Here is a 56,956-nt window from a genome sequence, read left to right as displayed (position 1 = left end):
GAGCAAGTGCGAAATGCCGAGCCAAGGCAGTTAGGGCAGGGGCAGTGGATGTTTGATGATGAACGACTGTCCGAGTTGTTGTTTCGTTATCGGGCGCGCAATTTTATCGAGACCTTGAACGATGAAGAATTACAGCGCTGGCAGTTGTTCTGCAAGCAGCGTTTGAGCGACCCACAGTGGGGGGCACCCAATACGGTCGGGGATTTTGAACAGGCTGTAGAGGAGTGCTGGGACAGGGCTGACGCTGCGCAGCGTGAGTTGCTCGGGCAGTGGCGGGCGCACGTCCAAACGCTGAAGCTGCAGTTTGGTTTGTAAACACGGGACGAAAAAAAACGCCAGCGAGCTGGCGTTTTTTTTATGTCAGTGCAAACGAGGTTGCAGTGACCGGCTATTAACCCAGCAGGGTCGCCCAGCCTTCAACCACATCGCCACCCCACTTGGCTTTCCACTCTTTCAGGGTTTTGTGGTTGCCGCCTTTGGTTTCGATGACTTCACCGTTGTGCGGGTTTTTGTATTGCTTGACCTTGCGCGCGCGCTTGGTACCGGTGGTTTTAACAGCGCCGCGAGGTACTTTTACTGATTTTGCTTCTGGGTCGAGCAGCGCAATGATATCGCGCAGCGACTTCTGATACTCACCCATCAGAGTGCGCAGTTTACCTTCGAACTCCAGCTCTTTCTTCAGCTTGTCGTCGTTCGACAGGTTTGCCAGACGCGCTTGCAGTTCTTTGATGGCTTCTTCTGTAGCGCGGTATTCGTTGATCAGGGACATTTGAGGATCCTTGGAAATAGGGAAATCAGGGAGACAGTGGTCCAATAATAGTCAGAGCGTACTGCCAAGTAAACATTTAACTTGGTAATAAATGCGCAGGTGCTTAAATCAATCCAATAATTTGTATTAAGAAAAATTTACAAACTAAGACTTGCAGATAACACTCAACTTGTCGCCACACCGTTCGGTGCGCTGCTTCCGCCAGCCTCGGGCGCTGCAGATAAAGGCGACGGGTTGGACACATTCTCTACTGCAGTTTTTCCGGGCAATCGTTAGAATGAGCGCCTTTGCGAAGTATCTGGAGCCCCTTTCATGCAAACCTACCGGCTGGTGATTGCTTGCCCCGACCGCGTTGGCATCGTCGCCAAAGTCAGTAATTTCCTGGCGTCCTATAACGGCTGGATCAACGAAGCGAGCCATCACTCCGATGAGCAGAGCGGTTGGTTCTTCATGCGTCATGAAATTCGCGCACAAACGCTGCCATTTGGCATCGAGGCGTTTCGCGAAGCGTTTGCACCCATTGCCGAAGAATTCTCGATGGTCTGGCGTATAACCGACACCGATCAGAAGAAGCGCGTGGTGTTGATGGCCAGCCGCGAGTCTCATTGCCTGGCGGACTTGCTGCACCGTTGGCATGCAAAGGAACTGGATTGCGATATTCCTTGCGTGATTTCCAACCATAACGACCTGCGTAGCATGGTCGAATGGCATGGCATTCCGTTTTTTCACGTCCCGGTAGACCCGCAGGACAAGCAACCAGCGTTTGCTGAAGTTTCGCGCCTGGTCAAGGAGCACGCTGCGGATGTTGTGGTGCTGGCGCGCTACATGCAGATCCTGCCGCCGCAACTGTGCCAGGAGTATGCCCAGCAGGTGATCAACATTCACCACAGCTTCCTGCCATCATTTGTCGGTGCCAAGCCTTATCACCAAGCCTCGCTGCGTGGTGTGAAACTGATCGGTGCTACTTGCCACTATGTAACCGAAGAACTGGATGCCGGTCCGATCATCGAGCAGGACGTTGTACGCGTCAGCCACAGCGACAGCATCGAGGACATGGTTCGGTTCGGTCGTGACGTCGAGAAGATGGTGCTGGCCCGTGGCTTGCGCTATCACCTGGAGGACCGCGTACTGGTTCACGGTAATAAAACGGTGGTTTTCAACTAACGCGTTCCATGGAGGTTGCAAAATGGCCGATCCGCTCGACAAGGCAACCTCCAAAGCCCCACCCGTTCTTGGCGAGGGCTGTTTGAGCCGTTACGATCCAGAAGCCCTGGACAGCGAAGATGGCACCGATTTTCCCGGTGCCGCCGAACTCTGGAAGCAGCAATCGGCTAACGACGTGCCCGAGCCTGATTGAAGCGCCAGCGCGCCAGCAAGGGTCTGCCCAGCAGGCACAGGAATACCGGGCCACCAGCAAGCAAGTAGAAGTAATACGTCACCACCCGCCAGATCAGAATTGCAGCCGCCGCTGTAGATTTGCCTACCAGCGGGGTCAACAAGGCTGCCGAGGTCAGTTCTGCGGCACCGGCACCGCCTGGCAACAGGCTGAACTGGCCGGCGCTCAGCGAGAGCATCTGGATCAGAAAACTCAGCATCCATTGCAGGTCCACCCCAAGCCCCTGCAAGGCCAGATACAACACGCTATAGCGCAATCCCCAATGTACGCAGGTCAGGGCGAACACCAGTGCCAGCGTGCGCTTTGGCAGTCGCCAGGTATCGGCCAGCGCGCGAAAAAAGTGCAATACCTTGCACGTCCAGCGGCGTCGGCGCGAGGTTGATACCTTGAGTCTTCGTAGCAGACTGCCGCTCAAGTGCAGCATTGAGCGTCGGTATCCCAGAAGCAGCACAACCCCGGCCAGTACTCCGATCATCAATACGGCGCTGCTGGCGAGCAATCCCTCCAGGTTGCGACTGATGCTGTGAAACACTGAATATCCAGCGATTGCGAGCATGGCGCAGAGAAAAAAGACCAGATCATTGATCTGGTCGGCGGCGAACACAGCGCCACTGCGCGCCGGCCTGATGCGATCCTGAGCCAATAGCGCCATCAAGGCCAGCGGACCGCCGCTGCCACCGGGGGTGGTACAGATGGCGAACTCAGTAGCCATGATTACGCCCAGGCTACGCATCCGCCCCAGTTTTTCGCCCTGGCTGCCCAACAGTAGCCGCAAGCGCATGGCATTGATGACCCAGCACATCAGGATCATACCCAGCAGACCGAGCATCAGGGTGGGAGCAAAGCTGCGCAGGCGTACCAGTAGATCGCTACCGCCAAGCAAGGTCGGCACCAGCAGCGCCATCACCAGGGCCAGAAGCAACCAGAGCAGGCGGTTCACCTGGTCGGCCTGCTGGCGAGCCAGGCGGATTTGGTCAGCGGCGTACGGCCCTGTTGCATCAAGTGCTGCAAGGTTTGTAGCCAGTAGCGGCGGGAAAAGCTGTGGCGCATATCCACCGGGTGTAAGCCCAGGCGTATCACCGGCGCCTGCTGCAAGCGCGAGGCGTGCAGGTCGCAGGCGACCTTGGATAAGCCGCGACGCCAGGCACTGCGGGCGCTCCACACCAGCCCAGGGGCCTGGATGGGAGTGAAGTCTGGCAACCGATACAAGTAGCGAGGGTTACTGGTGAACTGCAAGGGGAGGTTGCGCAGTGCCCGGCGGGTGCCTTCGCTCATCAACCAGGCTGGCGCGACAAACCCTGCCAGGGGCCAGTCGAACTGGCGGAACAACGCCATGCCGGCCTCAAGACGTTCGAGTGCCGCAGCCTGGTCAAGGCTGTAGAACTCGCCTTCGTGTGTGTATATGCGCCGCATGAAATAGTCCCGTACCGAGCGTGGCGGTGGGCTGTCGTCAGCATGGTAGAAACCGTGCAGCACGAGTTCGTCGCCCCGGCGCAGGCGCAGGTCGAGCACGCGTCGAAAGCGGGTGGCCAGTGCCAGCGGATCGCGCTTGTGAAAGTTTGGAACCACCAGCCATGTCATGGGGATATCGCCTAAGGCATCCACAGCCTCTACGAATGGCTGGTAGTCAGGCCAGGTGTGCGGTGCAACGTCATGCAGCACCAGCAGCAGACTTCGCCCGTCTTGGTTAGCCGCGGGCTCAAGCATGGGTTCGTACCTGCAGTTCATGGCCCAGAACGGCGCGGTAGTGGGCCAGCAAACCATTTACAACGCTGTCCCAGGCGTAGTGTTGCTCGACGTGCCGGCGCGCCTGCTGGCCGAGTTGTACCGCCCCTTCTTCGAATACTTCACGCACTGCCTTGGCCATGGCCTGGCCATCGTTGGGGGTGCACAACCGACCAAAACGGTCGTCGACAATTTCTTTGAAGGCGCCTGCTGCCACCGCAATAACCGGAATTGCGCTGGCCATGGCTTCGAGTATGACCAGGCCGAAGGTTTCCTGGTCGCCGGCATGGATCAGGGCATCGGCACTGGCCAGCAAGCGGCCGACTTCGTGGGCCGGGCAGAAGTGGTCGATAACGCTGACGTTGGCCGGTACGTTGGAAGGCATGTGCGAGCCTACCAGCAGCAGGTGGTAGTGCCTGCCAAGGCGTTTCATGCAATCCAGCAGCACGGGAAGGTTTTTTTCCCGCGAGCCACGGCCGGCAAACACCAGTAAGTGGGTGTTGTCGGCGATATGCAGCTGGCGGCGCAGGTCGCTGTCGCGGTGTTGGGGGTTGAAGGTGGCAAGGTCTACGCCCAGGCGCTGTACATGGACATTGCCGACGCCAAGGCCGCGAAGTTTGTTGGCCATTACCAGGCTGGGAGCCAGGACCCGGTCAAAGTTGCCATACAATTTGCTGACATAGGCCTCAACATTGGGGGTGAACCAGTTGCCCATGCGGTTGCTGACCAACAGCGGCAGGTCCGAGTGGTAGAAGCCGATCACCGGTACATCGAGCTGGCGCCGCGCGTCCAGCGCTGCCCAGGCGGTGAGGTAAGGATCGCCGACTTCGATCAGGTCCGGTTGCAGGTCCTGGAGAATGTTGCGCCAGGGGGCCAGGCGCAAGGGAAAGCGGTAGCCGTTTCCAAACGGCAGGGCGGGGGCCGGTACCTGGTAGATACCATTGGCATGCTGGGGGCTGGCACCGGGGATCAACAGGCTGTGACGGACACCGGGGGTGTGGTCCAGGCGGCGATGTTTGGCATCAAGATAAGTACGCACGCCGCCACTGGCCGGGGCGTAGAACATGGTGATGTCAGCGATGTGCACGATCAGCATCCCTCCAAGATCGTCTCCAAGGTGTTTCATCGGCGATTGCTGCTCGCCTGATGACGTACCTAAAGGTGGACCTCTATGAAGGATAGTTTGTTCGATCGCGCTGCGAGGGGAGGGGCAGCGGTGCTCGCCGCTGCCCGAGGGCGGTCAGATGCGGAAGCTGCCGACCAGGTGCTTCAAGCGCGTGGCCTGTTGCTCGAGGTCGGCACAGGCGCGCAGGGTCGACTGCAGGTTTTCCACCCCTTCCTGGTTGAGCATGTTGATCTCATTGATGTCCATATTGATCGAGTCGACCACGGCAGTCTGCTCTTCGGTGGCGGTAGCCACTGACTGGTTCATGCCGTCGATCTCGCCGATGCGCAGGGTTACGCTGCCCAGGCGTTCACCGGCCTGATTGGCGATTTCAACGCTGTCCTGGCTGTGGCGCTGGCTCTGGCCCATGGTGTCGACCGACTCGCGGGCACCCACCTGCAGTTCTTCGATCATGTTCTGTACCTGTTGTGCAGACTCCTGGGTGCGGTGGGCGAGGTTACGCACTTCATCGGCGACCACGGCGAACCCGCGACCGGCTTCACCCGCCCGGGCCGCTTCGATAGCAGCGTTGAGTGCGAGCAGGTTGGTCTGCTGGGAGATGCTGGTGATCACTTCGAGGATCTGGCCAATGTTCACCGTTTTGCTGTTGAGCGTTTCGATATGTGAACTGGAGGTGCAGATCAAATCCGACAGGCGGTTCATCGCAGCAATACTGCGATCGACTACCTGCTGACCTTCTTCAGCCAGATGACGCGCTGAACTTGCTTGCTGCGAGGCCTGGGCAGCGTTGTGGGCAATTTCCTGGGCAGCGGCGCCAAGCTGGTTGATTGCGGCGGCGACACTGTTGGTCCGATTGGATTGCTCGTCGGAGTTGACCATCGAGGAGTTCGAGGCGCTGACCACGCGCAGCGCCACTTCGTTGACCTGTTCGGTGGCCGAAGACACTTCGCGGATCGAGGTGTGAATGCGCTCCACAAAGCGGTTGAACGCGGTGCCGAGGATGCCGAATTCGTCCTGACTGTGCAGGGTCAGGCGCTTGGTTAGATCACCTTCGCCTTCGGCGATGTCTTCCATGGCGCGGGTCATGGTATGCAACGGCTGCAACAGCACACGAATCAACAGGCCGAGCAGACTGATGATGATCACCACCGCAACCAGCGTGGCGATCACCGCTGACGTGCGGAAGGTGCTGAGCATTGCGTAGGCTTTGTCTTTTTCGACGGACAGGCCGATATACCAGTTAGCAGATGGCAGGCCTTTGACCGGGGCGAAGGTCAACAAGCGGGTCTGGCCGTTGATCTGCACCTCACTGAGGTCCTTGGTCAGGCGTGGGGTATTCTGCGGGAACAGGTCTGAAAGCGACTTCATCACCAGGTTCTTGTCCGGGTGAACCAGAATCTTGCCTTGGTCGTTGACCAGGAAGGCATAGCCCATACCGCCAAAGTTCAGCGAGTTGATAATTTCGGTGAGGCCATCAAGTGCCAGGTCGCCGCCGACGACACCGACGTTGCGCGCAGCAGTGGCAACCACCGAAATCACCATTTTGCCCGTGCTGACATCAATATAGGGTTCAGTGAGGATTGGGCCATTGGCGGCCATGCCGTCCTTGTACCAGGGACGCACTCGTGGATCGTAGCCATCAGGCATTTTGGTTTGAGGACGAATGGTGAAGCCACCATTGACGTCACCCAGATAAACAGTCAGAAAACTCGAAACAAGGGCCTGTTGGCCGAGCAAGGTGCCAACATTTTCCGCGCCGGGAAACGCGGCAATGTTCTGTGCCACGTTTTGTACGAGCAGAATACGCCCATCAAACAGGTTTTTAATATTGGTTGATGTGGTATCGCCCATCTCTACCAGATAACGTTCCAGATCTTCACGAATTGCATTGCGCTGCAGGTAATCGTTGTACAAAGTGAAGAGCGTGAAAGCGATCATGACGATCAAAGAAGCGGCCAGAAGGATCTTGTGGCTGAATCGGAGGTTTTTATTCATAACGAGTTTGTCCGCTAAGGTTTGTTATCCGGGTCGTTCGCACAAAGAGCAGTTTGAAAGCAGTGCAGGTCGGCTTTCCTTGTCGGGCTTATCCTGTCTTTCTGATGGTCTATCGCTAATGAGATATCGGCCGATTCGAGCCAAAGCTTAAATAGAGGGTGAAAAAACATGCCTGACTTTTCGCAGTTCATTCTTGGTGCCGATCCGGCCGGTCAACCGGTAGCCCAGGCCATGCGTCTGGCCAACCGTCACGGCCTGGTTGCCGGTGCGACCGGCACCGGCAAGACGGTGACTTTGCAGCATATGGCCGAGGCGTTCAGCGATGCCGGGGTAGCCGTGTTCGCCGCCGACGTCAAAGGTGACCTGTGTGGCTTGGGCGCCATCGGCAACCCTCAGGGCAAAGTTGCAGAGCGCATTGCTGCAATGCCGTGGCTCGAGTATCGGGCGCAGGCCTACCCTGTCAGCCTCTGGGATATTCATGGGCAGACCGGCCATCCCTTGCGCACCACCCTCAGTGAGATGGGACCTTTGTTGCTGGGCAACCTGCTGGAACTGACCGACAGCCAGCAGGCAGCACTTTATGCAGCATTCAAGGTGGCTGATCGCGAAGGTCTGCTGCTGCTCGACATCAAGGATCTCAAGGCGCTTCTGGCGCACCTCAAGGACAACCCGCAGTTGCTGGGCGATGACAGCGCGCTGATGACAACCGGTTCCAGTCAGGCACTGTTAAGGCGCTTGGCTACCCTGGAGCAACAAGGCGCCGAAGCCTTGTTTGGTGAGCCGGCGTTGCAATTGGAGGATCTGCTGCACCCCGATGCCGATGGTCGGGGGCGTATTCACTTGCTCGACGCCAGCCGGCTGGTTCACGAGGCGCCGAAGGTCTATGCGACGTTCTTGTTATGGCTGCTGGCTGAGTTGTTCGAGCAGCTTCCGGAGCGCGGCGATGCCGACAAGCCCTTGCTGGCTCTGTTTTTCGACGAGGCGCATCTGCTTTTCAATGGCACGCCCAAGGCGCTGCAGGATCGCCTGGAGCAAGTGGTTCGCCTGATTCGCTCCAAAGGTGTGGGGGTGTACTTCGTAACCCAGTCGCCAAGCGACTTGCCAGATGATGTTCTGGCCCAGTTGGGCTTGCGGGTTCAGCATGGCCTGCGCGCATTCACTGCCAAGGAGCAGAAGTCCTTGAAGGCTGTGGCTGAAGGCTTTCGTCCCAACCCGGATATCGACACCTTGAGCGTGTTGACGGAGCTTGGGATTGGTGAGGCCTTGGTGGGTACTTTGCAAGAGAAGGGCACACCGGGCATGGTCCAGCGAGTGTTGATTGCCCCGCCTCAGTCGCGGATCGGTCCTTTGAGCGCCGCGGAACGCGCTGCGCTGATCAAGGCATCGCCGTTGGCCGGGCGCTATGACAAGCCGGTGGATCGCGAGTCTGCCTACGAAATGCTCACGGCTCGCAAAGGTGGAGCCGGGGCGCCCGAGCAAGCGCCCGTTGCCGCCGAGGAGAGTTTTACCGACAAGGCCGGAGAGTTTTTGCAGAGCGCGGCCGGACAAGCGATCAAGTCGGCAATGCGCCAGGCAGCCAACCAGTTCGGGCGTCAGTTGGTACGGGGCTTGATGGGGTCGTTACTTGGGGGTAGCAAGCGCCGCTAGCCAGGTCGGGTACAGGGTTGACCCTTTCTGGCGCGTCAACGTTGTCGCAGGCCCAGCCAGTTGGAGCGGGCTGGCCCTGCGATGAGGCGGCGGATAGCAAATACGAAAAAGGCGCCCTAGGGCGCCTTTTTCAATGCGAGCCAGTTCAGACGATGAACTTGGTCGCCAGCCAGAACAAGCCAGCCGACAGGGCCACGGTTGCAGGCAGGGTCAGGACCCAGGCCAGCAGGATGGTCTTGACGGTGCCGCCTTGCAGGCCGCTTTTGTTTGCGACCATGGTACCGGCTACACCCGAGGACAAAACGTGGGTGGTCGATACCGGCAGGCTGAAGATGTTGGCCATGCCGATGGCGCAGGCAGCGGTGATTTGTGCCGACATGCCCTGGGCGTAAGTCATGCCCTGCTTGCCGATTTTTTCACCGATGGTCAGTACGACACGCTTCCAGCCAACCATGGTACCCAGGCCGAGGGCCAGGGCTACCGCGAGGATCACCCAGAACGGGGCGTACTCGGTAGTGGCGGTCAGGTCTTTGCGTAGCTTGTCCAGGTCAGCCTTTTCACGCGCTTGCAGGCCTGGCAGCTTGCCGACTTTCTTGGCAGTGTCGTCCAGGCAGAGAAGGTAACGACGCACTTCAACGCGTTTTTCCGGCGACAGCGAGCGGTACTCGGTTACGCCCTTGAGCGAGTCGAGCAGGGCATTGATAGTTGGCTCGGTTTGCTGCGGATTGCAACTGAACTGCTCTGGCAGGTCACCCGTTTGTGCCTTGCCCAGTGCCAGGAATTCGCCCAGGGTATCCTGGTTGCGCTGGTAGAACTGGTTAAGGTGCAGGGTGGCGTCGCGAGTACGCTCGATCTGGTAGGTGGTGCTGTTCAGGTCGAGAACGAACTGAGCTGGCACGATACCGATCAGTACCAGCATGATCAGGCCGATACCTTTCTGACCATCGTTGGAACCGTGCACGAAGCTTACGGCCATGGCGGAAATCACCAGTACTAGGCGGTTCCAGAAAGGTGGGTGCTTCTTGTCGTCGAGCTTGCGACGCTGTTCAGGCGTTTTGTGCATCTTCGACAGCGGACGCCACCATTTCAGCCCGAGCAGTACCAGCGCAGCCACGGCGAAACCGGCCAGGGGCGAGAGCACCAGGGACATGCCGATATCGATAGCTTTCTGCCAGTTGACCCCATCACCCAACGGGATGTCGCTGATCAGGGCATTGGCCAGGCCAACGCCAAGGATCGAGCCGATCAGGGTGTGCGAGCTGGACGCCGGAATACCGAAGTACCAGGTACCCAGGTTCCAGGCGATGGCGGCGGCGAGCAGAGAGAAAACCATGGCCAATCCATGACCGGTGTTAACGTTGATCAGCAGCTCCACCGGCAGCAGGTGGACGATGGCATAGGCCACCCCGACACCGCCGAGCAGCACACCAAGGAAGTTGAACACCCCGGAAAAGAACACCGCCAGGTGTGGGGGCATGGCTTTGGTATAAATGACTGTAGCTACCGCGTTAGCGGTGTCATGAAAGCCATTGATGAACTCGAAGGCGAGTACGAAGGTCAAAGCGAGCAGCAAGCTCACCAGTACCCAAGCATCAAGTCCGCTGAATAAATCGATCATGAAGGTTTTCTGACCCGGTCATAAGGGGGCGCGATTATGCCAGAAATCCCGGTTAATCGATGCACCCGCCGCTGACCGGTCTTGGCCGTTTTGGCGCTTTTTCGGGCAACTATGTAGTGGATAACGCCCGGTAAATAAGCGTTAAATTCGGTAAAAATCGAGAAAATATAAAGGTTTACGCATTTTTTTTGCGCGCATTAAAAATTCAAACGGCCGTATGAAATTTGTGAAATTCCATTTCCGCCTTCTGCACATGCTGTAATGGTCAGCCTTCAGGGACCGTTGTAGGCGCCCGCAATCCGCCTGCTTGAAGCAGGCGGTAAGCGCGACAGCTGCTATGGCTCGTCAGGCTTGAGCTCTTTTTCGATCTTTTGCAGTTCCTGGGCAAATGCCTGGTCCAGGATACTTGCACGTTTACGCCAGGGCTTGCGCTCTGGGTCGGGTTGTGCGGCGTAGGTGGTGACTTCCCCGCCATAAACTTCCTTGTAACGTTGCTCCTGGCGCTCAAGTTCCGCGCGCAGTTCGTCTTTCGTCACAGTGCTACCTGTTGGTTATGAATAAACTCCGGCGTTAACGCGTGCGGGGCTTTGTTAAAGCACACCGTGCACACGGCTACGCGGCCAGAGCGTGATTACTGTCGCAGCAACAGTAGTTCTGAATAGGCAAGTCTATGCGTATAGCAGAATTTTCAAACATGTGGACTTGCATCAGGGCCACACCCGATATGCCTTCTGATCAGCGCAGCGTGAATCCTGCAACTACCTTCCGAGCCAGGCGTGGAACTTGATTATAGCAAGCAAGTTCTATCGTCGTGTAACTCTGTTGTTTCAGTAGTGACAACAAACACCGGCATTTGTTGCGGGTTTGTTAAATAGCTGTGTGGTTTCGCTTGAACGCTTGCCGACAGCAAAAGTTCTTCAGCGATTGTTAACAGATTGCCGTCACGGCCTGGGGAAGGAAAAACGGCCTCGCTTCGTGGGCAAGGCCGTGCCTGGGACTTCTACGGTGGGTACCTGACCAGTCTCTCCAAGAAGCCACATGGTGGCGGTAGAAAGGTATAAGCAATTGAGGGTGGCGGTCAATTGCGATTATCGGTCGATGGTTCGATAATCGCCCCACTGACCGTGTTGTCGAGATGAGCCATGACAGAAGAAACCCCGCCCAAAGCGCCTGGATTGAACGATGAGGTACGCAGTTCGTTTGCGTCCCTAGCGCCCCCCATCGTTGCCTCGCCGGCAAAACGCATACAGGCGTTTACCGGCGATCCGGATTTCATGACCTCTCTGGCCCGTGGGCTGGCGGTGGTTCAGGCGTTCCAGGAGCGCAAGCGTCATTTGACTATCGCGCAGATCAGCCATCGCACGGAAATTCCACGTGCTGCCGTGCGCCGTTGCCTGCACACCTTGATCAAGCTGGGCTACGCCACTACCGATGGACGCACCTATTCACTCCTGCCCAAAGTATTGACCCTTGGTCACGCGTATTTGTCCTCCACGCCACTGGCGGTGTCGGCCCAGCCGTATCTGGATCGAATGAGTGATCAATTGCACGAGGCCTGCAACATGGCCACCCTCGAAGGCGACGACATCCTTTATATAGCTCGCTCGGCCACGGTGCAGCGCTTGATTTCCGTGGATCTTTCGGTCGGAGGGCGGCTGCCGGCCTACTGCACGTCCATGGGCCGCATCCTCCTGGCGGCGCTGGATGATGCAACGCTGCATGAATACCTGGAACATGCCGACCTGCAGGCCAAGACCAGTCGTACCATCCACGATCCGGCGGCGCTGCTTGAGTGCTTGCAGCAGGTACGTCAGCAGGGTTGGTGTGTGGTTGACCAGGAATTGGAGCAAGGCCTGCGTTCAATTGCCGTACCGGTCTACGATGCGTCCGGGCAGGTGCTGGCAGCGTTGAACGTCAGTACCCATGCCGGTCGGGTCAGCCGTTCCGAGCTTGAGCAGCGCTTCCTGCCAATCATGATCGCCGCCAGTCGCGATTTGAGTACCCAGTTGTTTGCCTGACACGGCACGTTCCTGTTCGATAAACGCACAGTGTTGCGTTTACCGAATTGCGCCGCTTTCGGCCTGTTATTAATGTCCTTCGCACACCGATCGGTCTGTCCCGATCGGTTGTGGCGATCACGCGCGCACCCGCACATTCGCGCGCTTCTACTGGATAAAAATAATGAACAGTCCACAAGCTGCTGTCGGAAACTGCCTTGATGTGCAGTCTTTCATCAATACACAACCCCTGTCGCGCTACCAATGGCGCGTGGTGATTCTGTGCTTCCTTATTGTTTTTCTCGATGGTCTGGACACCGCCGCCATGGGCTTCATTGCCCCGGCGCTGTCCCAGGATTGGGGCATCGACCGCGCCAGCCTGGGCCCGGTCATGAGTGCGGCGCTGATTGGCATGGTGTTCGGGGCGCTGGGCTCGGGCCCCCTGGCCGACCGCTTTGGACGCAAGGTGGTGCTGGTGGGGGCGGTGGTGGTGTTCGGCGCTTTCAGTCTGGCATCGGCCTACAGCAGCAATCTCGATCAATTGCTGGTGCTGCGTTTTCTCACCGGCCTGGGGCTTGGCGCCGGTATGCCCAACGCCACCACACTGCTTTCCGAATACACCCCGGAACGACACAAGTCGCTGCTGGTCACCAGTATGTTCTGTGGTTTCAACCTGGGCATGGCCGGCGGTGGGTTCATTTCGGCCAAGCTGATTCCGGCATTCGGCTGGCATAGTTTGCTGCTGATCGGTGGCCTTCTGCCGCTGTTACTTGCCGTGGTCCTGTTGTTCTGGTTACCGGAGTCTGCGCGCTTTCTGGTGGTGCGCAACCGTGGTACCGATAAGGTGCGCAAGACCCTAACGCCGATCGATCCGGCCATTGTCGGCCAGGCATCGAGTTTCAGCGTGCCGGAACAGAACTCGGTGAAGGCTCGCAATGTGTTTGCGGTGATTTTCTCCGGAACCTATAGCGCCGGCACCATATTGTTGTGGCTGACGTATTTCATGGGCCTGGTAATTGTCTACCTGCTCACCAGTTGGTTGCCAACGCTGATGCGCGACAGTGGCGCGAGCATGGAGCAGGCCGCATTTATTGGTGCCTTGTTCCAGTTCGGCGGGGTGCTCAGTGCGGTGGTCGTAGGCTGGGCCATGGACCGCTTCAACCCACACAAGGTTATCGGCACTTTCTATCTGCTGGCAGGGGTATTTGCCTACGCGGTGGGCCAGAGCCTTGGCAACATCACCGTGTTGGCGACGCTGGTGCTGATTGCGGGTATGTGCGTCAACGGTGCGCAATCGGCCATGCCTTCGCTGGCGGCGCGTTTCTATCCGACCCAAGGCCGTGCCACGGGCGTGTCATGGATGCTCGGCATCGGTCGTTTCGGCGCCATTCTAGGTGCCTGGATGGGCGCGACCCTGTTGGGGTTAGGTTGGAACTTCGAACAGGTGCTCACCGCCCTGGTTATCCCGGCAGCGCTGGCCACCCTGGCAGTGATCATCAAAGGCATGGTCAGCCACGCTGACGCAACTTGAGTGGCGGACTGCTTCGGCGAGATTGTTTAGCAGGGTAACAATCGGTTCGATAATCGAACAGTTAGTCGATTATCGGATTGTACCGGCCCCAGCCCCGTCTTAATCTGAAGTCCTACCGGCGCCGCTCCAGGCGCCTTGCACACCGACCTCGACTCAGCATATCCAGGAGTCTGCAATGGCTGAAATTCTCTCGCTCCACGACGCCGTGAAGCAATTCGTCCATGACGGTGACAGCGTCGCCCTCGAAGGCTTTACGCATTTGATTCCGACTGCCGCCGGGCATGAAATCATTCGTCAGGGCAAGAAAGATCTGACCCTGGTACGTATGACTCCTGACCTGATCTACGATCAGCTGATCGGCGCCGGCTGTGCTCGTAAACTGATTTTTTCCTGGGGTGGCAACCCCGGTGTCGGCTCGTTGCACCGTTTGCGCGACGCCGTCGAAAAGCAGTGGCCGCAAGCAATGGAAATCGAAGAGCACAGCCATGCTGACCTGGCCAACGCCTATGTTGCCGGTGCCTCGGGCCTGCCTTTTGCCGTGCTGCGCGCTTATGCCGGCTCCGATCTGCCCAAGGTCAACCCGCTGATCAAGAGCGTGACCTGCCCGTTTACCGGTGAAGTGCTTGCCGCCGTTCCTTCGGTTCGCCCGGATGTCACCGTGATTCACGCACAGAAGGCCGACCGCAAAGGCAACGTGCTGCTCTGGGGCATCCTTGGTGTACAGAAAGAGGCAGCACTGGCGGCCAAGCGTTGCATCGTCACTGTCGAAGAAATTGTCGATGACCTCAAGGCGCCGATGAACGCCTGTGTGCTGCCTACCTGGGCACTTTCGGCGGTCTGTCTGGTGCCTGGCGGTGCGCACCCATCCTACGCGCATGGCTATTACGAGCGAGACAACCGTTTCTATCAGGCCTGGGATCCGATTGCGCGCAATCGCGAGGTCTTCACCGCCTGGATCGACGAATACATTCGCGGCACCGCCGATTTCAACGAATTCAAGGCAAAACTGGCCAGCGCTTCGGAGGCTGCACAATGAGCTACTCCACCAATGAAATGATGACCGTCGCCGCAGCCCGTCGTCTGCGCAATGGTGCCGTGTGCTTCGTGGGCATTGGCCTGCCTTCCAAGGCTGCTAACCTGGCGCGGCTGACGTCTTCTCCGGATGTGGTACTGATCTATGAATCCGGTCCGATTGGCGCCAAGCCAAGCGTATTGCCGCTTTCGATTGGTGACGGTGAACTGGCCGAAACTGCGGACACCGTGGTGCCGACCGGCGAAATCTTTCGGTACTGGCTGCAGGGTGGTCGTATTGATGTGGGTTTTTTGGGCGCCGCTCAAGTGGACCGCTTCGGCAACATCAACACCACGGTAGTCGGTGACTATCATCAGCCTAAAGTGCGCCTGCCAGGTGCCGGTGGCGCGCCGGAGATTGCCGGCTCCGCCAAGCAGGTGTTGATCATCCTCAAGCAGTCCAACCGTGCCTTTGTCGACAAACTCGACTTCATCACCTCGGTGGGCCACGGCGAAGGAGGGGATTCGCGCAAGCGCCTGGGACTGCCTGGCGAAGGGCCGGTGGGAATCATCACTGACCTGTGCATCATGGAACCGGAAGCGGATACCCACGAGTTCGTCGTGACCGCGATCCATCCTGGTGTGACCCGTGAGCAAATTGTAGCGGCCACTGGCTGGGCGATTCGTTTTGCCGATGATGTCCAGATCACCGCCGAACCGACTGAAGTCGAGCTCAGTGCCTTGCGCGACCTGGAAGCGCGCACTGCTGCTGCCCACGGCCAAGCGCCAGGAGAAGCATAATGCGCGAAGTGTTTATCTGCGACGCCATTCGCACTCCCATTGGCCGTTTCGGCGGCGCCCTCGCCGGTGTACGTGCCGATGATCTGGCAGCCGTACCGCTCAAGGCACTGATCGAGCGTAACCCGCAAGTGCAATGGGACCAGGTGGACGAAGTGTTCCTCGGCTGCGCCAACCAGGCCGGTGAAGACAACCGTAACGTTGCGCGTATGGCGCTGTTGCTGGCCGGTTTGCCGGACAGCGTGCCGGGGGTAACCCTCAACCGTCTTTGTGCCTCGGGTATGGACGCGGTAGGCACGGCATTTCGTGCCATTGCTAGCGGCGAAATGGAGCTGGCAATTGCCGGTGGCGTCGAGTCGATGTCCCGCGCTCCATTTGTCATGGGTAAGGCCGACAGCGCCTACTCGCGCAACATGAAGCTGGAGGACACCACCATTGGCTGGCGTTTCATCAATCCGCTGATGAAGGCTCAGTATGGCGTCGATGCCATGCCGCAGACGGCTGACAACGTCGCCGATGATTACCAGGTGTCGCGTGCCGACCAAGATGCCTTCGCGCTGCGCAGCCAGCAGCGAACCGCTGCAGCCCAGGCCGCTGGTTACTTTGCCGAAGAAATCGTGGCTGTGCGTATCGCCCACAAGAAGGGCGATACGGTGGTTGAGCAGGACGAGCATCCTCGGGCCGACACTACCCTTGAAGCCCTGACCCGCCTCAAGCCGGTCAACGGCCCAGACAAAACCGTCACTGCTGGCAACGCTTCGGGCGTTAACGATGGTGCCGCCGCGCTGTTGCTGGCGTCGGCTGATGCGGTGAAAAAGCACGGCTTGACCCCGCGTGCCCGGGTACTGGGAATGGCCAGTGCCGGCGTCGCTCCGCGCGTGATGGGCATTGGTCCAGTGCCCGCAGTGCGCAAGCTGAGCGAGCGTCTCGGTGTGGCAGTCAGTGATTTCGATGTGATTGAGCTGAACGAAGCCTTCGCCAGCCAAGGCTTGGCCGTCCTGCGTGAACTGGGGCTGGCCGACGATGCGCCACAGGTTAATCCCAATGGCGGCGCGATCGCCCTGGGGCACCCGCTGGGCATGAGTGGCGCGCGTCTGATTCTCACGGCCATGCATCAGCTGGAGAAAACCGGCGGCCGCAAAGGCTTGGCAACGATGTGTGTCGGCGTAGGGCAAGGCTTGGCTTTGGCCATCGAGCGGGTGTAATTCAATCACCGGTAAGAGCGTCCCCCACGCAGGGACACCCTTACCGGCGATTGTTCGTGGAACGAGGTGTTACTGATTGTGTCTAGACTTCAGTAACCCTCCAAGAGTGAAATGCCATGACTTCTACCTATTACACGGGTGAAGAGCGCAGCAAGCGTATTTTCGCCATCGTCGGCGCCTCCTCGGGCAATTTGGTGGAATGGTTCGACTTTTATGTCTATGCCTTCTGCGCGATCTATTTTGCCCCGGCCTTTTTTCCTTCAGGCGACCCAACCGTACAGTTGCTCAACACCGCCGGGGTGTTTGCCGCCGGTTTTCTGATGCGGCCCATTGGTGGCTGGCTGTTCGGCAGGGTGGCTGACCGTCATGGCCGCAAGAATTCGATGATGATCTCGGTGCTGATGATGTGCGCAGGTTCCTTGGTCATTGCCTGCTTGCCGACCTACGCCTCTATTGGCGCCTGGGCACCGGCACTGTTGTTGCTGGCGCGGCTGTTCCAGGGCTTGTCGGTGGGCGGCGAATACGGCACCACTGCCACGTACATGAGTGAAGTGGCGCTTCGCGGCCAGCGCGGCTTCTTTGCCTCGTTCCAATACGTGACCCTGATCGGCGGGCAGTTGCTGGCGGTGCTGGTGGTGGTCATCCTCCAACAGGTGCTCAGCGAGGATGAGCTGCGTGCCTGGGGCTGGCGGATTTCATTCGTGGTAGGTGCTGTAGCCGCGGTGATTTCGTTGTTTCTGCGTCGCTCGCTGGAAGAAACCAGCAGTGCCGAAACCCGCAACGACAAAGAGGCTGGCAGTATTTCCGGCTTGTTTCGCAACCATGCGGCGGCCTTTATCACCGTGCTTGGCTACACCGCTGGTGGTTCGTTGATTTTCTACACCTTCACCACCTACATGCAGAAGTACCTGGTGAACACCGCAGGCATGAGCGCCAAGACCGCAAGCTTCATCATGACCGGGGTGCTGTTCTTGTATATGTGTATGCAGCCGTTGTTCGGCATGCTCTCCGACCGCATCGGCCGACGCAATTCGATGTTGCTGTTCGGCGCTTTGGGCACCTTGTTTACGGTGCCGATCCTGATGGCCCTGAAGACGGTCACCAGTCCGTTCCTGGCGTTCGTGCTGATCACCCTGGCGCTGTGCATCGTCAGTTTCTATACCTCGATCAGTGGGCTGGTCAAAGCCGAGATGTTCCCGCCGCAGGTTCGTGCCCTGGGTGTGGGCCTGGCCTACGCGGTGGCCAATGCGATGTTTGGCGGTTCCGCTGAATATGTGGCATTGGGGCTCAAGTCGATCGGGATGGAAAATACCTTTTACTGGTACGTTACCGTCATGATGGCCATTGCTTTTCTGTTCAGTCTGCGTTTGCCCAAGCAGGCCGCCTATCTGCACCACGACCATTGACCTGTTAAGGACTTGTAGATGAACCTGCGACCGGGCAATCAGCTGTTCGATGCCTACTTCACCGCAACCGACATGCGTGAGGTCTTTTCCGATCAGGGTCGAGTGCAGGGCATGCTCGATTTTGAAGCTGCCCTGGCCCGCGCCGAAGCGGCTGTAGGGGTCATTCCGCAACTGGCAGTGGCACCAATCGAGGCTGCCTGTCAGGCCGAGCGCTACGATTTTGTCGCGTTGGCCGAGGCCATTGCTACGGCCGGCAACTCGGCAATTCCATTGGTCAAGGCGCTGGGCAAGGTCATTGCCAGCGATGTCGCCGAGGCCGAGCGCTATGTGCATCTGGGTGCCACCAGTCAGGATGCAATGGATAGCGGGTTGGTCCTGCAACTGCGCCAGGCGCTGGCGCTGATCGAGCGAGACCTGCAGCGCCTCGGCGAATCCTTGGCGTTGCAGGCAGCGGCGCATGCTGATACGCCCCTGGCCGGACGCACCTGGTTGCAACATGCAACGCCGGTCACCCTGGGCATGAAAATCGCCGGGTGGCTGGGGGCCTTGACCCGTCATCGCCAACGCTTGCAGGAGCTCAAGCCACGTTTGCTCACGGTGCAGTTCGGGGGTGCTTCCGGCACCTTGGCGGCGCTTGGCGACAACGCTTTGCCGGTAGCCGAGGAACTGGCTCGACAGCTGGATCTGCAACTACCGGAGCAGCCGTGGCACACCCAGCGCGATCGTTTGGTGGAGTTTGCCTCGGTGCTCGGCCTGATCGCCGGCAGCCTGGGCAAGATGGGGCGCGACATCAGCCTGCTGATGCAGACAGAAGCGGCCGAGGTGTTCGAACCTTCGGCGCCGGGCAAAGGTGGTTCCTCGACCATGCCGCATAAACGTAACCCGGTGGGTGCCGCGGTGCTTATTGGTGCTGCAACGCGGGTGCCGGGCCTGGTGTCCACGTTGTTTGCCGCCATGCCGCAGGAGCACGAACGCAGCCTGGGCTTGTGGCACGCCGAATGGGAAACCCTGCCGGACATTTGTTGCCTGGTCTCGGGTGCATTGCGCCAGGCACAGATCATTGCCGATGGGTTGCAAGTGGATGCCGCGCGCATGCGCCACAACCTCGACCTGACCCAAGGGCTGGTGCTGGCCGAGGCTGTCAGTATTGTCCTGGCGCAACGCCTGGGGCGCGATACCGCCCACCATTTGCTGGAAACCTGCTGCAAGCGTGCAGTAGCTGAACAGCGCCACCTGCGCGCCGTCCTCGGCGACGATCCACAGGTGAGCGCAGAGCTTGGCGCAGACGAACTTGATCGTTTGCTTGATCCGGCCCACTACCTTGGCCAGGCACGTACCTGGGTCGAGCGAACGTTGGCCGAACATCACCGTTTCAATGCTTGAAGGAGGCTGCAGTGGCACAGGTACAACTCGCCGATGGCGCACTAAATTATCAACTCGACGGTCCCGAGGGCGCACCGGTGTTGGTGCTATCCAACTCCCTGGGCACCGACCTGCACATGTGGGATACCCAGGTGCCGGCCTTTGCCGCGCATTTTCGCGTATTGCGCTACGACACCCGTGGTCATGGCGGCTCGCTGATTACCGAAGGGCCCTACAGCATCGAGCAATTGGGTCAGGATGTACTGGCGCTGCTCGACGCCTTGAACATCGACCGTGCGCATTTCTGCGGCCTGTCCATGGGCGGTTTGATCGGGCAATGGTTGGGGATTAATGCTGGTGAGCGCCTTGACCGGTTGATCGTCTGCAACACGGCGGCCAAGATCGGCTCGCCGGACACCTGGAATCCGCGTATCGAAATGGTCTTGCGCGACGGCAAGCAAGCCATGGTCGGCTTGCGTGACGCCTCCATCGAGCGCTGGTTCACGCCCGCCTACTCATCGAGCAATGCCGATCAGGCCAAGCGCATCACCGATATGCTCGCCGCCACCTCGCCGCTAGGTTATGCGGCCAACTGCGGGGCGGTACGTGATGCCGATTTCCGTGATCGTCTGGGCGAGATCAACGTACCGTTGCTGGTGATTTCCGGCAGCCATGATGCCGTCACACCGCCTGCGGGCGGGTTATTCATCCAAGAGAATGTGCAGGGTGCCGAGTACGCCGAGTTCCATGCTGCGCATTTGTCCAATGTCGAAGTCGGCGAGCCGTTCAGCCGTCGGGTAATCGATTTTCTGCTGGCCCGCTGAGGAGCGTTTCGTGGACGAAAAACAACGCTATGAAGAAGGCATGAAGGTGCGTCGTGCGGTGCTTGGCGACGCCCATGTCGATCGCAGCCTGAACAACCTGACGGACTTCAACGGCGAGTTCCAGGAAATGATCACTCGCCACGCCTGGGGAGATATCTGGACTCGCCCGGGTCTGCCACGGCACACCCGCAGCCTGATCACCATTGCCATGCTGATCGGCATGAACCGCAATGACGAGCTCAAGCTGCACCTGCGCGCCGCCGCCAGCAATGGCGTTACCCGCGAGGAGATCAAGGAAGTGTTGATGCAGAGCGCAATCTACTGCGGTATTCCTGCGGCCAACGCGACCTTCCACCTGGCTGAGTCAGTGTGGGATGAATTGGGCGTCGAGTCGCGAGCCGAATAACGCTCACACATCCCCCGGGAGCGGGGCAAACCCGCTCCTACCGGCCAGGCACCAGCGCCACCGGCCCGGCATTGTTTTCGATGGCCTGTTTCAACTCCGGCCGCATTCCCAGCACAAATGCCAGCTCGGCGACCACGAACAATGGCCCGACGATCAGGCCACTGAGGTCATCCACGAAGGCCGGCTTGCGGCCTTCATAGTGATGCCCGACAAACTGGATTATCCAACCGAGCACAAACAGCCCCAGCCCGGCACTCAACCAGACCACGGTGCTCTGCTGCGCCAGCATCTGGCCGGCCCACAGGCACAAGCCCAGCAGCAATGCCATGATCAGACCGAACTGTTGATCCAGGCGCAGGTAGAACCAGCCTGTCAGCAAGGCCACCAGCAAGGCGGGCGACAGCCACACGCCCGCCATGTCCAGGCCAGGCCGCGACAGCAGCACTGTTACGGCGACCACGATCATCGGGATGCCGACGAAATGGGTGGCGATATTGCGCGGGTCACGGTGGTAGGCAGCATACTGGCTGAGGTATTCAACGAGGTTTTTCATTATTGTTCCTCCTGAAGGGTGAGATGAGCATGCCCTGCACACATTCCGACTGTCTGTCGCCTAGCCGACAGAGTTGACCTTCGAGGCGTTATGAGCACCGATCCCACGTGGTACCAGTGCATGATCCAAGGCCACTGGTTCAAGCACCTGCCCTTATCCCTTCAGGATAGCCTGCTGCGGTCGGCCCGCCTGCGAGCGCTGGCTCCGGGGCAGGTGCTGTTCCAGCGCGGTGATGCACCGTGCGGGTTATACGCGGTGCTGTCTGGCAGCATGCGCGTGGGCGCGGTCAGCAGCGAGGGCAAGGAGGCCCTGTTGACCTTGGTGGAGGCACCGCAATGGTTTGGGGAGATAAGCTTGTTCGACGGTCAGCCACGCACCCATGATGCCCAGGCTGAAGGCGGGGTGAATCTGCTCTGGATACCGCAGGCGGCGCTGCTTGCCTTGCTGGCGCAGCAACCTGGGTATTGGCGCGATTTTGCCTTGCTGATGAGCCAGAAGTTGCGCCTGGTGTTTGTCGCACTGGAGCAGCAAAGCCTGTTGGCCGCCGCACCACGCGTGGCCCTCCGGTTGCTGCAGATCGCCGCAGGTTACGGCGAAATGAATGACAGCCGGCGAGTATTGCAGCTGTCACAGGAGCAACTGGCGCTGATGCTGTCGCTGTCGCGCCAGACCACCAACCAGATCCTTAAGTCGTTGCAACAGGACGGGGCGCTGCGGCTGGGGTATGGCGAGATCGAAATTCTCGACCCCGCCCGTCTGCAGGCCTTGGCTAGTCCGGCTGGAACGGTGATTCGCTAAGAATGACCCCGGTTTCCTCGACGTACTTCTGCCACTGTTCCAGCAGCGCCTCGAGCTTGGCCGGTTGTGCCAGGGCCAGGTCGTCGATCTCTCCCGGGTCGTTGTTCAGGTCGTACAACTGCCAGGTGGCCGGGCCCACCGGACCAGGAATGTACACGGCTTTCCATTGACCTTGGCGGATCGCCCGGCGGCCGAACAGCTCCCAGCCGGTGACGGTGTGCTCATCGTGTACCTGTTCGGTTTCACCTGACAGGTAGCCGAGCCATGACTTGCCGCGCAGTGCAGCGACATCGCGTCCATGCCAACGCGTACCGGGATGACGAACGCCGGCGAGGTCGAGCAGGGTCGGGGTGATGTCCATCACCGTGCTGAACTGATGGCTGATTTGCCCCTGGCGTGACAGCGCCGGGTAGTGCACCAGTGCAGGAACCCGGATACCACCCTCACTGGTGAAGGCCTTGTACAGACGTGATGGGGCAGTTGCCGCCTGCGCCCATTGCGGGCCGTACCAAACATAGGAATTGGCGCGCCCGATGTTATCCAGGCTGTTGTCGTAATGCTGATCCAAATAGCTGGCCAGGTGTGGTCCGAATTTTGGGAAGGCTTCAAGCAGTGCGCCTTCTGCGCCATTGTCGGACATGAACAGCACCAGGGTGTTGTCCAACTGCCCCTGATTGCGCAGGTAATCCAGTACCCGGCCAATGTTCCAGTCCATGCGCTCGACCATCGCCGCGTACACCTCCATGGACCGCGCCGAGCGTTGGCGCTGTTCATCGCTGAGCTTCTCCCAGTGATCGTCCACCGGGTGGGCACGGGTGTCGGCCTTGATCAGACCGAGCTGACGCAGTTTTTCCAGACGTTCCTGGCGCAGTACCGCAGGACCTGCATCGTAGCGGCCTTTGTAGCGGGCAACCACTTCGGCGGGCGCCTGTAATGGCCAGTGCGGAGCGGAGAAGGGCAAGTAGGCGAAGAAAGGTCGGCTCTGGTCGCGTTCCTTGAGGTAGTGCAGCAATTTGTCGCCAAAGGCGTCGGAAGAGTAGAAGTCCTCGGGCAATTGTTCGACGAAGGTCTGGTCCTCGATATACAGCGCCGGGGTGGATTTAAGCAGGCGCGGCGTTTGCTCATCATAGGTCGGCTCAAAACCGTAGTGGTTGGCTGCACCCGGCAGCAGCGCGAAGGAACGCTCGAAACCGCGGGCGTGCGGCGCCAGCTCGGCTTTGAGGCCCAGGTGCCACTTGCCACTCATCAGCGTCTGGTAGCCCGCTTCGCGCAGCAGCTCCGGCAGGGCCACCACTCGATCATTGAGATAGCCCTCGTAACCCGGTTTGCCGATCAGCTCTGGGGTCAGGGCTTCGGCCATGGTGCCGATACCGGCAATATGGTGGTCGGTGCCGGTAAGCAGCATCGAGCGGGTGGGCGAGCAGGTTGGCGCCGTGTGGAAGTCGGTCAGGCGCAGGCCGGCATTGGCCAGGGTGTCCAGATTCGGCGTGGCGATTTCACCGCCGAAGGCGCCGAGGTCGGAGAATCCCAGGTCATCGGCAACGATGACCAGAAAGTTGGGGCGTTGGCTCATGGTTGGTTCTCAATAGGCTAGGTAGGAAAGGGGCAGGTTGTGGATGTGTATAGGTGCTGGCGGCAAGTAGCGGTCGTCTGCCGTCAGTTCATGCAGCAGCGCTTCGCGCAGGCGATGAAACTCATAACTGGATCGTTGGCGTGGGTGCGGCAGGTCGACGCTGTTGATGCGTTTGATACGTCCCGGACGTGGCTCCAGCACCACCACCCGGTCGGCCAGGAACAGCGCCTCTTCGACATCGTGGGTGACCAGCAAGGTGGTGATACGGGAGCGTTCGCGGATCGCCAACAGCTCTTCCTGCATCTGTTGACGAGTGAGCGCATCCAGGGCGCCGAAAGGTTCATCGAGCAGCAGGATGCGCGGGCTGGCAACCAGGCCACGGGCGATCGCCACGCGTTGGGCCATCCCCCCGGAAAGCTGGTGCGGATAGGCCAGGCTGAAGTCTTGCAGGCCAACCAGGGCAATGTATTCGGCGATCCGCTGCTCGCGTTCGGGACCTGGCAGGGAGTGATTGACCAGGCCCAAGGCAATGTTTTCGCGCACCGTCAGCCAAGGGAACAATCGATGCTCCTGAAACACGATGCCGCGCTCGCTGCCTATTCCATTTAGGGCCTGGCCGTCGATCAGGATCTGCCCCTGATAATCGTCGTCCAGGCCGATCAGCAGACGCAGCAGGGTGGACTTTCCGCAGCCGCTGGCGCCGACAATGGCCACGAACTCGCCGTCGGCGATCTGCAGGTTGAAGTCTCGGATGGCCTCAAGCTCTCCACCTGCTACGGCGAAGTGTTTCCCGACCTGATTGAAACTGACTAAAGCGGGGGCAATGGCATTCATGCTCGTCTCCAGCGCGTGGCGCGCGATTCGATGTGTTGACCGAGAGCGCCCAACAGCGCGCCGGTGAGGCCGACCAGAAGCATGCCGGCCATGATCAGGTCCATGCGCAGCAGTTGCTGGGCGCCGATCATCAGGCTGCCGATACCGCCACCGGAGGGCATGAAGTATTCGGCACCGATGGTGCCCAGCCAGGCATAGATCAGGCCCACACGCAGGCCAGCGAAGATCCCCGGTGCCGCCCCAGGCAGTACCAGGCGCATCAGCTGTTGCGGCAAATTCAGGTGCAGCACCCGCGCCGCTTCGTCCAGTTGTGGTGAACGGTTGGCAACGCTACGCTGGGTGGCGATGAACAAGGGAAAGAACGCTGCCAGGCCGACAAATACCCATTTGGCCGGCTCTCCAAGACCGAACCAGGCGGTGAGCAATGGCACCCAGGCGAAGATCGCGATCTGCCGCAGGCCGGCAAGGCTGGGCCCGAGCAGGCGTTCGGCGCGGTGCGACAAACCCAACCACAGGCCCAGGGCAAAACCGAGGCCGCCACCGAGCACCAATCCCGCCAGGGCGCGCCCGACACTTACCGCCAGGGCCGCCGTGAGGGTGCCGTCCACGACACCCTTCCAGGCCGTGCCCAGCACCTGCAGCGGTGCCACCAGAATATTACTGTCGACCCATTGCCACTGATTGGCCAACTGCCAGATGAGCAGGAGCGTCAGCGGTAGCAACAGGGCTTGCAGGCGTTCACTGCCCTGCAGAGGTTGGACCCGCAGTTCGGCGCCGGGTGGATGCGGCCAATACACTAGGCGCCGATCCAGCCAGCCGAGGCCACGGTCCATGCCAAAACCAATCAGGCCGATAACTGCGATGCAGACAAAAACGATGTCGAGCATGAACAATTGCCGCGCCCACACCATCAAATAGCCGATGCCCTCGCTGGAGGCGAGCAGCTCAACGGCCAACAGCGAAGACCACCCGGTGGCGAGCGCCAGGCGTACCCCGGCGAGAAAAGCTGGCAACGCGGCGGGCAGGATCAACCGGGTGATCATTAACCGGCGCGGCAGTTTGAGTACCGCAGCTGCTTCGCGCAGGCGGGGTTGCGCGTCACGCACGCCTACCAGAGTATGCAGGGTCACCGGCACGATGATCGCCTTGACCAGCACCACCAGCTTGAGCAACTCGCCAATGCCGAACAGCACCATGAACAATGGCACCCAGGCCAATGTCGGGATCTGCGCAAGGGCATTGAACGTCGGCAGTACCAAGCGCTCGGCACGACGACTGAAACCCAACCAGGCACCCAGCAGTGCTCCGCAGCTGACGCCTGCCAGCAAAGCGATCAGCAGGCGTTGCAGGCTTATAGCCAAATGCGCCCACAGCTCACCATGGGCCAGTTCCTGAGCACTCTGCCAGACCAGGCTCGGGGCTGGCAGGATTTGTTCGCTCATCCACAGGTTGCGACTGGCCAGCCACCACAGCGCAGCCAGACCCAGAGGCAAATACCAGGCCTGCAGACGCGTCCAGTACGCGCTGCCCAAGCCACGCCCCCGCGTCGCCGGTGCAGGCAGGGATAGGCTGGAAAGTGATGCTCGGGCCATGGGCGAACCTCCGTGGATTGGCTATGTTCATATTCCTTTCGGGTATATTTTTTTTAAAATAAATTCGAATAGGCGATAAGAGAGAGCATTTAAAGCAGGCCAAAACGCGCAGATCCAATGCCTTGAAGGCATATTTTTTTTGTCTGTCATGCATGGCCAAGGAAAGGCCCGGCAGTGCTTGTTTATGTTATTAAGTTATTAAAATGTAATTTATTAGTATTTATTTGATCTTTGCAGTTGTGCGTAGCGTGGACGCATCACTACAAGGAGTCGTCCGCCATGAACCTGTCGATCAATCGTGTTTTCAGTTTGTTTGCCGCTCCCGCCCTGGCTGCGGTGGTGGGTTGGCTACCGCCACTGGCGCAGGCCGTTGAGGTCCGCGAAATACGCATCGCCGTACCCGATCTGAGTGCAGGTACCCAGCATTCAGGAGGTGGAATTACCGATGTGTTGCGCACCCAGCAACTGCTGGAAAAAGCCTTCGCTGACGACGGCATCAAGATCCAGTGGAACTACTTCAAGGGGGCGGGACCGGTTATCAACGAAGCCTTTGCCAATGGCCAGGTCGACTTCGCCTACTTGGGCGACCTGGCTGCGATCATCGGCAAAGCCAACGGCGTAGACACGCGTTTGCTGGCTTCTACCGGGCGTGGCATCAAGCACTACCTGGGGGTTTCACCGGGTAGTGGCATCAAGACCCTGCAGGACCTCAAGGGCAAACGCGTGGCAATTTTTCGCGGCACCGCCAGCCAGTTGTCCTTCGATGCCGCCCTGGCTAGCCAGGGCCTGAGCGAGAAGGACTTCAAGATCATCAACCTTGATTTCAATGCCTCGGTTGCCGCCTTGGCGGCCAGGCAAATAGACGCCACCTGGGGCCTGTCTGGCTTGACCGCGCTACAGGAACGCGGGCTCGCCGAGCTGCCGCTCAACACCAGGGACTTGGGCGGTGCGGGGAGTATCCAGGCTGTTCTGGTGGGCTCCGGTGCCTTCGTCGATGCTCACCCGCAACTGGTTCAGCGCTTGCTCGTGGCCCAGCAGCAGGCGGTGCAGTGGTTGAGTGATGAGAACAACAAGCAGGCCTACATTGAGCTGGTTTCGGGGCTGGCGAGCTATCCGCCGGTTATCCTGCAACGTGACTTGCAGGACGAGGCGCTTGAGTTCACCTTCCGCTCCAGCCTCGATCAACCCTTTCTCGACCAGCTTCAAGCCTCTGTCGATCTAGCCGCTGCCCAGCGGCTGATCCGCAAGCCATTCCAGGTGAGCCAGTGGCTGGCCCCCCAGGCTATCCGGCCAGTCCCTGTAGCGCAGGTTGCTGATCGAGGCTGATCAAGGTGTCGATCATTGCCCGCGCCGCTGGCGACAGGCGATAACCGCTGCGGCTGACAATGCCGCAGCGGGCATTGAGGCTGTCGAGGTTGGCCGGCAGATTGCGCCAGTGCAGGCGCACCAGACGGCCCTGCTGGATTTCTTCGGCAAAGGCTTCCTCGGTGCCGATGCCGATGGCATCGCTGTCTAGCACCCGTCTCACCAGAGTCGGTAGGTGCTCGGTGAGTAACTGCGGGGTGAAGTCTGTCTTGCCGCTGAGGTTGGCCAGCAGCTTGCGCACCCCTGGCGGAATCAGCGTAGTGGCTAACGGGTAATCGAACATATCGTTGGTCGATACGCTGTCTTTGGCCAGCAATGGGTGCCCCGGACGGCAGAAAAACAAGCCGCGGCGGGCGGTCAATGGCAAGGTCTGGAAGTTCGGGTCAGCCTCGAACTGGCGGATATCGGCAATGAAAAATTCGATTTCCTCTCGATTCAGCGCGCGACTGAGTTTCTCCCAGTTGTCCACCTCAAGGCGGGTTTGCACTTTTGGGTGGGCCTTGAGAAACCGAGCCAATGCCTGAGGCACCAGGTTCACAGCCGGTGCCGGCCCGCAGCCGAAGTGCAACTCACCAGCATCGAGTTTGGTCATCTGCAGCACTTCGCAACTCAATTGCGCAGCACCCTGGACCAGACGCAAAGCGTGCTGCAATACCACCTGGCCTTCGGGCGTGGGGCGCAACTCCTTGTTGCCGCGATCAACCAGCACACAACCAAACTCGTGTTCCAGGCCTTGGATGCTGCGGCTGAAGGCGGGTTGAGTGATGCCCATGGCATCTGCCGCGCGGACAAAACTGCGGTGTTCAGTAAGGGCGATGAAGTAACGCAGTTGGCGAAGATCCATATGCTTTCCCGGCATTCCAAAAATACGGCGAAGGTATTTGCCGCCACGAAGCCTCAGGTTTTAAATGCAAGCTCTTATTCCGTCAATGAAGCAATTGAATATCTGTTAGAGCTTATTTGCATATTGATAGCGCAAGTGTTTCGCCGGGATTTTTCCGAAAGCAGCCAGATGAGGGTCGTACCATGAGCAATGCCGCACACGCCGTAGCAGCCATCAACCCTGTGTTGGATATTCATCCGGTCGCCGGACGCATCGGCGTCGAGATACGCGGGGTGCAGCTGAGCGCCGACCTGGAACCCGCGGTGATCGACGCGATTCAGGCCGCGCTGGTGGAGCACAAGGTGATCTTCTTCCGTGCTCAGCATCAACTTGACGATCAGGGCCAGGAAGCCTTTGCCCATTTGCTTGGCGAGCCGATCGCGCACCCTACCGTGCCAGTACGCGAAGGCACGCGTTTTCTCCTGGAGCTGGACAGTGAGCGCCGGGCCAATTCGTGGCACACCGACGTGACCTTCGTCGATGCCTATCCCAAGGCGTCAATCCTGCGTTCGGTGGTTGCGCCGCAAGCGGGAGGAGACACGGTGTGGGCCAACACTGCGACTGCCTATCAAGATCTTCCCGCCGAACTCAAAGCCCTGGCCGATCAACTGTGGGCAGTGCACAGCAATGAGTACGATTACGCAGCGGCCAAGCCGAATGTCACGCTGGAGCAGCAGGAAAACTATCGTCGTATCTTCACCTCGACCGTCTACGAAACCGAGCACCCGGTGGTGCGCGTACACCCGGTCAGCGGCGAAAAGCACTTGCTGCTTGGGCACTTCGTCAAACGCCTGAGAGGCTATTCGCAGTTCGACTCCACGCACCTGTTCAACCTGCTGCAAAGCCATGTCACGCGCTTGGAAAACACCGTGCGCTGGCGCTGGCAGGCGGGTGATGTGGCGATCTGGGACAACCGCGCTACCCAGCATTACGCGGTGGATGACTATGGCAGCCAGAACCGGGTAGTGCGCCGTGTGACCTTGCAGGGTGATGTGCCGGTGGGTGTCGCGGGGCAGCGTAGTCGCACCCTTCGCGGGGCGTAAGGATCGCCCGGCATACGTACCGCAGGTGCAGGGGGCAGCGGGAATAAAAAGGTTCTTCACTGAATCCTGTGGGGATGATCTTGGGGCTGGGCTGGGCTGGGCTGGGCTGGGCTGGGCTGGGCTGGGATTTGAGTCTGCGAGCTTATCCATTCAATGCGGCGCCGCTGTTGGCCAATTGCGTAGTCAGTGACACATACGGCCAGGTGCTGATCCATTGGCATGGGCGGTTTGGAGTCACCTTTGCGCCCTTACGGCGCATTCCTTTTGTCTTGGCAAAAGGAATCAAAACCGTCTGTCCCTGCATCCGGCCCTGCGCTGCGCTCCGGGTCCCCTCATTCCACCCTTGCTCCCGTCGGGACCGCACCGAAGGGCCGTCCTGGCCCTACGGTGCTCGCAGGCCATCCATGGCCTGCACCCGACTACGCAATACCTACACTCAGCCTACTGAAGGGACGATCCAGGTGTCTGAACTGGCGATGTGCGAAAAACTAGATCAACATCAAAAGCGCCACACCAGCGCCTCGCTGTTGCCGTTGCCGTTGCCGTTGCCGTTGCCGTGCTTCTCCCTACACAAATCGTGCAAACGCCACAAATCGTCCCTTCAGCAGGCCGAATGGAACCCTTGCGTAGTGGGGCGACGGCCATGGATGGCCGGCGAGCGCCGCAGGGCCAGGACGGCCCTTCGGCGCGGTCCCCACGGGAGCAAGGGTGGAATGAGGGAACCCGGAGCGCAGCGTAGGGCCGAATGCAGGGACAAGGGATTTTGCCCACTTTTGCCCCGACAAAAGTGGGTCGCCGTAAAGGCGAAACCAGCCAGTGGTGCCACCACATCAAACGGATATGCCCATCGACACACGAGCCACATTCCGGTACTTACCCGCGAAAGACCAACTGAGTAACTGGTGACCGTAGGGTCGGCAGCGGCGCCGCATTGAATAGATAAGCTCGCAGCCTCAAACCCAACCACCTACCCAGAAACTATAGTTCCCGGAACTCCCTGAAGAACCATAAAAAAGCCCACCGCTGGGGTGGGCTTGATTACGCAACAGATACTCAGCTTTTCGACGAGTCGATCGCCGCGTGCTGCTGGGCCTGAGCGGTTTGCTCGTTCCAGCCGCCACCAAGGGCCTTGTACAGGTTGACCTCACTGATCAGTTGCGACAGACGATCGCTGATCAACGCCTGTTGGGTGTTGAACAGCTGGCGCTGTGCATCGAGGAAAGTCAGGTTGCTGTCGACACCGATACGGTAGCGACGCTCAGCCAGACGGTAGTAGTCCTGGTTGGCGGCGACCAGATCGCGCTGAGCCTGCAACTGATCGTTGAAGGTACGGCGCGCCGCGAGACCATCAGACACTTCCTGGAAAGCGGTCTGGATGGTTTTCTCGTACTTGGCGATGTTGATGTCTTTCTGGATCTTCGAGTAGTCGAGGCTGGCACGCAAGGCACCGGCGTTGAAGATCGGCAGATTGATCTGCGGCTGGAACAGCCAGGTCCCGGAGCCACCCTTGAACAAACCGTCCATGTCTGGGCTCAGGGTACCGGCATTGGCGGTCAGGCTGATGCTCGGGAAGAACGCTGCACGGGCGGCGCCGATGTTGGCATTGGCGGCCTTGAGCAGGTGTTCGGCTTCCTGGATGTCCGGACGACGTTGCAGCAGATCGGACGGCAAGCCTGCGGGCACTTCGGCCAACACGTCGCTGTCCAGGTTTTGTGCTGCAGGCAGATCGGCTGGCAGGCTGGTACCGATCAGTACTGCCAGGCTGTTCGCATCCTGGGCAACCAGGCGTTGGTACTGGGCCAGCTTGACGCGGGCGCCTTCGACCGAGGTGCGTGCCTGACTCAGGTCCAGGGCCGACGCTACACCGACCTCATTGCTGCGCAGGGTTAGTGCGTAGCTCTGCTCGTAGGTCTTGAGGGTTTCTTCGGTCAGCTTCAGCAAGGCCTGGTCGGCCTGCCAGGTGAAGTAGGCGTTGGCGACGCTGGCAACCAGAGCGATCTGGGTGGAGCGGCGAGCCTCTTCACTGGACAGGTAGATTTCCAGTTGCTGTTCAGTGAGGCTGCGAACCCGACCGAACAGGTCGAGTTCATAGGCGCTTACACCGAGCGTGGCCGAATACGAACTGGTGATCTCCGAATCGCCAGTCTGCGTCATGTTGCCGGGCATCCGCTGGCGGCTGCCGCTGCCATTGGCGCTGACTGCCGGGAACAGGTCGGCGCGCTGGATGCGGTACTGGGCCCGGTAGGCATCGATGTTCAGCGCCGCGACCTTGAGGTCGCGGTTGTTGACCAGCGAGGTCTGGATCAGTTGCTGCAGCGCCGGGTCATTGAAAAACTGACGCCAGCCCTGTTCGGCAGCCGCCACATTCGCCGACTCGGTCGGTGAATACGCAGGGCCTTGCGGCCACTGCGCTGCCACCGGCGATTCCGGGGTCTGGTAATCAGGGATCAGCGAGCAGCCGCCAAGTATGAAAGCGGTTACCGCCAGGGACAAAAGGGACTTACTCATTGCCCAGCCTCGTAGCGTGGAGTTTCAGGTTTGGCGTCTTCTTCAGGTTTCTTGCTGCTGAACATCGACGACACAGTTACAAAGAACAGCGGTACCCAGAAGATCGCCAGTACGGTGGCCGTCAGCATCCCGCCGATTACCCCGGTACCGATAGCGTGCTGGCTGCCCGAGCCTGCACCGGTGGAGATAGCCAACGGTACCACGCCGAGAATGAACGCCAGCGACGTCATGATGATCGGCCGCAGACGCATCCGGCAGGCTTCGATCGCCGCATCGGCAAGGCTTCGACCCTGCTCATGCAGTTCCTTGGCGAACTCCACGATCAGAATCGCGTTCTTCGCTGCCAGACCGATGGTGGTCAATAGACCCACCTGGAAGTACACGTCGTTGGACAGACCGCGCAGGCTGGTGGCCAGCAGCGCACCAATGACCCCCAGGGGTACTACGAGCATGACCGCGATTGGAATCGACCAGCTTTCATACAGCGCAGCCAGACATAGGAATACCATTAGCAGCGACAGCGCATACAAGGCTGGCGCCTGGGAACCCGACAGGCGTTCCTCGTACGACAGGCCGGTCCAGGAGTAGCCGATGCCCTTTGGCAGTTGCGCGGCAATGCGCTCAACTTCAAGCATGGCTTCACCGGTACTGTAGCCAGGGGCCGGGGCACCGAGAATTTCCATCGCCTCTACACCGTTGTAGCGCGCAAGTTTCGGCGGACCGTAGATCCATTCGCCTTTGGCGAATGAGGAAAACGGCACCATCTCGCCGACGGCATTGCGCACATACCACTTCTGCAGGTCTTCCGGGCTCATGCGCGATGCCGACTCACCCTGGATGTAGACCTTCTTGACCCGACCGCGGTCGATAAAGTCGTTGACGTAGCTAGCACCCAAGGCAATCGACAGGGTGTTGTTGATCTCGGCAATGGTCACGCCCAGGGCGCTGGCGCGTTCGTCGTCGACGGTCAACTGGTACTGCGGTTCATCGTTCAGGCCGTTTGGACGCACAGCAGAGAGAATCTTGCTTTGTGCCGCCATGCCGAGGAACTGGTTGCGCGCTTCCATCAGCTTTTCGTGTCCGACGCCGGCACGGTCCTGAAGGAACACGTCGAAGCCCGTGGCGTTACCCAACTCAAGTACTGCAGGCGGGGCAAAGGCGAACACCATGGCGTCGCGGAACGTGAAGAAGTGCTGCTGGGCGCGGGCCGCCAGATTGAACACGTTGTTCTCGGCGGAGCGCTCTTCCCATGGCTTGAGCATGATGAAGGCCATGCCCGAGCTTTGGCCGCGACCGGCAAAGTTGAAGCCGTTCACCGTGAACACCGAGGCAACCGTATCGGCTTCCTTGTCCAGCAGGTAGGCGCGCATCTCGTCGATCACCACCTGGGTACGTTCGGCACTGGAGCCCGCCGGCGTTTGCACCTGGGCAAACAGTACGCCTTGGTCTTCCTCGGGAAGGAAGGCCGTCGGGATACGGGTGAACAGCCAGATCATGCCGACCATGATCAGCAGGTAGGCCAGCAGGTACGGTGCCTTGTTTCGCAGGATGTTGCCTACGCCACGTTCATAGCTCTCTACGCTGCGGTCGAAGTTGCGGTTGAACCAGCCGAAGAAACCGCGTTTGGCGACATGATGCTCACCCTTGGCGACTGGCTTGAGCATGGTCGCGCACAGGGCTGGGGTAAAGATCAAGGCAACCAGCACCGAGAGTGCCATAGCAGACACGATGGTGATCGAGAACTGCTTGTAGATCACCCCGGTAGAACCACTGAAGAACGCCATCGGCAGCAGTACGGCGGAAAGCACCATGGCGATACCAACCAGGGCCCCCTGGATCTGGCCCATGGACTTTTTCGTCGCTTCCTTGGGTGACAGGCCTTCTTCGGCCATTACCCGTTCGACGTTCTCCACCACAACAATGGCATCGTCCACCAGCAAGCCGATGGCAAGCACCATGCCGAACATGGTCAGGGTGTTGATACTGAAGCCTGCGGCAGCAAGGATGCCGAAGGTGCCGAGCAGTACCACGGGTACCGTCATGGTGGTGATGATGGTGGCGCGGAAGTTCTGCAGGAACAGGTACATCACCAGGAACACCAGCACGATCGCTTCGATCAGGGTATGGATTACCCCGCTGATCGATTCGGTCACCACTGGCGTGGTGTCATACGGGAACACCGCCTTCATGCCTTCCGGGAAGAACGGTTCCAGCTCGCTGATGGTCTTGCGCAGGGCCTTGGCAGTGTCCAGGGCGTTGGCACCGGTTGCCAGCTTGACCGCCAGGCCCGAGGCCGGCTTGCCGTTGAACTGGGCGCTGACGGCGTAGTTCTCACCGCCAAGACCGACTTCAGCTACGTCTTTGAGACGCACCTGCGAGCCGTCGCGATTGACCTTGAGCAGGATGTTTTCAAACTGCTCGGCAGTCTGCAGACGGGTCTTGCCGATGATGGTGGCGTTGAGCTGGGTACCCGGCAGGGCCGGCAGGCCGCCAAGCTGGCCAGAGGAAATCTGGACGTTCTGCGCCGATACCGCGGTGCGCACATCGACCGGAGTCAGCTGGTACTTGTTCAGCTTGGCCGGATCCAGCCAGATACGCATGGCGTACTGGGCACCGAACACCTGGAAGTCACCGACACCGGCGGTCCGCGAGATAGGGTCCTGCATGTTGGAGACGATGTAGTTGGCCAAGTCGTCCTTGGTCATGCTGCCGTCTTCAGATACCAGACCGATTACCAGAAGGAAGTTTTTCACTGCCTTGGTAACACGGATACCTTGCTGCTGAACCTCTTGCGGCAGCAGTGGCGTTGCCAGGTTCAGCTTGTTCTGCACCTGAACCTGAGCGGTATCGGAGTTGGTCCCCTGTTCGAAGGTCGCGGTAATGGTCATGGTGCCGTCGGAGTTACTCTCCGACGAGACATACCGCAGGTTGTCGATACCGTTGAGCTGCTGCTCGATAACCTGAACCACGGTGTCCTGCACGGTTTGCGCCGAGGCGCCCGGGTAGGTCACGGAGATCGCCACAGCCGGTGGAGCGATGCTGGGGTACTGGTTGATTGGCAACTTCAGGATCGCCAACGCACCGACCAGCATGATCACCAAAGCGATCACCCAGGCAAAGATCGGGCGATCGATAAAAAATCTCGACATGGTTTACTCCCCTTTGGCCCCTGCAGTCGTTGCTTTGGCCTGGGTTGGCTGGGCAGGCTTGACGTTGGTCGCTTCGCTGACCTTGACCTCATCGCCTGGCTTGACGAACTGCAAGCCTTCGGTGATCAGGCGGTCGCCGGCGTTCAGGCCTTTGGCGATCAACCAGTCGCTACCAACGGTACGGCTGGCTTCAAGCTGACGCAGCTCAACCTTGTTTTCCTTATTGACTACAAGCGCGGTTGGCTGGCCCTTGAGGTCGCGGGTTACACCCTGTTGTGGCGCGAGGATGGCTTGAGCGTTAACCCCAGCCTTCAGGCGCGCATGAACGAACATGCCTGGCAGCAGGTTATGCTCAGGGTTCGGGAACACTGCACGCAGCGTCACCGAACCGGTGGTTGGATCGACCGAGACTTCGGAGAACTCCAGGCGACCTTCCTGGCGGTAGGTGCTGCCGTCTTCCAGGGTCAGGGTGACCTTGGCCGCGTTATCGCCAATTTTCTGCAACTGGCCGCTTTCCAGCTCGCGGCGCAGCTTGAGCAACTCGGCCGAGGATTGGGTGACGTCGACGTAGATCGGATCAAGTTGCTGGATCACCGCCATCGCGTCCGCCTGGCCATTGTTGACCAGTGCACCTTCAGTCACCGAGGAACGGCCAATGCGACCGCTCAGTGGTGCCAGGACCTTGGTATAGCGCAAGTCGATCTGGGCGCTGCGCAGTGCTGCTTCAGCTTGCAAACGTTTGGCTTGTGCGTCGTCGTATTCCTGACGGCTCACCGCTTGTTCGGCTACCAGCTGCTTGTAGCGCTCGGACAGCGAACGGGTCGATTGCAAGTTGGCTTGGGCGCTGGCCAGGGTCGCTTCGTACACCGAAGGGTCGATCTGGTACAGCTGCTGGCCTTCCTTGACCTCGCTGCCTTCTTTGAACAGGCGTTTGAGAATGATGCCGTTGACCTGTGGGCGAACTTCGGCGATGCGGTACGCAGTGGTGCGCCCCGGCAGGTCGGAGGTCAGGGTATAGGCTTGAGTCTGGAGAGTAACGATGCCGACCTGAGGAACTTGCGCAACAGGCGCAGCCTCTTCCTTTTTACAGCCGCTGAGCAGTGTTGCCAGGGCGACGGCGGATACCAGAGCGGTAACAGCTGGCTTGAATTGCATGAAGATCCTCGGGTCGCAAGAGCTGAAGACGCTCAAGAATAATGGAAAGGGGGCGCTATGAAATAAATTTGTCTATATGGATTAATAGCTTGCTAAGGAATATACTTACATTCATGGTTGTTTGTAAATACCTTGCGCGTGATGCCAGTGGCTGTCGCAAGCCTTGAAATTAATACTCCGGTAACGCCCAACAGAGGTTGATCCGGCGCAGCTCCCAGGTGCCTATAGACGTATCTGGGTCTTGATGAGGTGGTGATGCCATGGTCCGTCGAACCAAAGAGGAAGCTCAGGAAACCCGCGCGCAAATTCTCGAAGCTGCGGAAAAAGCCTTCTACAAGCGCGGGGTAGCGCGTACCACTCTCGCCGATATCGCCAAGTTGGCCGGGGTGACTCGCGGCGCTATCTACTGGCATTTCAACGACAAGGCGGAACTGGTCGAAGCCATGCTGGAAAGCCTGCACGAGCCCTTGGACGCCTTGGCTCGGGCCAGTGAAAGCGAAGATGAAGTTGATCCTCTGGGCTGCATGCGCAAGCTTCTCGTGCAATTGATGCATCAGATGGTGCTCGACCCGAAAACCCGCCGTATCAACGAAATTCTCCATCATAAATGTGAATTTACCGATGATATGTGCGAAATCCGCCAGCAACGGCAGACGTCGACCTTCGAATGTCATGCCAACATCGCGTTATCACTGGCCAATGCAGTCAGGCGTGGGCAATTGCCCGCTGATATGAACCCGGAGCGCGCTGCGCTGGCGATCTATGCCTATATAGATGGCTTGATACGCCGCTGGCTGCTGTTACCGGAAAGCTTCGACCTGTTGGGTGACGCTGAGCTTTGGGTCGATACCGGGTTGGATATGCTGCGCTTGAGCCCCTCGTTGCGCAAATAAGACTTTGTGAAGGTTTGTGATCAATTGTTGCGGTCAACTTCATAAAGTCCTACATGCGGCCGCGTAATTGTCTGTCAGGCAAAGCCAGCGCGGCGGTTAATCCGAGTAGCGACACTGTTGCACTACCAAGCAGCAGTTGACGGAAGGTCAGCAGCAATTCGGCTTGCAGGGTCGCACTTGGGCCTGCGGCTTTAAGGCTTCCGAGCAGCGCGTCACCGGCGAGGCTCAGACCTCCCTGTTGCAGCATCGCCAGCAGCAGCGCCGACATACACGCAACCCCCATTGCTCCCCCCAGGGAGCGAAACAGGTTGCTGGTGCTGGTCGCTACGCCGATATCCTTTGGTTCTACTGCGCTCTGGGCCGCGACCAGCGAGGTTGGGAACTGCAGGCCCGATGCAATTCCGGTCAGTAGCATGAACACACCGCTGAGCCAGACAGCTTCTGGTGCCGTATAGGCCATGCCGACGATGGCAAACGGCATGAGCAGCGCGCCACCGAGGATCTGCGGTTTGTAGCGACCGGTAAAACTGGTCAGGCGTCCGCCGCAGTAGGCACCGATCGGCAGGCCAATAGCCAGTGGCAGCAGGTGCAATGCGGCGCTGTCGGCACCCGCACCGGTGATGCTCTGGTAGCGCAGGGGCATCAGCATCGTCAGGGAAATAGCCTGAAAACTGGTGAAGAACAGGGTGCACCAACACAGGGTAGCCACTCGGTTGGCGAATAGTTTCAGCGGCAGCAGCGGCTCTTGCGTACGGCGCTCATGCAGGACGAAAGCCAGTAATCCGACGAGGGCGCAGAGCAGCAGAGCGCTGACTGCTGGTGAGTACCAGGGCTGGCCCTGGCCGATCAGGGTGATGCCCAGCAACAAGCTGCTCAGCCCGAAGATCAGCAACGCAGCCCCCATGTAATCGACCTGAACCTGGCGCTGCGGCACCGCCAGGGTTCGCAGCGCGCGGCGGGTCACCCACCATGCCGCCAGTCCCAGCGGCAGGTTCAACCAGAATACCCAGCGCCACGACAAATATTCGGTCAAATAACCACCCAGCACCGGGCCCAGGACGCTGGCCAGGGCATACATACTGCTGAAGTAACCCTGATAGCGACCCCGTTCCCGTGGGGGCACGAAGTCGCCAATGATCGCCTGGCTCACCGAGACCATGCCGCCGGCGCCGATACCCTGGAGTACCCGCGCCAACACCAGTTGCTCCATATTCTGGGCCAGGGCACAGAACAGCGATGCGAGGGTAAACAGCGCGGTGCCGGTAAGAATCATCCGGCGCCTGCCGTACAGATCACCCAGCTTGCCGTAGATCGGCACAGCCACGGTCATGGCTACCATATAGCCGGAAATCACCCAGGCAAGCAGGCCGACATCATTAAATTGGGCGGAGATCGCCGGCATCGACACGGCGACGATGGTCTGGTCCAGGGCACCCAGGAAAATCGCCAGCATCAGCGCTACCAGCACGCTTCGCAGGACCGGTTGCGGGGTATTGAGTTGCGTCACAGGCCAGCTCGAAAGGCAGGGTTATCCCACAGGCTTGAGCTGCGGGAGCAAGTGCTGCCCAGTGTACTCGATAGCTTGCTAAGCGTCTGCCGCGAAGCGCGTGCCACTCTTCACATCTTCTGCCCAGGGCTATCTGAGCGCGCTCAAGGTGGCGGTGTGGGGTACGCAATGGGCCAGGCTGCAACTGGCTGCCGAATACGGCTGGTGACGGGCCTGTTCAACCCGAAAAGCGGCTGCGGCATAGAGCCCCAGCACTGCTGCGATAGCGCAAATGACAGCGCATCTTCTGGACTTGAGGGTCATGACGCTCACCTCCTTTCAGTCGCACACAAGTGCTACCTAAAGCATAGGCCAGCTTTGCCTGGGCTGCCCGTATCAGGGCAGGTCGCGGTCCCATTGTGGTTCGGCGGTGAAGCGCTCGGCGAGGAAGTCGAGCATGCTGCGCAGCGTTGCAGGCATGTGCTTGCGTGAGGTGTAGACCGCATTGAGATTGAGTTCACGCGGGCGGGCGTGGGGCAGCAGGCGCATCAGTTCACCGCTGCGCAAGGCGGCTGCGGCCTGGTAGGTGGGCAGCATGGCAATGCCGACGCCGGTCAGTGCCGCGCGTTGCAAGGTCATCGCTTCATTGGCGCTGATATTGCCCTGCACTGGCACCGCGACGGCTTCGCCCTGTACGTCGAAGTGCCAGAGGCTACGGCCGAAGTAGGAGTGGGTGAGGCAGTTGTGCTGACTCAGGTCCTGTACCTGCAAGGGGGTGGGATGGGTGCGCAAGTAGGCAGGGGATGCGCAGATGACCGAGCGGCACACAGTCAGGCGTCGGGCAATCAGGTAGGGGTCCAGATCGTTGCTTGTGCGGATCGCCAGATCGATGCGCTCATCCACCAAGTTGACCGTGCGATCGAGCATTTGCAGGTCGATCTTTACCCCTGGATAGCGTTTGACGTATTCGGCCACGGCATCGACCAGCTGTGCCTGGCCAAATGAGGTGCTGACGCTGATGCGCAATTCACCGCGTGGCGCCTCGTCCGGGGTGCTGACGGCCGCTTGCAAGTCGCCAGCCAGTTCCAGCATCTGGCGGCAGCGCGGCAAGGTTTCCTGGCCGGCGGCAGTCAGGCTCAAGCGCCGGGTTGTGCGTTGCATCAAGCGCGCACCTACCCAGTCTTCAAGTTCTGCCAGGTAGCGAGAAACAACCGGGCGTGACAGGTCCAGGTGATCGGCAGCCGCCGATTGGCTGCCCAGATCCACGACACTGACGAAGACCCGCATTGCGTTCAGACGATCCATTATTTGCCCGGTTTTAGAAACAAACTATGTCAAAGCATCGCATTTTTTGTATTGGTTTGTGCAACTAAGCTGTTGCCCACTGCCTCTTCTTACGGGATCTACCTTGATGCGTCGTTCATTCTCCTTGTGTGGGCTGCTACTGGCCTGTGTCACCTTCGGTGTCCTGGCCCAGCCCCATGCCGCTGAGCAGCCGCTGCTCCTGGACGTCTACAACCCAGGCGCTGACGCATTGTTTCCGGTCAGCTCGGTGATTGTCAGTGCCAAGCACGACGCCATTCTGGTCGATGCCCAGTTCGGTAAGACACAGGCCGAACAGGTCCTGACCAAGCTTCGCACCGGTGGCAAAAACCTCACCACTATCTATATCAGCCACGGTGATCCGGATTACTACCTCGGCTTGCAGACGCTTACCGATGCCTATCCGCAGGCCAAGGTTGTGGCCTCCGCGGCCACTGTGGCGCATATCAAGCAGACCATGGACGCCAAATTGGCGTACTGGGGGCCGCAGATGGGCACCGACAAACCCGCGCGGTTAGTCGTGCCGCAAGTGCTTGAAGGCAATCAGTTGATGCTCGAAGGCCAGCCACTGCAAGTGCTTGGCCTGGATGGCCCGCAGCCGGATCGCAGTTTTGTCTGGATTCCTTCGATCAAGGCGGTAGTCGGTGGGGTAGTGGTGGCAGACAACCTGCATGTGTGGATGGCCGACACCCAGTCGGCACAGTCCCACAAGGATTGGCTTACAACACTCCAGCGCATCCAATTGCTCAAGCCGCAGGTCGTGGTGCCTGGTCATTACCTGGGCCAGCCCGGCAGGTCGCTTGAAGCGGTCAACTTCACCGCGGATTACATCCGTGCCTTTGACGAAGAAACCGCCAAGGCGGGTAACGCCGCAGAGCTGATTGCTGCGATGAAAAAACGCTACCCGGGCCTGGGTGAAGAAAGTTCGCTGGAGCTCGGCGCCAAGGTCGCCAAGGACGAAATGAAGTGGTAAGTGACATTCAACTCTGACTGGAGATTTTCCATGAGCAAGATCGCAATCATTGGTGCAACGGGTCGTGCCGGTAGCCAATTACTGGAAGAAGCCCTGCGACGGGGACACAGCGTTACCGCGATCGCACGCAACCCGGCCCGGTTGCAGGGGCGTGAAGGGGTTACCACCCTGGCCCTGGATGTCACTGACACGGCTGCAATGGAGCGCGCCCTGGTTGGCCAGGACGTGGTCCTCAGTGCTGTGCATTTTTCCGCCATCAAGCCACAGGCCATCATCGAGCCGGTGAAAAAGGCCGGGGTCAAACGGCTGTTGGTAGTGGGTGGGGCAGGTAGCCTGTTGCTGCCATCGGGCCACAAGGTTATCGACAGTCCAGATTTTCCCGAAGCGTACAAGGCCGAAGCCACGGCCGGTGGGCACTACCTCGATACCCTGCGTCAGGAAAAAGAGTTGGACTGGACCTTCCTTTCGCCATCGGCGGAGTTCGTCGAAGCCGCGCGAGCCGCCCACTATCGTGTCGGCAAGGATCATCTGCTGATCGCTGCCGACGGTAAAAGCTGGATCAGCTTTGCCGACTACGCCATCGCTATGCTTGATGAAGTGGAAAAACCCGCTCACTCGCGCCAGCGTTTCACCGTCGGTTACTGAGGCGTCCGGGCCTGGGACTGCTCGCACAACCAGTCGAGCAGTTCCAGCAAGGCTGTCGAGGTCGAGCCTTGTGGTCGCACCAGGTAGTAGGCCTGACCGGTAGCGACCTTGAGCGGGAACGGCGTAACCAGCCGGCCACAGCTCAGATCATCACCGATCAGCGACCAATCGCCGATAGCTACGCCAGTGCCTTGTGAGGCCATGGACATGGCCATGTCCAAGGTTTCGAAATGCTGGACTTTGCCTTGCCGGGACAGATGTGCACCTGCTGCTGCGAGCCAGGTGTTCCAGTCACGCTGGTCACGTGTCGGGTGCAGCAGCATGTGGTGTTCAAGGTCCGCCAACTGCTGCAAGGGCAAAGGCCCCGCGAGCAATTGCGGCGCGCACACAGGCGTGAGTTGTTCGTCGAACAGCTTAAGGGTGTGCAAGCCATGATTGGGCGCAGCACCGTAGACCACGGCCGCATCGAACATTTCGCGACGAAAGTCCATACCATGCTGCACGGTGGTGGTCAACTCTACCGGCACATCCGGGCGTAGCGCTTGCCATTCCATCAAGCGCGGCAGCAGCCAGCGCATGACACAGGTGGGCGCCTTAAGCTGCAACGTGGTGCTGCGAGCCCCCACTTGCTGCACACCTTCCTCGATCAAGGCGAAAACCTGTTGCACCCGTGGCAACCAATCATGACCTTCGCGGGTCAGGCTCAAGCCTCGGGCCTGGCGCAGGAATAGGGCATAGCCAAGATGATCTTCCAGGCCCGCGATCTGCCGGCTCACTGCCCCCTGGGTAATGTGCAGCAGTTGCGCCGCACGGGTGAAGTTGCAGCACTGGGCAGTGACCAGAAAGGTATGCAGGGCCGGCAGCGGCGGCAGGCGTTTCATGAGAACTCAGCCATGATCTGTAGACATGGCTAGTATGAGCTTTTTTGCATTGTGCCGGTAGCCAGCCAGCGGTCCAATGAAGTCTGTTTTCAGCACAACAACAGGCAGACGAACATGGCAACTTGCGGTGAAGTACTGGTAAAACTTCTTGAAGGCTATGGTGTTGACCATGTCTTTGGAATTCCCGGCGTGCATACCGTGGAACTCTACCGTGGCCTGGCAAGCTCTTCTATCCGGCACATAACCCCGCGTCACGAGCAGGGCGCAGGTTTCATGGCTGATGGCTACGCGCGCACCCGTGGCAAGCCGGGTGTCTGCTTCATCATTACCGGTCCGGGAATGACCAACATCACCACCGCGATGGGCCAGGCCTATGCCGACTCGATTCCGATGCTGGTGATTTCCAGCGTGCAGTCGCGCAACCAGTTGGGGGGTGGACGCGGCAAACTGCATGAGTTGCCGGCCCAGGGCAACTTGGTTGCGGGCGTTGCGGGCTTCTCGCATACCTTGATGAGTGCCGATGATCTGCCGATGGTGTTGGCCCGTGCCTTTGCGGTGTTTGATGGGGCGCGTCCGCGCCCGGTGCATATCGAGATCCCGCTGGATGTCCTGGTTGAAGATGCCGATCACCTATTGAACAGTACGCCTGTGCGTATTTCCCGCGCCGGTGCTGCCCCAGCAGCGGTGGCGCAAATGGCGACACTGTTGGCCAGTGCACGACGCCCGCTGATCCTCGCCGGTGGCGGTGCCATCGAAGCCAGCGTGGAACTGACGCGCCTGGCTGAATATCTGCAGGCGCCGGTGGCGTTGACAATCAACGCCAAGGGTGTGCTGCCCTCCAACCACCCGCTGCAGATCGGTTCGACCCAGTCGCTGGTGGCAACCCGTGAGTTGGTGGCCGAAGCTGACGTGGTGCTGGCAATTGGCACCGAGCTTGCTGAAACCGACTATGACGTGACCTTCAAAGGTGGCTTCGAGATCCCTGGCCGTTTGCTGCGAATCGACATCGATCCGGACCAGACGGTACGCAACTACCCGCCTGAGCTTGCGTTGGTTGCCGACGCTACAGTCGCCACCCAGGCGCTGCTCGTAGCGTTGGCCGATCAGCCAACTCCAGTACGCACAGCGCAGTGGGGCGCCGGCCGCGCGGCACGTTTGCGTGAGCGGCTGTTGGCTGATTGGGATGCGCCAATGCACAGCCAGACCCGCATGCTCAAGACCCTGCTCGAAACCTTGCCCAATGCCGTGTTGGTGGGTGATTCGACCCAACCGGTCTATACCGGCAACCTGACCCTGGACATGGATCATCCACGGCGCTGGTTCAATGCCTCAACCGGCTACGGCACGCTGGGCTATGCCTTGCCGGCAGCCATGGGCGCGTGGTTGGGCAACGCCGAAGCCATTGAGGACCGGGCACCAGTCATTTGCCTGATTGGTGACGGCGGTTTGCAGTTCACCCTGCCGGAACTGGCCAGTGCAACCGAAGCACAGGTGCCGCTAATTGTCGTGCTGTGGAACAACCAGGGCTACGAGGAAATCAAGAAGTACATGGTCAACCGCGCCATCGAGCCAGTGGGCGTGGATATTCATACGCCAGACTTCATCGGTGTGGCCAAGGCCCTGGGCTGTGCCGCCCAGGCTGTGGACGATGTCGAGCAACTGCGTGAGGCGTTGCGCCAGGCGTGTGCCCGCAAGGGCCCGAGCCTGATCGAAATCGATCAGAACCGCTGGATGCAGGTGGTGCCGGCATGATCAAAACTCCAGGTGTCTACATCAACGGTGTCTGGGAGCTGGGCCTACAGCCGCTAACGGTGATAAACCCCAGTAACGAGCAGCAATTGGCCGAAGTGGCGGGCGGTGATGGAGCGGCAGTAGAGCGCGCCACCCTGGCGGCTCGAGCTGCATTTTCAGAATGGTCGACAACGCGCGCAAGCGATCGCGCGGTGGTACTGCGCACAATTGCCGACGGTGTCGAGGCGAGTCGTGAGCGCCTGGTGTTCCTCCAGGCCAGCAACAATGGCAAGCCGCTCGCCGAAGCACACATGGACGTCGACGATGTCATTGCAACGTTCCGCTACTACGCCGAACTCGCCGATCACCTCGATGCCGGGCAGGACTGCCCAGTGGCACTGCCGAGCGAGGATTTTGTAGCGCGGTTGCGGCGCGAGCCGTGCGGTGTGGTCGGCTTGATCGTGCCCTGGAACTTCCCCATGGTGACTACCGCCTGGAAACTGGCCCCGGCCTTGGCGGCTGGCTGCTGCGTGGTGCTCAAGCCTTCAGAGGTTACGCCGTTGGCGGAGCTCGAACTGGCCAACGTGATTGCCCAGGCAGGCTTGCCTGCTGGCGTGTTCAACCTGGTCTGTGGCACCGGAATCGACGTCGGTGCAGCCTTGGCGGCGGACCCGCGTATCGCCAAGGTGTCCTTCACCGGCAGCAATGCGGTGGGGATGCAAGTGATGCAGCGCGCCGCGGAAACCGTCAAGGGCGTTAGCCTGGAGCTGGGCGGCAAGTCATCGTTGCTGGTGCTTGAGGCGGCTGATCTTGATCTGGCTGTTGAGCTGACATGTTTGGGCGGTTTCTTCAATGCCGGGCAAATGTGCTCGGCCACCAGTCGCGTGTTAGTTGCTGAGGCTTTGTACCCGGACTTTATCGCACGTCTGAAATGTCGGGCCGAGGCGATTCGAGTCGGCGACCCGTTCACGGGCGAAAATGAAATGGGTGCACTGGTCAACCAGGCGCAATACCGGCGGGTGCAGAAACATATCGCTGCAGGCCTGGAGGCCGGCGCGCGACTGCTATGCGGTGGCGCGCGCCCATCAGCGCTGTCGAGCGGGTATTACATCAGCCCCACCGTGTTCACCGATGTGCCCTTGGACAGTGCGCTGTGGTGCGAGGAAATCTTCGGTCCGGTGCTTTGTGTACGCCCGGTGGCCGACGAAGCCCAAGCTGTGGCATTGGCCAATGACAGCGAGTTTGGGCTGGTGGCCAGTGTGGTCAGCAATGACTTGATCGCTGCCGAGCGGGTAGCCAATGCGCTTGAGGCTGGGTTGGTGTGGATCAACGCGCCGCAAGTGATCTTCCCGCAGACGGCTTGGGGTGGCTACAAACAAAGCAGCATCGGACGGGAGCTTGGGCCTTGGGGATTGAGCGCCTTCCAGGAAATCAAGCACGTGCTCCGAGCGGTGTAGGCCGGTCCACCCAGCGCCGGCAAGGCCGGTTTCAACTTTGCACAGGGTCATTGCCATTGCCATTGCTGTTGCTGTTGCTGTGCTTCTACCTGCACAAATCGTGCAGACGCCACAAATCGTCCCTTCAGTAGGCCGAATGCAGGGACAAGGGGTTTTGCCCACTTTTGCCCCGACAAAAGTGGGTCGCCGTAAAGGCGAAACCAGCCAGTTGCGCCGCTGCATCAAACGGATATGCCCATCGTCACTCGAGCCTCATTCCGGTGCTCACCTGCGGTCGGCCAACTGTGTAGTCAGTGACACATACAGCCAGACGCCGATCCACTGGCGTGAATAAACCTGACCGCGGCCCATAATGTGTCAACCATGTCTGCGCACACCTGTCAGCGATGTGTCCGGTCTCTACAGGAAGCTGGCTACCACCGACCGGGGCACTGCACTCCTAAAGTGCACTTCGCAAGCGCGCCAAATCCCGTACAGGCGGGGCGCCGTACAAGCGGCTGTACTCCCGGCTGAACTGCGACGGACTTTCATAGCCCACTCGATACCCTGCCACTGCCGCTTCCAGTCCGTCGTTGAGCATCAGCCGGCGAGCCTCCTGCAGGCGCAGTTGCTTCTGGTACTGCAGAGGGCTCATGGAGGTGACGGCCTTGAAGCGGTGATGCAAGGTAGAGCTGCTGAGGTTCACCTCACGGGCCAGATCATCGATGCGTAGCGGACGATCGAAGTGCTGGTTGAGCCATTCGATCGCTTGGCACACGCGGTGGGTCTGGCTGCTGGACATGGCTATTTCATACAGGCGATAACCCTGCGGGCCGCGCAGCAGGCGATAAAGAATTTCCCGCTGGATCAACGGCGCCAGCACAGGGATGTCTTTTGGCGTATCGAGCAGGCGTATCAGGCGCAGCAAGGCATCGAGCAGTAATGGATCGGTGCGCTCTACATACAATCCACGCCCCGAAGGCAGGGCTGGAACACCCATGGGACCGGCCTCGGCAATCAGGTTGTTGATCTGCGCCGGGTCGATGTTCATGCGCACCCCAAGGCTGGGATTCTCGGGACTGGCCTCCAGCAAAACGCCGCTGATTGGCAGTGCCACCGACAACACCATGTAATTCAACGGATCGTAGAGGTAGCGCTCGTCTCCCAGGCATATCTCCTTGCTGCCGTGGGCAAGAATGCACAAGGCCGGCTGCGCCAGGGTCGGCATGGAGCGTACGCTTTCTTCGTATTGCACCAGGAACAAGTCTTCGATAGCCGATTCACCACTGACGCTGCGCGGCGCATGACGGCGAACCAGATCCGCCAGTTCCTGGCGCTGTAGTTCCAGGGCCGGATCCAGTATCGGACGATCAGAGGGAGATGTAGACATCGCGGTACTTCCAGAAAAGGACCTGAGCAGCATAGGTATGTGCAAGCAGCGACGCTAGCCGAATGCTGTCGTCTGCTTGCCTGATCCTGCCGCGCGCAGGATCAGGCAAGCCGACGACAGGAATGACCTAACGGCGCACGCGATGCAGCCCCTAGTCTTGCAACCTGGCAATAACAACTGGCTGCTCTAGGAGAAATGCCCATGACCTCGCCGCAACCGGTCACCCATCTTGCTTTCATTCGTGCCAGCTACGGTCGCTCCGTGGAGCTGGGCGAGCGTTTGCGCCAATTGCTCGAGCCGTCCCGGGAGTGCCCTGGCTGCCTGCACTTCAACCTGCAGCAGTCGCAAGCGGATGCTGATTTGTGGTTGCTCAGCGGCCGGTGGCGCGATCAGCAGGCGATGAGCGGCTACTTCGCTTCGCCCACGCTAGACCTGTTTGGCGAGCTGGTTCAGGCCCAAGTGGTCGCCAGCCTGGACCTGCATACCTTTGGTGAGCCGTCTGCGGGTTAGAATGGCGCTTTCAAGTAACTGATGTGGATTTAAAGCACATGGCACGTAAAGAGTTTGCGCAGTTCGAAGCAGTATCGGCAGCTGTTCGCGGCGAAGAGGGGTACTGTGCTGCGATCGCCGTGAAAGGCCTGGGCGCCACGGGTGCGCCACGGTTTCATAAAGTGCTCGAAGGGCAGACGTTCAAGACAGCCCTGGCCGCCGACGAGGCTGCCTGCGCCGAGCTTGAACGCCTGCAGGGCGTCAGTGACGACGCCGATCTGGTCTGGTAACTCAGCCATTGACCTGCGGGCGGGCCATCTTGAACAGGTTGCCCAGCTCGAAGTAATCAGCCGGGCCGCCTCCACGCAGGATTGGCTGGGCGGCAGCGGTGTCGTAGATGCCGTCCTTGAGCAGGTGTTCGGCAATATGCACCGCCACCACTTCGCCCAGAATCAACCAACTCGGTACCAGTACCTGATCGGCTCGCTGCAGCTGAATGATCTGCGTCACCTTGCATTCGAAGGACACCGGACTTTCCTGCACTCGCGGCACAGCGATAACCTTTGAGGTAACCGGTGTAAGGCCGCTCAAGGCAAATTCATCGACGTCGGCTGCCACCGCTGCGCAGCTCTGGTTCATGGCTTCGGCCAGTGGTCGCGTCGCCAGGTTCCAGGCGAACTCGCCGGTTTTCTCGATATTGTTCAGGCTGTCTTTGCGCCCGACACTGGAGAAACCGATGATGGGCGGAATGTAATTGAAGGCATTGAAGAAGCTGTAAGGTGCCAGGTTCAAGCGACCTTGCTCGTCGTGGGATGAAATCCAGCCGATGGGGCGGGGGCCGACGATGGCGTTGAACGGATCATGAGGCAGGCCGTGGCCGTTTGCGGGTTCGTAGTAGTACATCTGCGCTGGCCTTGCGGCCTTCCCTTGGTGAAAGCGTCTAGTGTGCCAAGGCTTTGTCCGGCTGAAAACGATTAAGCCCGGCCGAAGCCGGGCTGACTGCATCACATCAGGGTTAGCTGATGCGGTGAGCCTGGGTGCGATCAAAGCCATCTTCGGCAAATTTGGCCGCGCCAGTACGGTCAAAACCGTCTTCGGCGAATTTTGCAGCGCCGGTACGATCGAAACCGTCTTCGGCATAACCCGCCGACTGAGTTTGTACGGCACCGAAGTTGTGACCATTGGTGCGATCAAAACCATCTTCAGCAAAAGCGTTGGCAGCCAGTACCGAGAAGGCCAGGGTGAGGATCAATTTGGTTTTCATCGTCGTTGCTCCGGGTGGTGAGAGGTTGTTTGTTTCTATGGGTTCAATTCTACTCCGACAAAATTGATTAAAAAGCGCAAAAAATAGTGCTTAAAAATCAATTTATTCGATGTTTTTACCGGCGTTCCATCCGTCTGCCTCAATGAGTCGGATGGTTGCACCGGTGATGAATACGTTCTCAACCCGGGATTAATACGGCGTTAAAGATAAAAAAAGGGCGTCCACTGCTGGACGCCCTTTTGCGTTACATCAAGCCAAGCCTCAGTCGGTAGTGATCCGCGAATGCTTGCGGGTGTCTTTCATGAACACGTACACCAGCAACGAGCAGGCGATACACGCGGTCACGTACCAGTAGAAACCGGACTCCATGCCTTGGGCCTTGAACCACAGTGCAATGTATTCCGCGGTGCCGCCGAAGATCGATACGGTCAGTGCGTAAGGCAGACCAACACCCAGGGCGCGGATTTCGGTTGGGAACAGTTCAGCTTTGACCACCGCGTTGATCGAGGTGTAGCCACTGACGATGATCAGAGCGGCCATGATCAGGAAGAACGCACCCCACCAGGTTTGGATGGTGTGCAGCGTGGTGAGGATCGGCACAGTGCACAGGGTGCCCAGTACACCGAAAGCGATCAGGATCGGGCGACGACCGATTTTGTCGGACAGACTGCCGACGATCGGTTGCAGGCACATGAACAGGAACAGTGTGGCGGCCGAGATGGTGGTCGAGTCGGAAATGCTCATGCCCACCGTGTTCACCAGGTACTTCTGCATGTAGGTGGTGTAGGTGTAGAAGGCCAGGGTACCGCCCATGGTCAGACCGACCACGGTTGCCAGCTCCTTTGGATGACGCATCAATGTGCGCATCAGGCTTTCCTTGGACTTTTCCTTCTTGGTGAAGGAGGCGGTTTCTTCCATGCCACGACGCAGGTACAGGGCCACGACCGCGCAAAGGGCGCCGATCACGAACGGTACACGCCAGCCCCAGGCATACAGTTGCTCTGTGGTCAGCGTTTGCTGAAGAACGATCAGCACCGCCAGGGCGATGAGCTGGCCAGAGATCAAGGTGACGTACTGGAAGCTGGAGAAGAAGCCACGACGTTCTTTGGTCGCCATCTCACTGAGGTAGGTGGCCGAGGTGCCGTATTCGCCACCCACCGACAAGCCCTGCATCAAGCGCGCTACCACCAGCAGGACTGGGGCGGCTACACCGATGGTTTCATAACCAGGGGTCAGGGCGATTACCAGCGAGCCTGCGCACATCAGCAATACCGAGGCCATCAGTGCTGCCTTGCGTCCCTTGCGGTCGGCGTAGATGCCCATCAGCCAACCGCCGATTGGGCGCATCAGAAAGCCTACGGCAAAGATTGCGGCCGTATTGAGAAGCTGGGCGGTAGAGTCCCCGGCAGGGAAGAAGGCCTTGGCGAAGTACAGGGAAAACGCGGCGTAAACGTACCAGTCGTACCATTCGACCATATTGCCGATTGAACCACTGAAAATGGATTTCAGGCGACTGCGGGTAGTTTTTTCCGTGGCGGGCGCAATGGCCGCCCCGGCTGGCAGGGTGGTGGAGTTATCCATCTAGGGGACCTTCATCGTTATTTTTGTGGAGCGCGCCGAAACGCAACCTGACAGGGCTATAGCAGGAGCTGTGCCAGGTTCTGAAGGGCCGGTCTAGAGGGGTTGGAGCGTGGTGATGAGCGGAAATCCGCTCATAGCAGTCTTGGTGCTAGGCAAGTTTCCGCTTATCGGGGGCTGTCTAAAGGAAGTCTTCGCGCATCAAGCCATGACGCTGCATTTTTTCGTTAAGCGTGCGGCGGGGCAGTTGCAGCTCTTCCATGACCGCCTTGATCTCGCCTTTGTGCCGGCTCAAGGCTGCACGCAGGCACTGCGCCTCGAACGCTTCCTGCTGGGCCGCGAGCGACTGCCCGGATTCGACCGGGGCAATGTTTGGTTCACCCAGGCCAAGGGCATGACGCTCGGCAGCGTTGGCCAGCTCGCGGACGTTGCCGGGCCAGGCGTGGCTGAGCAGTTGGCCTAAATGGGCGCCGCTCAACGCTGGCGCTCTGCGGCCCATGCGCTCCCCGGCCAGACGGGCAAAGTGCTCGAACAGCAAGGGGATGTCTTCGCGCCGCTCGCGTAGCGGTGCCAGGCGCAGTTCTGCCACATTCAGACGGTAAGCCAGATCTTCGCGAAAACGTCCCGCACGCGCTTCTTCGAGCAGGTCCGGCTTGGTCGCGGCGATGATGCGCAAGTTGACCGTGATGCTCTGGTTGGCGCCCAGGCGTTCCAGCTTCTGCTCTTGCAGTACACGTAGCAGCTTGGCTTGCTGGGCCAGAGGCATGCTCTCGATTTCGTCGAGAAACACCGTGCCGCCATTGGCATATTCCAACTTGCCGATGCGCTTGCCCTGCGCTCCGGTGAAGGCACCGCTTTCATGCCCGAACAGTTCGGCCTCGAACAAGGCTTCAGGAATGGCCGCGCAATTGAGTGCAACGAATGGTTTGTCGGCTCGCGGGCCGAAGTCGTGCAGGCAGCGTGCGACTTGCTCTTTGCCGCTACCGGTTTCACCTCGAATCAGTACGTTGACTGGCAGACTGGCCAGGTCCAGCACTTGTTTGCGCAACTGTTGCATGCCTTGCGACATGCCCAGCAGGTTAAGCTCCAGACGTGCCTTGTGGTCGGCCTGTTCATGCAGGCGGCGATTTTCCAGGACCAATTGGCGTTTCTCCAATGCCCGGCGCAGGCTGCCCAACAGGCTTTCCGGACTGAACGGCTTTTCCAGAAAGTCATAGGCGCCATTGCGTATGGCCTCGACCGCCATGGGCACATCGCCGTGCCCGGTCAACAGGATCACTGGCAGATCGGCATCACGCGCCTGAAGCTGATCGAGCAATTGCAGGCCGTCCATTCCAGGCATGCGCACATCACTGAGAATCACCCCAGGGAAGTGTTCAGGCAGTTGCTTGAGGCAGTCGTCGGCGCGGCTGAACAGCTGCACATCGAAACCGGACAGACTCAGCCACTGCTCGACTGCAGTGCGGATACTGGCTTCATCATCGACAACCATTACCGAATTGAACATCAAGGCTCCAGATCGTAAGGCAGCGTAAAACTGAAACAGGCGCCGCCAGGTTGATTGTCTACCTCAAGGCGGCCGCCGGCCTCATGAATAATGCCATAGGAAATCGCCAGGCCCAGGCCCAGCCCGTCACCCACAGGTTTGGTGGTGAAAAACGGGTCGAAGACGCTGTTCAGGTGTTCGGCAGAGATACCTCCGCCACTGTCGAGCACGCTCAGGCGCCAGTGCTCGGCAACGGGTTCGATGCGAATTTCCAGGCGTTTGTAGCTTTTGTCGGCCATGGCGTCCAGGGCGTTGCGCAGCAGGTTGATCAGCACTTGCTCCAGACGAATGGCATCGCCGCGAATCCAGGCCGGGCGGGCCAGGTACTGAGCCACTTCGACCTGTTCGGCACGAATCCGCGCATCCAGCAACTGTAGAGCCTGGTCAACCACGGTGGCCAGGTCCAAACGCTCACGCAGGCCGCTTGGGCTGTTGCGGGCGAAGGTTTTCAAGTGGCCAGTCAATGCAGCCATGCGCTTGAGCATTTGCTCCAGCGGCTCAAGCGCCAGGCGTGCCTCATCGAAACGCTGGTTGTCGAGCAGCAGGCGCAGGGTGGCCAGTTGCATGCGTTGAGTGGTCAGCGGTTGATTGATTTCGTGCGCCAGGGCCGCCGACATCTGGCCCAAGGCCGCCAGCTTGGCTGATTGCACCAGCCCCTCCTGGGCTGTACGCAGCTCGCGGGTACGCTCCTCGACCAAGCGCTTGAGTTCTTCACGGCTGCGCTGGCGCAGGCGTGCGAGGCGCAAACGCTGGCTGACGAACAACAGCGCGAAGACCAGGCTCAGCCACACTGCAGCAGCGGCGAGTGCAGCATTGCGGCCATCGTCGCTGACCTGCGGCTTGCGCAGCAGGTGCAAGGTCCAGCCTTCGGCCTGCAAAGGCAAACTCTCCCAAATATACTCGGTGTTGCCTTCAGGACCCTGAACCCGCATCAGTTGGCTGTTGTCACCAAAGCGGTTGAGTACTTGATGCTGCAACGGTAGCAATTGCTGCTTGTCGTACTGACGTGTAACGGCAAGCTCGGCGCGATCGGCGTTGCTCAGCGGACCAAGATGGCGGTAGCGCCAACCGTCCTGGTTGGCGATGAAGATGATCCCGCGGGCATCACTGACCAGCAGAATGTCGTTGCCTTGGCGCCATTCGCGTTCCAGTTCCGGAAACTCCAGTTTCACCACCATGGCTCCGAGAAAACGCTTGTTTTCATCCTGCACCGCGCTGGAAAGGAAATAACCGGGGACGCCGCTGGTCACGCCAATGGCGTAGAAGCGTCCACTGCCGTGGCTGCGGGTTTGTTGGAAGTACGGACGAAAACCGTAATTGGACCCGACGTAGGTGCTGGGCAAGCGCCAGTTGCTGGCAGCCACGGCAAGGCCGGTCCGGTCGAGCAGCTCCAGGGTCGAGGAGTTGGCGGCGCCATTGATGCGTTCAAGCTTGCGATTGAGGGCATCCTGGACCTGCGCGTTGACCGGGCCTGCGAGTGCGTTGATCAATTCCGGGTCCAGGGCGAGGACCGCAGGCAGGGCACGGTAGCGTTCGATCAAGGTATGCAGCGACGTGGCGTATAAGCCCAATTGCTGGCTGGCACGCCCGGCATCTTCGACCATCGATTGACGCTTGGCATGGTGCATCGCCCAGCCTGCGGTGAGCAGCATGCCGGCAAGGATGAAAAAAATGATCAGGCCCAGACGCAGGGCGCGGTACGAGTAGGGCATGGTGCGAATCCCGGCAGATGGGGAAGGCCTCCTGGCCTTCCCTTGGTGCTTGGCGACGGCTTACAGCAGTTTGAAACGCTGCTGCTCAACGGTTTGCGAGTCCAGGCCGACCTGAACATTGAAGTCGCCGGGTTCAGCTGCCCATTGCAGTTGGCTGTTGTAGAACTTGAGGTCTTGCTCGCTGATCTGGAAGCGTACAGTGCGCTCTTCACCTGCCTTGAGCATGACCTTCTGGAAGTTCTTCAACTCCTTTACCGGGCGGCTCATGGACGCGGCAATGTCCTGCACATACAACTGCACCACGGTTTCGCCATCACGCTTGCCGGTGTTTTTCACGCGTACGCTGGCTTCGAGGGATTGACCCTTTTCCAGGGTCTTGCTCGACAGGGACAGCGCCGAAAGGCTGAAGTCGCTGTAGCTCAGGCCGTAGCCGAAGGGGTAGAGCGGACCATTGGGTTCTTCGAAATACTGCGAGGTGTAGTTGCCAGGTTTGCCTGGGGTAAACGGCCGACCGATGCTCAGATGGTTGTAGTACATCGGGATTTGGCCGACAGAGCGCGGGAAGGTAATCGCCAGCTTGCCCGACGGGTTGTAGTCACCGAACAGAACGTCGGCAATTGCGTTGCCACCTTCGGTGCCGCTGAACCAGGTTTCGAGAATGGCATCGGCCTGTTCACGTTCCCAGCCCAGCGACAGTGGGCGGCCATTCATCAGCACCAATACCAGAGGCTTGCCGGTGGCTTTCAGGGCCTTGATCAACTCGCGCTGAGCCGCAGGAATTTCCAGCGTGGTACGGCTCGACGACTCGTGGGACATGCCACGGGACTCACCGACCACGGCCACCACGACATCCGACTGTTTGGCTGCCTTGACGGCTTCGTCGATCAGTACGGCGGCCGGGCGTGGGTCGTCGACGATTTCCGGAGCATCGAAATTGAGGAAGTTCAGGTAGTCGAGAATGGCTTTGTCATGGGTGATGTTAGAGCCTTTGGCGTAGATCACCTTGGCTTTGTCACCCAGCACTTGGCGCATGCCTTCGCGCACCGTCACGGACTGATGCGGGCGACCGGCAGCGGCCCAACTGCCCATCATGTCGATGGGCGCGTCGGCCAGCGGCCCGACCAAGGCAATGGTGCCGGCCTTTTTCAGTGGCAAGGTTTGCTCGCGGTTTTCCAGCAGTACCAGGCTGCGACGTGCTACATCACGCGCTTCGGCGCGGTGCAGGCGGTTGTCGGCGTAGGTGTCGGCCGGGTCTTCGCTGGCCTTGCCAATGCGTCGGTATGGGTCGGCGAACAGGCCCATGTCGTATTTGGCACCCAGTACTTCACGCACGGCATTGTCGATGTCGGCCTGATTGATCTCACCCGCCTTGAGCAGGCTGGCCAGTTCTTCTCCGTACAGCGAGTCGTTCATGCTCAGGTCGATACCGGCCTTGATCGCAAGCTTTGCAGCCTCACGGCCATCGCTGGCCACGCCGTGGCGAACCAGTTCGGTGATGGCGCCGTGGTCACTGACGGTTACGCCTTTAAAGCCCCAGTCCTTGCGCAGCAGGTCCTGCATCAGCCAGGTATTGGAGGTGGCCGGTACGCCGTTGATCGAGTTCAGGGCAACCATCACCCCGCCAGCGCCAGCATCGATGGCGGCGCGGTAAGGCGGCAGGTAATCGTTGAACATCTTCGTCGGGCTCATGTCGACGGTGTTGTAGTCGCGTCCGCCTTCCACCGCGCCGTACAGGGCAAAATGCTTGACGGCAGCCATCAGGCTGGTGGACTCGGCGGGGCTCTTGCCCTGAAACGACTCGACCATCACCTTGGAAATGCGTGAGACCAGGTAAGTGTCTTCGCCAAAGCCTTCACTGGTGCGGCCCCAGCGCGGGTCGCGGGCGATATCGACCATGGGCGCAAAGGTCATGTCGATACCGTCGGAGGCGGCTTCAAGAGCGGAAACCCGGCCCACCTTGGCGATTGCGTCCATGTCCCAGCTCGACGCCAGGGCCAGGCTGATCGGGAAAATCGTGCGATGGCCGTGGATCACGTCATAGGCGAAGAACATCGGGATCTTCAGACGGCTGCGACCTGCGGCGTCCTGCATCGGACGGTTCTCGGCACGGGTGATCGAGTTGAAGGTGCCGCCAATGCGGCCAGCGGCGATTTCCTTGCGGATCATTTCCCGGGGCATCTCCGGACCGATGCTGATCAAGCGCAATTGGCCGATCTTCTCGTCCAGGGTCATCTGGCCCATGAGATCGGCGATGAATACTTGTTTGTTCTTCAGCCGATCGGCAGATGTGTCGGCAAGGGCCGACTGAGTGGCCAGGCTGACAAGGAGGCCCAGCAAACACAGCTTATTCATTAAGTTCTTTTCTCAAGGCTCATGGCAGTATTCACGGTGATACTGCCCAGCCGAAGTTGGGGAAGCGGCTATTGTTGTAGTTTGCTGGGCATCTTTTAGCCGATTGGGCCGTCACGATCCAGCGGCGGTGACCGATTATGCCTCAAGTACACACGTACACGCTGATCAAGGAGTAAGGCAACTATGCAGGCAATTCAGTTCAAGGGCGCAAAGGTATGGCTGTTGCTGGTACTTAGCAGCCTTCTGGCCGGTTGTGGGATCAACAATATTCCCAACTATGACGAGCAGGTAAAGGCTGCCTGGGCCCAGGTGCAGAACCAGTACCAGCGCCGCGCGGACCTGATTCCCAATCTGGTGGAAACCGTTAAAGGCTATGCCAAGCAGGAACAGGAAACCCTGACTGCAGTGATCGAAGCACGTGCCAAGGCCACGTCGATCCAGGTTGATGCCAGCACCTTGGACGATCCGCAGAAGCTGCAACAATTCCAGCAGGCACAATCGCAACTGACTGGCGCGCTCAGCCGTTTGATGGTGGTATCGGAACGCTATCCGGACCTGAAGTCCAACCAGAACTTTCTGGCCCTGCAATCGCAGCTTGAAGGCACGGAAAACCGTATTGCGGTAGCGCGTAAGGATTTCATTGCTGCGGTGCAGCGCTATAACACCGAGATCCGTACATTTCCCGGGCGCCTGTGGCACAGCGTGATGTACAGCAGCCTGCCGCTGCGAGAGAACTTCGAAGCGACTGCCAGTGATGCCGATAAAGCACCTGAAGTGAAATTCTGATGCGTTTGCTGCAATGGGGGCTGCTGCTGGCGCTGCTGATTGTCACGCCGTTGCGCGCCGAGCCAAGCTTTCCAGCCCTGACGGGCCGTGTTGTGGATAACGCCGGCTTGCTCGACGGCGGCAGCCGCGCGCAGCTTGAACGTATGCTTACCGCTCACGAACAGGCGACTGGCGAACAGGTGGTGGTTGTCACCGTCAAGGA

49 protein-coding genes and 2 pseudogenes (2 of these 51 cut by a window edge) are annotated in these 56,956 nt (G+C 59.5%); 25 read left to right on the top strand and 26 right to left on the bottom strand.

Translation table 11 applies throughout. From position 1 onward, the window contains the following. Window positions 1–315, top strand: partial view of an exodeoxyribonuclease I gene (gene sbcB / locus H8F21_RS21330; RefSeq protein WP_203585270.1) — the final stretch only. It extends 1,116 nt beyond the left edge of the window; 315 of the gene's 1,431 nt are visible here — the last part of the coding sequence; its start codon lies beyond the left edge, outside the window; it ends in the stop codon at window positions 313–315. Window positions 316–391: 76 nt separating this feature from the next. Here the strand turns inward: sbcB and mvaT are convergent, their stop codons facing one another. Then, complete coding sequence (gene mvaT / locus H8F21_RS21325; RefSeq protein WP_136474748.1) at window positions 392–769, bottom strand: histone-like nucleoid-structuring protein MvaT; 378 nt, start codon at window positions 767–769, stop codon at window positions 392–394. 312 nt (window positions 770–1,081) lie between these two features. Here mvaT and purU point away from each other — a divergent pair, with 312 nt between their 5' ends. Both purU and H8F21_RS21315 read left to right on the top strand, forming a co-directional pair. Further along, window positions 1,082–1,933 (top strand): formyltetrahydrofolate deformylase, encoded by an 852-nt coding sequence (gene purU / locus H8F21_RS21320; protein WP_136474749.1) that lies wholly within the window; start codon window positions 1,082–1,084, stop codon window positions 1,931–1,933. A 22-nt stretch (window positions 1,934–1,955) separates the two neighbouring features. After that, window positions 1,956–2,126: a hypothetical protein gene (locus H8F21_RS21315; RefSeq protein WP_203478204.1), complete on the top strand. Its 171-nt coding sequence runs from the start codon at window positions 1,956–1,958 to the stop codon at window positions 2,124–2,126. Here the strand turns inward: H8F21_RS21315 and H8F21_RS21310 are convergent. The 5 genes and pseudogenes from H8F21_RS21310 to H8F21_RS30120 form a co-directional block, all read right to left on the bottom strand. Further along, window positions 2,101–3,105 carry a lysylphosphatidylglycerol synthase transmembrane domain-containing protein gene (locus tag H8F21_RS21310; protein ID WP_203478202.1) on the bottom strand — a complete coding sequence of 335 codons (1,005 nt, stop codon included), beginning with the start codon at window positions 3,103–3,105 and terminating at the stop codon, window positions 2,101–2,103. The two genes, H8F21_RS21315 and H8F21_RS21310, sit on opposite strands and share 26 nt — an antisense overlap. Then, entirely contained in the window at window positions 3,102–3,872 is a 771-nt protein-coding gene (locus H8F21_RS21305; protein WP_203585269.1) for a DUF2334 domain-containing protein, read from the bottom strand. The genes H8F21_RS21310 and H8F21_RS21305 overlap by 4 nt, the downstream gene beginning before the upstream one ends. Continuing rightward, entirely contained in the window at window positions 3,865–4,986 is a 1,122-nt protein-coding gene (locus tag H8F21_RS21300; RefSeq protein ID WP_203478322.1) for a glycosyltransferase family 4 protein, read from the bottom strand. Before H8F21_RS21300 ends, H8F21_RS21305 begins: the two co-directional genes overlap by 8 nt. Before the next feature lie 144 nt (window positions 4,987–5,130). Then, window positions 5,131–5,895, bottom strand: a complete 765-nt coding sequence (locus H8F21_RS30125) for a methyl-accepting chemotaxis protein (RefSeq protein WP_371922308.1) — start codon at window positions 5,893–5,895, stop codon at window positions 5,131–5,133. A gap of 93 nt (window positions 5,896–5,988) precedes the next feature. Further along, window positions 5,989–6,954 (bottom strand): annotated as a pseudogene (locus H8F21_RS30120) (HAMP domain-containing protein); the annotation flags it as partial. 225 nt (window positions 6,955–7,179) lie between these two features. On the opposite strand from H8F21_RS30120, the gene H8F21_RS21290 reads away from it, so the two are divergent. Next, window positions 7,180–8,658: a helicase HerA-like domain-containing protein gene (locus H8F21_RS21290; protein WP_203478196.1), complete on the top strand. Its 1,479-nt coding sequence runs from the start codon at window positions 7,180–7,182 to the stop codon at window positions 8,656–8,658. Window positions 8,659–8,803: 145 nt separating this feature from the next. Here the strand turns inward: H8F21_RS21290 and H8F21_RS21285 are convergent, their stop codons facing one another. Together H8F21_RS21285 and H8F21_RS21280 are read right to left on the bottom strand one after the other, a co-directional pair. Beyond that, on the bottom strand, window positions 8,804–10,276 hold the full coding sequence (locus H8F21_RS21285) for an inorganic phosphate transporter (protein ID WP_203478186.1): 1,473 nt from the start codon (window positions 10,274–10,276) through the stop codon (window positions 8,804–8,806). 335 nt (window positions 10,277–10,611) lie between these two features. Continuing rightward, a complete protein-coding gene (locus H8F21_RS21280; RefSeq protein WP_136474755.1) occupies window positions 10,612–10,812 on the bottom strand; it encodes a hypothetical protein in 201 nt (66 codons plus the stop codon). 606 nt (window positions 10,813–11,418) lie between these two features. Between H8F21_RS21280 and pcaR the strand changes: the two genes are divergently transcribed. The 9 genes from pcaR to pcaC all read left to right on the top strand — a co-directional run bounded on the left by pcaR (window position 11,419) and on the right by pcaC (window position 20,816). After that, window positions 11,419–12,294 carry an IclR family transcriptional regulator gene (gene pcaR, locus H8F21_RS21275; RefSeq protein ID WP_203543552.1) on the top strand — a complete coding sequence of 292 codons (876 nt, stop codon included), beginning with the start codon at window positions 11,419–11,421 and terminating at the stop codon, window positions 12,292–12,294. 163 nt (window positions 12,295–12,457) lie between these two features. After that, on the top strand, window positions 12,458–13,804 hold the full coding sequence (locus H8F21_RS21270; protein ID WP_203585268.1) for a 4-hydroxybenzoate transporter PcaK: 1,347 nt from the start codon (window positions 12,458–12,460) through the stop codon (window positions 13,802–13,804). A gap of 175 nt (window positions 13,805–13,979) precedes the next feature. Further along, on the top strand, window positions 13,980–14,840 hold the full coding sequence (locus H8F21_RS21265) for a CoA transferase subunit A (protein WP_136474757.1): 861 nt from the start codon (window positions 13,980–13,982) through the stop codon (window positions 14,838–14,840). Then, window positions 14,837–15,616 carry a CoA-transferase subunit beta gene (locus H8F21_RS21260; protein WP_203585267.1) on the top strand — a complete coding sequence of 260 codons (780 nt, stop codon included), beginning with the start codon at window positions 14,837–14,839 and terminating at the stop codon, window positions 15,614–15,616. The genes H8F21_RS21265 and H8F21_RS21260 overlap by 4 nt, the downstream gene beginning before the upstream one ends. After that, window positions 15,613–16,818 carry a 3-oxoadipyl-CoA thiolase gene (gene pcaF, locus H8F21_RS21255; protein ID WP_203585292.1) on the top strand — a complete coding sequence of 402 codons (1,206 nt, stop codon included), beginning with the start codon at window positions 15,613–15,615 and terminating at the stop codon, window positions 16,816–16,818. The genes H8F21_RS21260 and pcaF overlap by 4 nt, the downstream gene beginning before the upstream one ends. A 116-nt stretch (window positions 16,819–16,934) precedes the next feature. Then, a complete protein-coding gene (locus H8F21_RS21250; RefSeq protein WP_203585266.1) occupies window positions 16,935–18,224 on the top strand; it encodes an MFS family transporter in 1,290 nt (429 codons plus the stop codon). An 18-nt stretch (window positions 18,225–18,242) separates the two neighbouring features. Continuing rightward, window positions 18,243–19,607 (top strand): 3-carboxy-cis,cis-muconate cycloisomerase, encoded by a 1,365-nt coding sequence (locus H8F21_RS21245; protein WP_203585265.1) that lies wholly within the window; start codon window positions 18,243–18,245, stop codon window positions 19,605–19,607. Between the two features lie 11 nt (window positions 19,608–19,618). Further along, entirely contained in the window at window positions 19,619–20,410 is a 792-nt protein-coding gene (gene pcaD / locus H8F21_RS21240; RefSeq protein ID WP_203585264.1) for a 3-oxoadipate enol-lactonase, read from the top strand. 10 nt (window positions 20,411–20,420) lie between these two features. Continuing rightward, window positions 20,421–20,816 (top strand): 4-carboxymuconolactone decarboxylase, encoded by a 396-nt coding sequence (gene pcaC, locus H8F21_RS21235; protein WP_136474763.1) that lies wholly within the window; start codon window positions 20,421–20,423, stop codon window positions 20,814–20,816. A gap of 37 nt (window positions 20,817–20,853) precedes the next feature. Here the strand turns inward: pcaC and H8F21_RS21230 are convergent, their stop codons facing one another. Next, window positions 20,854–21,369 carry an Mpo1 family 2-hydroxy fatty acid dioxygenase gene (locus H8F21_RS21230; protein WP_203585263.1) on the bottom strand — a complete coding sequence of 172 codons (516 nt, stop codon included), beginning with the start codon at window positions 21,367–21,369 and terminating at the stop codon, window positions 20,854–20,856. Between the two features lie 90 nt (window positions 21,370–21,459). Between H8F21_RS21230 and H8F21_RS21225 the strand changes: the two genes are divergently transcribed. Next, entirely contained in the window at window positions 21,460–22,167 is a 708-nt protein-coding gene (locus tag H8F21_RS21225; RefSeq protein ID WP_203585262.1) for a Crp/Fnr family transcriptional regulator, read from the top strand. Here H8F21_RS21225 and H8F21_RS21220 read toward each other — a convergent pair. From H8F21_RS21220 to H8F21_RS21210, 3 genes are read right to left on the bottom strand one after another with little or no spacing between them, the layout of a single operon-like run. Next, window positions 22,139–23,740, bottom strand: a complete 1,602-nt coding sequence (locus H8F21_RS21220) for an arylsulfatase (protein ID WP_203585261.1) — start codon at window positions 23,738–23,740, stop codon at window positions 22,139–22,141. The two genes, H8F21_RS21225 and H8F21_RS21220, sit on opposite strands and share 29 nt — an antisense overlap. 9 nt (window positions 23,741–23,749) lie before the next feature. Then, on the bottom strand, window positions 23,750–24,574 hold the full coding sequence (locus H8F21_RS21215; protein ID WP_203478131.1) for an ABC transporter ATP-binding protein: 825 nt from the start codon (window positions 24,572–24,574) through the stop codon (window positions 23,750–23,752). Next, the gene (locus H8F21_RS21210) at window positions 24,571–26,166 is read right to left on the bottom strand and encodes an ABC transporter permease (protein ID WP_203585260.1); all 1,596 of its coding nucleotides are present in this window, start codon (window positions 26,164–26,166) and stop codon (window positions 24,571–24,573) included. Before H8F21_RS21210 ends, H8F21_RS21215 begins: the two co-directional genes overlap by 4 nt. 279 nt (window positions 26,167–26,445) lie before the next feature. On the opposite strand from H8F21_RS21210, the gene H8F21_RS21205 reads away from it, so the two are divergent. After that, window positions 26,446–27,492 (top strand): ABC transporter substrate-binding protein, encoded by a 1,047-nt coding sequence (locus tag H8F21_RS21205; protein WP_203478119.1) that lies wholly within the window; start codon window positions 26,446–26,448, stop codon window positions 27,490–27,492. Here H8F21_RS21205 and H8F21_RS21200 read toward each other — a convergent pair. Next, window positions 27,449–28,375: a LysR family transcriptional regulator gene (locus H8F21_RS21200; protein WP_203478107.1), complete on the bottom strand. Its 927-nt coding sequence runs from the start codon at window positions 28,373–28,375 to the stop codon at window positions 27,449–27,451. The two genes, H8F21_RS21205 and H8F21_RS21200, sit on opposite strands and share 44 nt — an antisense overlap. A 182-nt stretch (window positions 28,376–28,557) precedes the next feature. On the opposite strand from H8F21_RS21200, the gene H8F21_RS21195 reads away from it, so the two are divergent. Next, window positions 28,558–29,457, top strand: a complete 900-nt coding sequence (locus H8F21_RS21195) for a TauD/TfdA dioxygenase family protein (RefSeq protein ID WP_203585259.1) — start codon at window positions 28,558–28,560, stop codon at window positions 29,455–29,457. Window positions 29,458–30,510: 1,053 nt separating this feature from the next. Here H8F21_RS21195 and H8F21_RS21190 read toward each other — a convergent pair. The 3 genes from H8F21_RS21190 to H8F21_RS21180 are packed head-to-tail and all read right to left on the bottom strand — an operon-like array spanning window position 30,511 to window position 36,269. Next, on the bottom strand, window positions 30,511–31,965 hold the full coding sequence (locus tag H8F21_RS21190) for an AdeC/AdeK/OprM family multidrug efflux complex outer membrane factor (RefSeq protein ID WP_203585258.1): 1,455 nt from the start codon (window positions 31,963–31,965) through the stop codon (window positions 30,511–30,513). Further along, window positions 31,962–35,114, bottom strand: coding sequence for an efflux RND transporter permease subunit (locus tag H8F21_RS21185; RefSeq protein WP_203478098.1), 3,153 nt, complete (start codon window positions 35,112–35,114; stop codon window positions 31,962–31,964). Before H8F21_RS21185 ends, H8F21_RS21190 begins: the two co-directional genes overlap by 4 nt. Window positions 35,115–35,117: 3 nt before the next feature. Continuing rightward, window positions 35,118–36,269, bottom strand: a complete 1,152-nt coding sequence (locus H8F21_RS21180; RefSeq protein ID WP_203478096.1) for an efflux RND transporter periplasmic adaptor subunit — start codon at window positions 36,267–36,269, stop codon at window positions 35,118–35,120. Between the two features lie 260 nt (window positions 36,270–36,529). Here H8F21_RS21180 and H8F21_RS21175 point away from each other — a divergent pair, with 260 nt between their 5' ends. Next, entirely contained in the window at window positions 36,530–37,162 is a 633-nt protein-coding gene (locus H8F21_RS21175) for a TetR family transcriptional regulator (protein ID WP_203478094.1), read from the top strand. Between the two features lie 49 nt (window positions 37,163–37,211). Here the strand turns inward: H8F21_RS21175 and H8F21_RS21170 are convergent, their stop codons facing one another. Both H8F21_RS21170 and H8F21_RS21165 read right to left on the bottom strand, forming a co-directional pair. Further along, window positions 37,212–38,669 (bottom strand): MDR family MFS transporter, encoded by a 1,458-nt coding sequence (locus H8F21_RS21170; RefSeq protein WP_328824387.1) that lies wholly within the window; start codon window positions 38,667–38,669, stop codon window positions 37,212–37,214. Between the two features lie 375 nt (window positions 38,670–39,044). Continuing rightward, complete coding sequence (locus H8F21_RS21165) at window positions 39,045–39,953, bottom strand: LysR family transcriptional regulator (protein WP_203585257.1); 909 nt, start codon at window positions 39,951–39,953, stop codon at window positions 39,045–39,047. A gap of 106 nt (window positions 39,954–40,059) precedes the next feature. On the opposite strand from H8F21_RS21165, the gene H8F21_RS21160 reads away from it, so the two are divergent. Continuing rightward, window positions 40,060–40,944 carry an MBL fold metallo-hydrolase gene (locus H8F21_RS21160; protein WP_203585256.1) on the top strand — a complete coding sequence of 295 codons (885 nt, stop codon included), beginning with the start codon at window positions 40,060–40,062 and terminating at the stop codon, window positions 40,942–40,944. Window positions 40,945–40,974: 30 nt separating this feature from the next. After that, window positions 40,975–41,589 carry an NAD(P)-dependent oxidoreductase gene (locus H8F21_RS21155; protein ID WP_203585255.1) on the top strand — a complete coding sequence of 205 codons (615 nt, stop codon included), beginning with the start codon at window positions 40,975–40,977 and terminating at the stop codon, window positions 41,587–41,589. Here H8F21_RS21155 and H8F21_RS21150 read toward each other — a convergent pair. Then, the gene (locus tag H8F21_RS21150; protein WP_203585254.1) at window positions 41,583–42,470 is read right to left on the bottom strand and encodes a LysR substrate-binding domain-containing protein; all 888 of its coding nucleotides are present in this window, start codon (window positions 42,468–42,470) and stop codon (window positions 41,583–41,585) included. The two genes, H8F21_RS21155 and H8F21_RS21150, sit on opposite strands and share 7 nt — an antisense overlap. A gap of 114 nt (window positions 42,471–42,584) precedes the next feature. On the opposite strand from H8F21_RS21150, the gene H8F21_RS21145 reads away from it, so the two are divergent. Together H8F21_RS21145 and H8F21_RS21140 are read left to right on the top strand one after the other, a co-directional pair. Then, window positions 42,585–44,222 carry a 5-guanidino-2-oxopentanoate decarboxylase gene (locus H8F21_RS21145; protein WP_203585253.1) on the top strand — a complete coding sequence of 546 codons (1,638 nt, stop codon included), beginning with the start codon at window positions 42,585–42,587 and terminating at the stop codon, window positions 44,220–44,222. Beyond that, window positions 44,219–45,658, top strand: coding sequence for an aldehyde dehydrogenase family protein (locus tag H8F21_RS21140; RefSeq protein WP_203585252.1), 1,440 nt, complete (start codon window positions 44,219–44,221; stop codon window positions 45,656–45,658). The genes H8F21_RS21145 and H8F21_RS21140 overlap by 4 nt, the downstream gene beginning before the upstream one ends. 439 nt (window positions 45,659–46,097) lie before the next feature. Here the strand turns inward: H8F21_RS21140 and H8F21_RS21135 are convergent, their stop codons facing one another. Further along, window positions 46,098–47,027, bottom strand: coding sequence for an AraC family transcriptional regulator (locus tag H8F21_RS21135; protein ID WP_203478077.1), 930 nt, complete (start codon window positions 47,025–47,027; stop codon window positions 46,098–46,100). Window positions 47,028–47,228: 201 nt separating this feature from the next. Between H8F21_RS21135 and H8F21_RS21130 the strand changes: the two genes are divergently transcribed. Both H8F21_RS21130 and H8F21_RS21125 read left to right on the top strand, forming a co-directional pair. Beyond that, window positions 47,229–47,537: an antibiotic biosynthesis monooxygenase family protein gene (locus tag H8F21_RS21130; RefSeq protein WP_203478074.1), complete on the top strand. Its 309-nt coding sequence runs from the start codon at window positions 47,229–47,231 to the stop codon at window positions 47,535–47,537. A gap of 38 nt (window positions 47,538–47,575) precedes the next feature. Continuing rightward, window positions 47,576–47,806 carry a hypothetical protein gene (locus tag H8F21_RS21125; RefSeq protein ID WP_203478071.1) on the top strand — a complete coding sequence of 77 codons (231 nt, stop codon included), beginning with the start codon at window positions 47,576–47,578 and terminating at the stop codon, window positions 47,804–47,806. A 1-nt stretch (window position 47,807) separates the two neighbouring features. Here the strand turns inward: H8F21_RS21125 and H8F21_RS21120 are convergent, their stop codons facing one another. The 6 genes and pseudogenes from H8F21_RS21120 to bglX form a co-directional block, all read right to left on the bottom strand. Continuing rightward, on the bottom strand, window positions 47,808–48,419 hold the full coding sequence (locus tag H8F21_RS21120; RefSeq protein ID WP_203585251.1) for a flavin reductase family protein: 612 nt from the start codon (window positions 48,417–48,419) through the stop codon (window positions 47,808–47,810). Between the two features lie 115 nt (window positions 48,420–48,534). Next, window positions 48,535–48,780 (bottom strand): annotated as a pseudogene (locus tag H8F21_RS21115) (hypothetical protein); the annotation flags it as partial. 261 nt (window positions 48,781–49,041) lie between these two features. Continuing rightward, on the bottom strand, window positions 49,042–50,361 hold the full coding sequence (locus tag H8F21_RS21110) for an MFS transporter (RefSeq protein ID WP_203478033.1): 1,320 nt from the start codon (window positions 50,359–50,361) through the stop codon (window positions 49,042–49,044). Window positions 50,362–50,539: 178 nt separating this feature from the next. After that, window positions 50,540–51,865 (bottom strand): sigma-54-dependent transcriptional regulator, encoded by a 1,326-nt coding sequence (locus H8F21_RS21105; protein ID WP_203585249.1) that lies wholly within the window; start codon window positions 51,863–51,865, stop codon window positions 50,540–50,542. Next, window positions 51,865–53,616 (bottom strand): ATP-binding protein, encoded by a 1,752-nt coding sequence (locus H8F21_RS21100; protein WP_203543532.1) that lies wholly within the window; start codon window positions 53,614–53,616, stop codon window positions 51,865–51,867. The genes H8F21_RS21105 and H8F21_RS21100 overlap by 1 nt, the downstream gene beginning before the upstream one ends. Before the next feature lie 60 nt (window positions 53,617–53,676). Continuing rightward, on the bottom strand, window positions 53,677–55,968 hold the full coding sequence (bglX, locus tag H8F21_RS21095; RefSeq protein WP_203585248.1) for a beta-glucosidase BglX: 2,292 nt from the start codon (window positions 55,966–55,968) through the stop codon (window positions 53,677–53,679). 183 nt (window positions 55,969–56,151) lie between these two features. Here bglX and H8F21_RS21090 point away from each other — a divergent pair, with 183 nt between their 5' ends. Beyond that, window positions 56,152–56,754, top strand: coding sequence for a LemA family protein (locus H8F21_RS21090; protein WP_203585247.1), 603 nt, complete (start codon window positions 56,152–56,154; stop codon window positions 56,752–56,754). After that, window positions 56,754–56,956, top strand: the 5' end (the start) of a protein-coding gene (locus H8F21_RS21085) for a TPM domain-containing protein (RefSeq protein WP_203585246.1). 535 nt of this gene lie beyond the right edge of the window; 203 of the gene's 738 nt are visible here — the first part of the coding sequence; its start codon is at window positions 56,754–56,756; its stop codon lies off the right edge, out of view. Before H8F21_RS21090 ends, H8F21_RS21085 begins: the two co-directional genes overlap by 1 nt.

The sequence above is a fragment of the Pseudomonas arcuscaelestis genome (genome assembly GCF_016881005.1).
GTDB lineage: Bacteria > Pseudomonadota > Gammaproteobacteria > Pseudomonadales > Pseudomonadaceae > Aquipseudomonas > Aquipseudomonas arcuscaelestis.
Note: the sequence above shows the minus strand (reverse complement) of the source record. Positions and strands in the feature narration are given on the sequence as shown.

What these genes read in the sequence shown, in the direction of transcription:
- mvaT (WP_136474748.1), bottom strand. Translation starts at nt 769, where the DNA reads ATGTCCCTGATCAACGAATACCGCGCTACAGAAGAAGCCATCAAAGAA.
- purU (WP_136474749.1), top strand. Translation starts at nt 1,082, where the DNA reads ATGCAAACCTACCGGCTGGTGATTGCTTGCCCCGACCGCGTTGGCATC.
- H8F21_RS21315 (WP_203478204.1), top strand. Translation starts at nt 1,956, where the DNA reads ATGGCCGATCCGCTCGACAAGGCAACCTCCAAAGCCCCACCCGTTCTT.
- H8F21_RS21305 (WP_203585269.1), bottom strand. Translation starts at nt 3,872, where the DNA reads ATGCTTGAGCCCGCGGCTAACCAAGACGGGCGAAGTCTGCTGCTGGTG.
- H8F21_RS21300 (WP_203478322.1), bottom strand. Translation starts at nt 4,986, where the DNA reads ATGCTGATCGTGCACATCGCTGACATCACCATGTTCTACGCCCCGGCC.
- H8F21_RS30125 (WP_371922308.1), bottom strand. Translation starts at nt 5,895, where the DNA reads ATGGTCAACTCCGACGAGCAATCCAATCGGACCAACAGTGTCGCCGCC.
- H8F21_RS21290 (WP_203478196.1), top strand. Translation starts at nt 7,180, where the DNA reads ATGCCTGACTTTTCGCAGTTCATTCTTGGTGCCGATCCGGCCGGTCAA.
- H8F21_RS21285 (WP_203478186.1), bottom strand. Translation starts at nt 10,276, where the DNA reads ATGATCGATTTATTCAGCGGACTTGATGCTTGGGTACTGGTGAGCTTG.
- pcaR (WP_203543552.1), top strand. Translation starts at nt 11,419, where the DNA reads ATGACAGAAGAAACCCCGCCCAAAGCGCCTGGATTGAACGATGAGGTA.
- H8F21_RS21270 (WP_203585268.1), top strand. Translation starts at nt 12,458, where the DNA reads ATGAACAGTCCACAAGCTGCTGTCGGAAACTGCCTTGATGTGCAGTCT.
- H8F21_RS21265 (WP_136474757.1), top strand. Translation starts at nt 13,980, where the DNA reads ATGGCTGAAATTCTCTCGCTCCACGACGCCGTGAAGCAATTCGTCCAT.
- H8F21_RS21260 (WP_203585267.1), top strand. Translation starts at nt 14,837, where the DNA reads ATGAGCTACTCCACCAATGAAATGATGACCGTCGCCGCAGCCCGTCGT.
- H8F21_RS21250 (WP_203585266.1), top strand. Translation starts at nt 16,935, where the DNA reads ATGACTTCTACCTATTACACGGGTGAAGAGCGCAGCAAGCGTATTTTC.
- H8F21_RS21245 (WP_203585265.1), top strand. Translation starts at nt 18,243, where the DNA reads ATGAACCTGCGACCGGGCAATCAGCTGTTCGATGCCTACTTCACCGCA.
- H8F21_RS21230 (WP_203585263.1), bottom strand. Translation starts at nt 21,369, where the DNA reads ATGAAAAACCTCGTTGAATACCTCAGCCAGTATGCTGCCTACCACCGT.
- H8F21_RS21225 (WP_203585262.1), top strand. Translation starts at nt 21,460, where the DNA reads ATGAGCACCGATCCCACGTGGTACCAGTGCATGATCCAAGGCCACTGG.
- H8F21_RS21220 (WP_203585261.1), bottom strand. Translation starts at nt 23,740, where the DNA reads ATGAGCCAACGCCCCAACTTTCTGGTCATCGTTGCCGATGACCTGGGA.
- H8F21_RS21215 (WP_203478131.1), bottom strand. Translation starts at nt 24,574, where the DNA reads ATGAATGCCATTGCCCCCGCTTTAGTCAGTTTCAATCAGGTCGGGAAA.
- H8F21_RS21210 (WP_203585260.1), bottom strand. Translation starts at nt 26,166, where the DNA reads ATGGCCCGAGCATCACTTTCCAGCCTATCCCTGCCTGCACCGGCGACG.
- H8F21_RS21205 (WP_203478119.1), top strand. Translation starts at nt 26,446, where the DNA reads ATGAACCTGTCGATCAATCGTGTTTTCAGTTTGTTTGCCGCTCCCGCC.
- H8F21_RS21200 (WP_203478107.1), bottom strand. Translation starts at nt 28,375, where the DNA reads ATGGATCTTCGCCAACTGCGTTACTTCATCGCCCTTACTGAACACCGC.
- H8F21_RS21195 (WP_203585259.1), top strand. Translation starts at nt 28,558, where the DNA reads ATGAGCAATGCCGCACACGCCGTAGCAGCCATCAACCCTGTGTTGGAT.
- H8F21_RS21190 (WP_203585258.1), bottom strand. Translation starts at nt 31,965, where the DNA reads ATGAGTAAGTCCCTTTTGTCCCTGGCGGTAACCGCTTTCATACTTGGC.
- H8F21_RS21185 (WP_203478098.1), bottom strand. Translation starts at nt 35,114, where the DNA reads ATGTCGAGATTTTTTATCGATCGCCCGATCTTTGCCTGGGTGATCGCT.
- H8F21_RS21180 (WP_203478096.1), bottom strand. Translation starts at nt 36,269, where the DNA reads ATGCAATTCAAGCCAGCTGTTACCGCTCTGGTATCCGCCGTCGCCCTG.
- H8F21_RS21175 (WP_203478094.1), top strand. Translation starts at nt 36,530, where the DNA reads ATGGTCCGTCGAACCAAAGAGGAAGCTCAGGAAACCCGCGCGCAAATT.
- H8F21_RS21165 (WP_203585257.1), bottom strand. Translation starts at nt 39,953, where the DNA reads ATGGATCGTCTGAACGCAATGCGGGTCTTCGTCAGTGTCGTGGATCTG.
- H8F21_RS21160 (WP_203585256.1), top strand. Translation starts at nt 40,060, where the DNA reads ATGCGTCGTTCATTCTCCTTGTGTGGGCTGCTACTGGCCTGTGTCACC.
- H8F21_RS21155 (WP_203585255.1), top strand. Translation starts at nt 40,975, where the DNA reads ATGAGCAAGATCGCAATCATTGGTGCAACGGGTCGTGCCGGTAGCCAA.
- H8F21_RS21150 (WP_203585254.1), bottom strand. Translation starts at nt 42,470, where the DNA reads ATGAAACGCCTGCCGCCGCTGCCGGCCCTGCATACCTTTCTGGTCACT.
- H8F21_RS21145 (WP_203585253.1), top strand. Translation starts at nt 42,585, where the DNA reads ATGGCAACTTGCGGTGAAGTACTGGTAAAACTTCTTGAAGGCTATGGT.
- H8F21_RS21140 (WP_203585252.1), top strand. Translation starts at nt 44,219, where the DNA reads ATGATCAAAACTCCAGGTGTCTACATCAACGGTGTCTGGGAGCTGGGC.
- H8F21_RS21135 (WP_203478077.1), bottom strand. Translation starts at nt 47,027, where the DNA reads ATGTCTACATCTCCCTCTGATCGTCCGATACTGGATCCGGCCCTGGAA.
- H8F21_RS21130 (WP_203478074.1), top strand. Translation starts at nt 47,229, where the DNA reads ATGACCTCGCCGCAACCGGTCACCCATCTTGCTTTCATTCGTGCCAGC.
- H8F21_RS21125 (WP_203478071.1), top strand. Translation starts at nt 47,576, where the DNA reads ATGGCACGTAAAGAGTTTGCGCAGTTCGAAGCAGTATCGGCAGCTGTT.
- H8F21_RS21120 (WP_203585251.1), bottom strand. Translation starts at nt 48,419, where the DNA reads ATGTACTACTACGAACCCGCAAACGGCCACGGCCTGCCTCATGATCCG.
- H8F21_RS21110 (WP_203478033.1), bottom strand. Translation starts at nt 50,361, where the DNA reads ATGGATAACTCCACCACCCTGCCAGCCGGGGCGGCCATTGCGCCCGCC.
- H8F21_RS21105 (WP_203585249.1), bottom strand. Translation starts at nt 51,865, where the DNA reads ATGTTCAATTCGGTAATGGTTGTCGATGATGAAGCCAGTATCCGCACT.
- H8F21_RS21100 (WP_203543532.1), bottom strand. Translation starts at nt 53,616, where the DNA reads ATGCCCTACTCGTACCGCGCCCTGCGTCTGGGCCTGATCATTTTTTTC.
- bglX (WP_203585248.1), bottom strand. Translation starts at nt 55,968, where the DNA reads ATGAATAAGCTGTGTTTGCTGGGCCTCCTTGTCAGCCTGGCCACTCAG.
- H8F21_RS21090 (WP_203585247.1), top strand. Translation starts at nt 56,152, where the DNA reads ATGCAGGCAATTCAGTTCAAGGGCGCAAAGGTATGGCTGTTGCTGGTA.